This is a genomic window from Flavobacterium cheniae, from assembly GCF_004363695.1.
GTDB lineage: Bacteria > Bacteroidota > Bacteroidia > Flavobacteriales > Flavobacteriaceae > Flavobacterium > Flavobacterium cheniae.
Window position 1 is genome coordinate 1 of the sequence record NZ_SNZC01000001.1, and the last position, 57,671, is coordinate 57,671.

Sequence of the window (57,671 nt, forward strand, 5' to 3'; positions counted from 1 at the left end):
CAGATGGTACTGCAGTTATGTGGGAGAGTATGTCGCCGCCTTTCTTTTGAAAAGCCCTATCAGTAATGATAGGGCTTTTTTGTTACCAATATAGCATCCCGATGGGACTAAAAAACCACCTCAATTGAGGTGGTTTTGTGGTTTTTATACTTCATGAAAGGCTAACGCGAGCGTCTCGCTCGTGGATTTGTGGACACGAGCGTCCCGCTCGCGCCAGCGACGGGGAACTAGTTAACTAATCCTATTTTAATTTAGGGTTTTGAAAGGTTGTGGTTTTAAATCTGAAACATTATCCATTACTCAATAAGTTCTAAATTTTTGCATTTATTTTTTTCATACCAATTAATCCAGACCTTTCTATAATTTAAATATTTATTATATGGAATTTGATTTATGTAATTTCCTGCATGTTCGCTATTAGTTTTTGAATATTTTGAAAAAAATCTTATGGCTTTGTAATAATCAGATTTAATTTTATCCAATTTCTCTAATTTTTCTTCAAAATTAAGTTGTATGTCATTAGCAATATTAGTACTTTTTGATTTATTTTTATAATAATCATCCAATATTGATAAATTACTAAAAAACTCTTTCTTGAAAATAAGGTTCTCATTACAATTTTCTCTCTCTAAATCAAGTTTTTTATTTCCTGCACAACCTATGGATAATATTACAAGAAAATATATAATTCTAAGTTTTCTCATGTCATTTTTTTTTAATAATATCAGCGGGTGGTTTTCCCAGTTCACGAGCGAATCCTTTTGCGTTTTTTGTGAATTATAAGCAATTTATAAATTATTTTCCAATAAATATTTAACTGAAAACAAATTCCGCGTTAGGGATAGGAGCATTGTTTGAGCTCTTACTTAAAATACCTAAGAATTTTAAGTAAAGCGAGTGGGATAGCCCGACCCTTGTGGGAACGCTCTAAAATTCTAAAATGGCATCGTAATGCTTGTGGTGATTTTTAAATTCTTGAACACCTTCTTTAAAAGTTAGGTATTTTGCCCCGTTATTGTGGTTGTTTTTACTGATTAGGTACATGTAATGGAAATGGCGTGTGAGTTCTTTCCAACCGAATAAAAGCGAATGTTTTGGGTCGTACATGTGAGTAGGTTCGCTAATGGCACCGTTTATTTCTACGATTTGGAAGTTTTTACCTTTTGCTAAATCTTCATAAGAATAGTACATAATATCCATTCTTCCAAAATGAAAACCACTGATTTGACTACAAATGGTATTGAAACTTTCCATCATTTCTGAGGTGATTTCGTGACTAGCATCGACGAATTTTGTTCCGCGACAATGATTGCCGTAAGGAACCAAATTAATTGTTTCTCCTTCGTTTAAAATAGTGTTTAGTTTGTCTTTGTATTCTTCTTCAAGTACTTCTAATTGTAGTAGATAGCGTTTGTCTTGATATAGTAATTCGCGAAGGGTGTTTTTACCGTTTCCAGTTAAAATCATGAATTCTTTTGATACAATTCCAGTGATTTTTCCTGGTTGGTTTGGTAATTTCACATAGAAAAGACCAATTTCATTTTCATACGGAATCAAATCCTGAATTAAAATGTCAAATTTCGCTTTTTTGAGGTAATTTTCTAGCTCTTCGGTAGTGTGAATTTTTTTTACGGCAGTTCCTCTTAAACCAATATCGGGTTTAGCAATTAAAGGGAATTGAATGTTTTCGGAGTTAATTCTTTGTAAAATAACTTCTAAATTTTCATTAGGACTAATCAAAAGAGTTTTAGGATAATATTGGGGTGGAATCAAATCGTAAATTTCTTTTTTCGATTCCATGAAAAATCCTCCATTTTTTATAGTTGGATTTGAAGCATTAAAGAAAAAAAATGAGCGTGTTCTAATCACATAATACAAATATTGAAAATATACTGGCAAATACACCACTTGATAGGGCCAATATTCCCAATGGGTTAACTTATGTAGGAAAAGATTCAGTTTTGTCATTTTTTTATTCGAATAAATCAAGATACTTCATTTGTATTATATCGTTCTTTACTTTGCATTGCGTTATGCTGATGGTTTTCAATACATCGTTGCGATTAATCTGCAAGCCAAACTCTTTATTTTCTGATTCTGTAAATTGATGAAAATGTAAAATTTCTTCTGGTGTTGGAGCGTTTTTACTTTTTATAAAATCTTGAAACCATTCTTTTCTTTTTTCTCTAATTTCTTTTGAATAAAGAGTAGAAGAGGACCAAATATGAAATTGCTTTGCATCAAATTCTGTGGTGCTTTTTTCAGCTTCGTTCCATTGCAATTGTGTCAATTTATTGTTTTCAACTAACACTATTGTGAACGGTTCAATGTCAGTCAAATCAATTTTTTCCCAATAATCGAAAGTGTTTTCAGCGGTCATTAAGTCTAAGACAACTAAACCTCTACTTTTTCGGTATTTTGATTTTGGAATGTGTTTTTCTTGTGCTCCGTTTAGTAAAACAATAATTTTGGTTTCATTATTTGCTACCCAAGTTCCGCCAGCTTTTGGGTCTTTTGGAAAGATTATCTTTTTTCCTTCAATCAAATATTCTTGTGGAGAAAGTGCTCTTTCACGAGTAATTTTTTCATCTCGATTAGACGTGACAATACAACCTTCAGGAGTTGGAATATACGTTACTGTGCACATTGTTTGCGATATTCTAATGTTGATGGCGCTACTCCGAATGTACTAGGTATTTTAATATGTGGTAGACTATGTAATGCTACTTTTATTAAGGCTTGATGATGAATACTGTGTTCTAAATTGTAAATTAATTCTCTGAAATAGTTGGTTTGTAACAGTTCAATTGGACTAAAACAATTGTGTGTTAGCGAAAGAGGTTTATTTGGTTTGTCTAGTTCCAAAAGATATTTTTCAATGATAGCAATCGATTCATTTTTATCGGTTTGAAGCAATACATCTCGTTTTCTATCATCGTAATTGATTAATCCGTAGTCGTAGTTTTCAAATAAACAGCCAAATAACTCAATAATATGTCGCATGTGTTCTCCAATAGTAGCATTGCTTAACTCTGGATTTTTTTGCGTGAATTCATCGTTTGTAAGCTGACGAAGTAATTCGATATTTTCGGAAAGATTATTCTTTATACTTTTTATCAGCATAGTTTTACTTTGTTTCTGGAACAAATTTTATGGAAACAGAGTTCATGCAAAAGCGTTGACCAGTAGTTTCTTTTGGTCCATCGTCAAAAATATGACCTAAATGACCATCACATTTTGCACACAATACTTCAGTTCTAACCATTCCGTAGCTCAAATCTTGAACATAGACAACCGAACCTTTAATCGCTTTGTCAAACGAAGGCCAACCACAATGTGAATCAAATTTGGTATCTGAGGTGAATAAATCATTTCCGCAACCTGCACAAACGTATTTACCTTTTTCAAAATGATCCCAATATTCTCCCGTAAAGGCTCTTTCGGTTCCTTTGTTTCTTAAAACTTCATATTGCTCTGGAGTAAGCTCAGCTTTCCATTGCGCTTCTGTTTTTTTGGAATTTGAATTCATGTTTTTAGGTTCTTTGTTTTGTGATTGACACGACTGAAATGTGATTACTAAAAGTAATAAAAATAAGTTTTTCATAGCTAACATTTTTTCAAATTTAAGTGTTATAATTCAAATAAAATGTTAACAATCTTACAAAGTATTTGAATTAGGTATTGATTTCTAAATCTTTAATATAGTCTTCGTTTTCATAAAAGAAACGTTCAAAAGCATCCATTTTTTCAGCAAAGAAGTCAAAAACTTCAGGCCAAGTGTTTTTGTTATTAATGCTAATTCCTGTTTTTTCTACCCAAACACGACTGATTACTTTTCCTGTTTCTAAATAGAAATTACGTTCAAAAATAACATCGTCTAAATAGTCTTCTAAAAGAATGGTTTTTAACGATTCTACTTTCTCATAATATATCTTACGTTTTTCTTCGTCTTTTGGTTCTATATCTAGTAAAACTAATGCTTTTTTATTGTCAACATAAAATTTGAAGGTTACATCTTTTATTTTGGTATTGTATAACAACCACTTACGAGGATATTCGGCGGCAAATGCAATCCAAAAATCTTTTTTTATTTGAAGCGCTTCTTCTTTACTGAACATATTATTAAATTAGAAAGTTATTTTGTTTGAAAAAAATAGCTACCTTTAAGGTTGCTAAATTGAGATTGTATGCTTTTTAATGATTTTATAAAATATATTCCAAAGATAGAAAAAGAAACGCTCCTTTCTACGGATGCGCATGCAAAAATGGCGCCATTAGAACGTATTTCTTATTTAAATGAGGAAAATTATATGGATAAAAATCCGAGGAAAGCTGCCGTTTTAATGCTCTTCTATCCTAAAAATTCGGTTACACATTTAGCCTTAATTGTTCGAAATTCGTATCCTGGAGTTCATTCTTCTCAAATAGGTTTTCCAGGTGGTAAAGTAGAAGAGTACGATGCCGATTTAGAGGAAACAGCACTTAGAGAAACTCATGAAGAAGTGGGTATTCATCCAGATAAAATTCAAATCATCAAACCATTTAGTGAAATTTATATTCCACCAAGTAATTTTTTAGTCGCCCCTTTTATGGGAATTTCTAATGAAGAATTAACTTTTATTCCAGATTTAGATGAAGTCAAACGAGTTTTAGAGTTTTCAATTGCTGACTTTTTAGACGAGAAAAGTATTACAAAAGTAACCATGTCAACTTCTTATGCTACCGATATTGAAGTACCTGCTTTTATGGTGGACAAATATGTGGTTTGGGGTGCTACTGCAATGATGATGAGCGAGTTAAAAGAAACCATTAAGTGTGCGTTAAGTAAATGTAATTTATAGTGGTTTCAAATTGTTACGCACTATGATGAATTTAAGTCATTTTTTCTTTCTAAAATCACCTATTTTACTACTTTTGCGTTCTTGTTTTGTTAAAAAAAATGAAAATTATGGGATTATTTAAGAGAAATCCTTTCGGACATATATTGTTTTTAAAGACTTGGTTAATTCGTATAGCGGGTTTTTTAACACACCGTCGTTATCGTTATTTTAACCAATTACAAATCGAAGGTTCAGAAATTATTAGAAGTTTGCCTGATACGAATGTTTTATTTATTTCGAATCACCAAACCTATTTTGCTGATGTTGTAGCTATGTTTCACGTTTTTAATGCGAGTTTAAAAGGAAGAGAAAATAACATTAAAAATGTAATGTATTTATGGAATCCGAAGTTAAACATGTATTATGTAGCGGCTAAGGAAACCATGCAAGAAGGTTTACTACCAAGAATTTTAGCTTATGCGGGAGCCATTACAGTAGAAAGAACTTGGAGAGCGAAAGGAAAAGATGTTACGGAGAAGAAAGATGTTAATCCGAACGATACTGAAAATATTAAGATTGCTTTAGAAGATGGTTGGGTAATTACTTTTCCACAAGGAACTACACGTTCTTTTAAACCTGTGCGAAAAGGAACAGCGCATATTATTTTGCAACACAAGCCAGTTGTAGTACCAATTGTAATTGATGGTTTCCGTCGTTCTTTTGACCGAAAAGGATTGATGATTAAGAAAAAAGGAATCTTACAATCAATGGTGATTAAAGAACCATTGAAGATTGATTACGAAACAGCAACGGTTGATGAAGTGGTAGAAATGATTGAATTTGCAATAGAACAACATCCTTCTTTATTAAAAGTGATACCATCTGAAGTTTTAGATGAACAAGCTAAATTAGACAGAGAAAGAATGTGGAAATATTAAATAAAAAAAAGAGGCAACTGCCTCTTTTTTTATTTAACAGCTTCTACTTTATATCCTTGTTTTCGCAATAGTTTTATTACTCCTTCTTCTCCAGCTAAATGACCAGCACCAACACCAAAAAAGGTAGGTTTGTCTTTCATGGTTTTAATCATGATTGGAATCCAGTTTTTATTTCTATTGTTTAATAAAACATCTTGGTTTTCAGAAGTGATTTTATTGTCAGAATCGTCCATCATTTTTAACATTCCTTCAATGTCTTTGTTTTGATAGATTTTCATCATTTTATTCATTTCATCTTTATCTTTTTCTAAATCGCCTTTTGCCATTTTTAATAGTTCTTCTGCTTGTATTTCATATGAAATAGCATCAAAAACTTTCATTTGGTCTTCAATAGTTTCTAACCCGAAAACTTCTTCGTTTTGTTCTTCGGTTACTTTCATTAAAACACTTTCCACGGATTGAAATGGGCAATCAATCATCTTTGGATAAAGCATAGTAGTTATCATAAAAGGTTTAAAACTATCGAATAGCTTAGCCGACATGTTCAAGTTTTTCTTAAGAAATTCATCTACTGTTTTAAAATCTTCTGAGTTTAGTAAAGTCGATAATTTCGCACCATCTTTCATCATCATATGTTGCATCATTTGCATTTGCATCGATTTTTCATCCATATCTAGCTCTAAATACAATTGTTTTGTGTTTTCTAATGCACTTAAAGTATTATAATCTAAAGTCGCGTCACAAGTAATATGAATGGTTCCAAATAAATACGAATCGTATTTTAATCCGTTTCCAGATATTTTCCACAATAAACTTTTTTCTAATTCTTGAGAGAAAGAAAAACCAGTTAGTAAAGTTAAAAGCGTGATAAAGAATTTTTTCATTAGTAGTCTATTTTTTTTAGTTCATCATAATTTTTTTGAAGACGGCGCATTAAAATACCATACAGTAATCGGTAGAATAACCAAATTAGGCCAATAAATACAATAATTACCGCAGCATAAACTAAAAGCATGATACAGTAAAATGTTTTTGGATCAATATTAGAAGATGCGTTGTCAATTACTTTTTTAATAGAAGGATCGTATAAAAATTGGAAAATAAATACAATAATCATCGAAATTGCAGTCATTGCTAAGTTATACCAAACATAATATTTAACTGTTTTACGAGTTTTTAAAATGTTTTGCATCAATTGTTTAACATTGTCTGTAGTGTTTATCGCTTTGTAGTTTTTGAAAAACAAAAAGATAAAAAAGAGAATGACTCCATAACTTATTACAGACATAAAAGGCATAAATGTATCCAGATGATATAATTCAAGTGTTTTGGTGTATTTATCATCTGCCGTTAAAAAAGAAATACTCAACCATAAAAGTAGTTCTAAAACACTAATAATCACAATCCACTTCACGATAGAAGAGGAACGTTTATGTAGCATTCCATAAATTTCTTTTTCACCTATTTGTTGGAACGAACTTTCTTGTTTTTTCCAGTCTTTTTTTAATAAATCTAATTCATCCATGAGTTACGGATTTAATATTTTTTTTAATTTCCCTTTCACACGGTTCATTTTCACACGTGCATTCACTTCACTAATCCCCAACGTTTCTGAAATTTCGGTATAATCTTTATCTTCTAAGTATAAGAAAACTAAGGCTTTTTCAATATCGTTCAGTTCGCTAATGGCACTGTACAGTAGCTTTAATTTTTCTTCTTCTTCAAAATTGTAATCGTCTTGTGTTACTTTATGAAAAGTACTATCAAATTCAATTGTGTCAATACTTCGCTTCTTTTTTCGGTAAAGTGTAATGGCTGTGTTTAATCCTACGCGATACGCCCAAGTAGTAAATTTAGAATCGCCTCTAAAGTTGGGAAAAGCTTTCCATAATTGAATCGTAATTTCCTGAAACAAATCTTTATGCGCATCTTCATCAGTAGTATATAATCGACAAATTTTGTGGATTATATTCTGATTCTCTTTGAGTTGCTTTACGAAAAGTGCTTCCGATTCTGATTTCATATACAATAAGTAGTAGTTTTTACCAATTTGTTACAAGTTTACTATTTCAAATTTAATTAATCATTAACTATTTTGCGAAACATTCAATTCTTTTTCTTCTTATCTTTGACTTGATAAATTTACAATGATAAATGAATATTCCTCGTAGTAGTTTTCCTAGAATTGTCATCATAGGTGGTGGTTTTGCTGGAATATCTTTAGCGAAAAAACTTCGCAATAAGAAAGTACAAGTCGTTTTACTAGACAAACATAATTATCACAATTTTCAACCTTTGATGTACCAAGTAGCAACTGGCGGTTTAGAGCCCGATTCTATTGCGTACCCAATTCGAAAAATTGTTCAAGAATATAAAGATTTTTATTTCCGATTGGCAGAAGTTCGTGAAATTGATGCCGAAAACAATACGGTTTACGCCGATATTGGCGAATTAAAATATGATTATTTAGTAATTGCAACAGGTTCTAAAACCAATTATTTTGGAAATAAAGAAATTGAGCGCAATAGTATGGCGATGAAAACGATTCCGCAGTCGTTGAATATTCGTAGTTTGATTTTAGAGAATTTCGAACAAGCTTTGCTTACCAATGATATCGACGAACGTCATAGTTTGATGAATTTCGTTTTAGTTGGTGGTGGTCCAACAGGAGTTGAATTAGCCGGAGCTTTAGCTGAAATGAAAAAAGCGATTCTTCCAAAAGATTATCCCGATTTAGATGTTCGAAAAATGGAAATCAATCTGATTCAAAGTGGCGATAGAATTCTGAATACCATGAGCGAAAATGCTTCAGAAAAAGCAGAAAAGTTTCTTTTGGATTTAGGAGTTAGCGTTTGGAAAAACGTTCGTGTAACAGGTTATGATGGAAAAACCGTAACCACCAATTCCGATTTATCTTTCGATTCAGCAACTGTAATTTGGACAGCTGGTGTACAAGGCGCTTTACCTCACGGTTTAAAGGCAGATAGTTTCATCAAAAATGTAGACAGAATTAAAGTCAACCAATTCAATCAAGTAGAGGGGTATGATAATCTTTTTGCGATTGGTGATATTGCTGTAATGACTTCAGAAGAATTTCCGCAAGGACATCCGATGATGGCACAACCTGCGATGCAACAGGGAAGATTGTTAGCCGAAAATGTAATCCGATTATTAGATAAAAAGGAATTAAAACCGTTTGTTTACAAAGATAAAGGTTCAATGGCAACCATAGGAAGAAACAAAGCCGTTGTGGATTTGCCAAAATTTAAATTCAGCGGTGTTTTTGCTTGGTTTGTTTGGATGTTTGTACATTTATTTTCGTTAATTGGATTCAAAAATAAAGCGGTGGTTTTCTTAAATTGGGTTTACAATTACATCCGTTTTGACCGAGAAGCGCGTTTGATTATGCGTCCGTATAAAAAGAGAAAATTAGTAAGTTTTACGAGTGACGAGTTATAAATAGGGGAAAGTTGAAAGGGATTAGGAAAAAGTTAATACGTTACGTAAACTATTCCCTAATCCCTTTTCTCTTATAACTTATTCTCATACCCAATTGCTAATCCTACAAACTTACTATAGCCTTCCATTCCATCTTTTTGTTGGTTGGCTTTTAGAAAATTGTCGTAGAAATATTCAAAAAAGGTATTGATTGGCGTTTGGTATTCCTTCCAAAAGATTTTATTTTCTTCAAAGTTTTTTAAAACACCTTTATTGATTTTTTTCAAATAAGGCTCTGAACTTTCTTCTTTTATCATTTCCAAATTATGCAATGCATAGCGCAACGCAAAACTGTAAGCTGAATATTGGAAATACAAATCCTCGTTTTTAGCAGCCGTTACAAATCCAATGAAATTACATTCGCTTTCACTTCCAATTCCGGTTTGATGCGCCATTTCGTGGCAAGTGGTTAAAGGAGAAGTGTATTTTGGTTTCAAATAATTGACTTGCGCTTCATTGGTAAACGGATTCAAATACCCACCAAATCCCATATAACTCAACGGATAACTGAACAACGAAGATTTGATGCTTTTTACTTTGTAACGGAATTCTTGTAAATCACTTGGAATATTTTCGTATCCTTTCAAAGCCAAATTATAAATTTCGTCATGCGAATATGGTATCACAACCGCAATTGAATCATTTTTAGTGATTTGCATTTGTAATTCATTGGTTTTCACCAACATTTTTTCAATAAAAACTTTCAATTGGTCTACCGAATATTCTTTTTCAATCTTCAATTTTTCATGTAACGGAATTCGGTAGTAGTTCATTCCCCAAAGAATATGAAAGAAAAAGTAAAACACCGAAACCCAACTCAAAATAGCTAATCCGTTATTTTTCCATTCTTTAAAAAAACCGATTCGGTGTTTCCAAATCCATCTAAATAAGAGTAAAATCAGTATAAAATAGATTACATCACCAAAAGAAAATGGTAACCAACCTAATGCTTTTCTCGACAAGAAAGCCAATTTCGGATAAAAACCTTTGCTGTACCAATTTTCTACAAAATCAGGAAACAAACCAATCGTTTTCACAACGATGATTTGGATAAGTAAGAATAAAGGAAGGACAAATTTTATTTTCACAGCGTATTTTAAAACGTAAATATAATCACAAATCAATTTGTAAAGAAATTAAACTTTGTAACTTTGTTGCTTAGACACTTAAAAACTACAAAAATATAATGAGCCAAGAAATTAGAAATCTGGAACCAAAGCCACTTTGGAACAAATTTGCCGATTTGAATGCTGTACCACGTCCGTCTAAAAAAGAAGAACGTGTGATTGAATTCATGAAAAACTTCGGAACCAGTTTAGGATTAGAAACGTTTGAAGACGAAATCAGAAACGTAATCATTCGCAAACCAGCAACGCCAGGAATGGAAAACCGCAAACCAATTGTTTTACAAGGACATTTGGATATGGTTCACCAAAAAAATAACGACACGAATTTTGATTTCGATACGCAAGGAATTGATATGTATGTGGATGGTGATTGGGTTCGTGCTCGCGGAACTACGCTTGGTGCCGACAATGGGTTAGGAGTAGCAATGATTATGGCGATTTTAGAAGCTACAGATATCAAACATCCTGCAATTGAGGCTTTGTTTACGATTGATGAAGAAACGGGAATGACTGGCGCTTTAAACTTAAAAGGCGGTGTGTTACAAGGTGAAATTTTATTGAATATGGATACCGAAGAAGATGATGAAATCGATATCGGTTGTGCGGGTGGAATTGATGTAACTGCTTCAAGAGGTTACAACGAAGAAGAAACGCCAGAAGGTTCTGTGGGTTACACGATTACTGTAAAAGGTTTACAAGGTGGACACTCGGGAATGGATATTCATAAAGGATTAGGAAACGCAAACAAAATCATGAACCGTTTATTATTTGATGGTTTTGAGAATTTTGGATTGCAAATTGCTGAAATTTCAGGTGGAAGTTTGCGTAATGCGATTCCGAGAGAAAGTGTAGCGAAAGTAATTATTGCTGAAATGTATGACGAAGCGTTTGTTTTTGACATGCAAGAAGTAATTGGCGACATCAAAACCGAATTCAAAACGATGGAGCCAAATTTAACGATTGAGATTGTTAAAAACGATACGATTCCAGCGAAAGTAATGGATTTAGGCGTACAAGAAGGTTTGTTACGAGCGATTTATGCAGCACACAACGGTGTTTACAGAATGTCGGCTGATATGGAAGACTTGGTAGAAACTTCGAATAATATTGCACGCGTGATTGTAAAAGACGGACAAATTTCGATTCAGAATTTAACGCGTTCATCGGTGGAAAGTTCTAAAATGGATTTAGCAAATAGCTTACGTTCAGCTTATGAATTATTTGGTTGCGAAGTAGAATTTGGAGGAAGTTATCCAGGTTGGACACCAAACGTAAACTCTGAAATTTTAGACGTATTGACTTCTATTTATGAAAAGCAAAACGGTGAAAAACCAAAAGTAGTGGCGTGTCACGCCGGATTAGAATGTGGTATTTTAGGAACCAATTATCCAAACATGGATATGATTTCTTTTGGACCAACAATTCACGGAGCACACAGCCCAGATGAAAGAGCATCCATTAAATCGTCTCAGAAATTTTGGAAGTTTGTTTTGGAAATTTTAGAGAATATTCCAGAGAAGAAATAAGAGAATAGAAAATAGAATAAAGAGGAAATCCCGAGTTAGCTCGGGATTTTTTAATTATAATCAATATAAATTTTAGAAATTTTATTATCCAATATATCGAAACTTACGCTTCCACTTGAATCCTTAATTTTAATTTCAAAAAATGTCACATTCTTTATTTCTTTATTATAAAAATTAAAAGTTTTAAACCATTTTGCATAAGAATAATTGAATTTTTCTTTAATAGAATCGATTGAATCTCCAATTTTAATTTCAATAGAATCTATAGTAAGTTGCAAATTATTATCTTCTAAGATTAACAAAAAAAGTTTTTCATCATTAGGATCAAATACAATTTTATTCTCATTAATAAAGTAATCAATTATGGTTTCTGATTCATTTTCAAGAATTATGGAATCAGTTCTTATTATATTAATTTTAGCAACATCCTTTTCAAATTGTTTTCTATTGAAACCAAATATGTTTTTTTCGTTTATAAGAATTTGATTTTTACTAATTGAATTAATTTTGTCATTTTTTATTTTTTCTATTTCAGAAGCTAAATCTCTATTTACGAAATGAATTATTTCTTTAGATAAAGATTTTTTAAATTCGTCTCTTTCATCTTTTACAATGTAGTTTTTATAATAGATTTCATTTGTGTTAGTCGAATAAAAAAGAGTGTCTTGATAACTATTGTATTCTATTACAAACATTGTTTTGAATCTTTCATTGCCAAAATGTGTGTTGTAATCTTTTTGCGTCTTATTATAATTTCTTAATTGACTAATAGATTTGTAAATTTTCTTTACAACTTTTTCATCAGTAGTTTTTAACAAAAGGAAATTATCTTCTCTTAAATAACTTTCTTCAAAAAAATCAATATCAATTATTGGATCTGTTTCAATATCAAATGTATTTATTATGTTGTAAATATGAATTTCTGTTAAATCTTTTGGTTTTGATTGTCCAAAGGAAATACAAGTAATTAATATGATAAATAGATAACGCATTTTGAATATTTTATTTTCAAATTTAAACAAAAAAGGCTCACTTTCGTGAACCTCATTATACTTTATATGTTTAAAATTACTTTTTCTCTCTTTTTGTTTGCTCTTTTAAAATGGATGGCAAATAAGGTGAAATAATAGTTTCTAATGCTGCTTCAGAGATTGATAATGCTTTAGCATCTTGTGGTAACGTGTTCCAGATTTTCGGGTTTTTAAAATCATAGCTTCCAAAAACAATTACGGGAGTTCCTTTTAATTTTACTTTTTCGGCGCTTTCTAATTCCCATTGATCGGCAAATTCGTATAGCATTTTGGCATCTTTTTCTAACAATCGCAAACAAGAATGCGAAGCTGGATAACCAGGTAATTCATATTCGTGAAAACCAATGCCTTGTTTGTTTTCAATGTTGAAATTCCATTTTAGTTTCCATTCATCGTTAAACGTACTTATGGTTTCTTCGGCTTTCCAATTGGTAAAAAACAAACCGGTTGGTGTTTTGTCTTTTTCTCTTCCCAGACTTGTAGGTCCGGTATGTGTTAAAACACCATATTCATAAGTCGCGAAAGCTTGCGTAGCATATGAAAACAGAATAATTTTGCTTACTTCGTTCAAAGTCGCAACTTCTATCGGAAAAGGCATATAATATTCCAAATCACCCGAGAAATCGGTTGGCACTACTATCGAATCTAATTTTTTTAAATTCACGACATCCACACGATTTAGAGCCAAAACCAAATCGAGTGCTTTTGGATTTGAACCTTCGGTTTTTAACCACTCTTCACTTTTTTGAAATGTATAGGCGACTTCTTTAGGTTCGCTTCTTTTTATTTCAGGTTTGACAATGGTTATAACTTCTTTCTTCTCTTCTTTACAAGAAAGTGAAAAAAGACTAATTGCCAAAACCACTATTTTTAAGACGTTTTTCATGTTTTCTTTTTCGCAAAGTTATACCTATAAAACGCGTGTTGTCTTATATTATTCTTTGAAATAGTTACATGATTTTGATTTTTAGAAGTATTAAAAAAGGCTCACTTTCGTGAACCTTCTAAAATTATTTTTGTCTAATTATATTTCTAAACAAATGAAAGTTATTAGGAATAGCGTTTGTTATTTCTGCTTTGTTTGATGTTATTGTAGGTTTAACGCAAATTACTTTAGTGTCTTTATCTATTTCAATTATATGGGTAGATGTGAAATTTTTAATGTCTTTGTGAACTAATTTGAATTCATATTTACCAGGTAATAAATAAATTATAGCAAATTCATTTGACATAAGTTGCCCTAAAGGTTTATTGTTAATCCATACATTTATAAATGATGAGTTATCTATTTTATGATTAAATCCAGCTCCATTATAGATTAATATTTTTCCATTATCAAATTCTCCAATTATTACTGGATCAGAAAATGTTCTTTGTAAACTAAATTCAGATTGAATGGGTTTTAATAAACAAGAGGAAAACAATAATGATGATATAAAAAGCAATAAAAAAATCTTTAATCTCATGAGTTTTAATTTGTAGTTTTAATCTTATTATTTTTCAAAAATACCAAAAACTTCATTACAACTCCATTTAAGTTATCAACAAAAAAGGCTCACTTTCGTGAACCTTTTTCTTTTATTAACTCAAAATAATTAAAACTAAAATTGGAAAAATTATTCCAGCTACGGCTAGTTTCCAGCCTCGGCGTTTAAAGGTGTTTTTGCCGTGGGTTACCATTAAAGTTCCCGTGATGGCTATAAGTATTAAAGAAATTCCAAAAATATCAGAGTAGTAAATCCACCAGTTTGATGTAGTTTTATGCAACTTCATCGTTTGACTGATAATTGGTGTTTTATTGAAAGCAACAATTTCACCTTTACCCGTTTTTATGTCGATTTCTACATCGTGTTTTTCAAACGAAATCTTAAACGTGCCTTTCTTTACATTGTGGCGACGCATTTTATCATCGATGCCCAATTGTTTCCCTAAATTTTCAGCAAATTCTTCTGTAATTTGGCTTTCTTCTGGCAGTTGTACTTTGATGTTTTTGGTTTCGATGGTGTATTTTTCAGGATGCCAATGTTCTCTATGGTTCATTAAAATTCCCGAAAAGGCAAACGAAATTATCAATCCTACATAGAAGTAGCCAAAATCGCGGTGAATGTCTCTAACTAATTTTTGTTGTTTCATGGTTTAAAATTTATATCGTAAAGAAGTTAAAATTTGTCTTGGAGCAATAGGGTTTACACTGTAGTTTTCGTGCATCGTATAATTCAACTCGTTGGTAATATTTGATAATTTGCAAAGTAATGTAAATTGTTTCCAATTATAACCAAGCGATACATCAATAGTTGTGTAACCATTTACAGGAATTTCTCTATCCCAAATTCCGTTTGGATAGGTTGGGTTTATTTGATTGTTCCAACCTCCAACTCGGTCGCCAATGTAGTTTCCAATTGCTCCAACCGAAATGTTTTTGAAAATTCCTGTTGGTACAGTATAGAAGAAACTTAAGTTTGCAGTATGTTGAGGTGTTCTTACTAAACGGTCACCTTCAATAAAACTTCCTGTTGCTCCAGTGGTTTCTGTATAACGCATATCGTTGTAGCTGTAACCCGCCATAATGTTGAAATCATCTATCGGTTTGTACGTAATGTCTAATTCAATTCCTTTACTTGTTGTTTCACCGCTTAACGCTTTTACATTGGTGTTGGTATTGATGTTTCCGTTGGCATCAAATTCGGCTGTTTGCGCCAAGTTGCTGTTCACAATTTGGTACAAAGTAACGTTTGTAGTTAGTTTTCCTTTCCAGAATTCGTTTTTAACACCAACTTCAATTTGGTCAATGATGGAAGGTTCAATCGCTTCGTTATTAATATCTACTCCAGTATTTGGTGTAAAGGAATTGGAATAACTTGAGAATAAAGTAATACTTTTTGTAGGTTGGTAAATTAAACCCACTTTTGGAGAGAAAGCTCTATCGTTACGAATTTTTTCTTCAGTAACCGTGTTTGCTGTAATGTTGTATGTTTCAGGTTTTGCTTCTTGGTACGAATAACGAACGCCCAATAAAGCTTTGAATTTTTCTCCAAACGAAATCAAATCTTGAGCATAAATTCCTAAACGAGTAGTTTCTGTCTTTACGATTCTTGTTATTTCTGAAGGTAAAGCTGGTAATTCATTTGAAGCATCATAAGAAGCTGGATCAAAAATATTTACGGTATCATAATTTGTTACTGTTGTGCCAGTTGTTGGATTGAAAAATCTGAACGTGTACGCATCTGCATATGAAATTTCAGTATCTATTCCTGTAAACAATTGATGTTTGATTTTACCTGTTTTAAAATTGCCTTGTAAGCTAATTTGATTGGCTAGAATTTGTTCTACTGCTTTATTTCTTCCATATGGACGATTCCAATCGCCATTTGCTGCAGGTTGAATACGTTCTGTACCAATAGATTCTCTATCGTAATCTTGGAAAGAAGAATTAAAGTTTAGTTTCCAATTTTTATTGAATTCATGATTTGCTAATATCGAAGCGGTTGCTTGTTTGGTAGTTCCGTTAGACCATTTTGCTCCTAAATATGCGTTTCTTGGCACATTAGCAATTTCTTTCCCAATAGAACCGGTACCAAAATCGGGTGTCCAATCATCACTTAAATAATCGGCTTGAAGCGTGATTTCTGTTTTATCACTCACTTTAAAAAGTAGGGAAGGATTTACGTAGTAACGTTCTTTAGTGACAAAATCTCTAAAGCTTTCCGAATTTTCATACGAACCATTAAAACGATATGCAATCGAATTATTAAAAGCACCATACACATCTGCTGAAGGTTTGTAGAAATTGTAACTTCCTGCTTGCATGGTGAATTCGCCACCGGTTCTAAAATTTGGAGATTTGGTTACCATATTCATAATTCCTCCAGGCGCCACATTACCGTATAATAACGCTGCACTTCCTTTTAAAATTTCTACTTTTTCTAACGAAGAAACTTCTGGAATAGAACCGCTGTTGAAACGGAAACCGTTTTTAAACATGTTGTTGGCCGACATGTCGTAGCCTCTTGACCAAAACGATTCTTGAGCGCCACCTCGTGCTGAACCAACATAAACACCATTTGCATTTTTGATAACATCACTCAAACGAATGGATTGTTGTTGTTGGATGATTTCGGCTCCAATCACTTGAATGGCTTGAGGTAAATCTTTTTCTTTGATTCCAGCTCTGTTTACTGAAGATTTTGAAGGGTTGTTTTTGGCTTCGATAACCACTTCTTTTAATTTTTTTACAGTATCGTTTTCTGTAAAATAGTTTTCACTAACGTCGTTAAGGTTTTCTTGAGATACTGCCTGAAGTGAAGACAGTAATACTATAGATTTGAAAATGTTTTTATACATCTTATTTAGATTAAATTAAAATAACGATGCAAAAATATTGAGTCAAAATGAAACTACAAAATTTATTTAGACTTATTTTAAATAATATTTCTAAAGAATTGATTTTCAAACCGAAACTTTTAAACACTTAAATTTTTAAACTTTAAACTAAAATTGTAACTTTGCACTCCAAAATAAATAACAGCTATGTTAGATAGATTACAATATGTAAAACAACGTTTTGACGAAATTTCAGACTTAATTATTCAGCCTGATGTAATTGCCGATCAAAAGCGTTACGTACAATTAAATAAAGAATACAAAGACCTTAAAGGTTTGGTTGAAAAACGTGAAGAATACATTACGCTTGACGGAAATATAAAAGAAGCTAACGAAATTATCGCTGATGGTTCAGATGCCGAAATGGTAGAAATGGCCAAAATGCAATTAGATGAAGCTAAAGAGCGTTTGCCACAATTGGAAGATGAAATCAAATTTATGTTGATTCCTAAAGATCCAGAAGATGCGAAAAACGTTATGGTGGAAATTCGTGCAGGTACTGGTGGAGACGAAGCTTCTATTTTTGCAGGAGATTTATTCCGTATGTATACTAAATATTGCGAAGCACGTGGTTGGAGAACTTCTGTAGTAGATATTAGTGAAGGAACTTCTGGTGGATTCAAAGAGGTGATTTTTGAAGTAACAGGAGAAGACGTTTACGGAACTTTAAAATTTGAAGCAGGAGTACACCGTGTACAACGTGTACCACAAACCGAAACACAAGGTCGTGTGCACACTTCAGCGGCAACGGTAATGGTTTTACCAGAAGCAGAAGAATTTGATGTACAAATTGATATGAACGATGTTCGTGTTGACTTTTTCTGTTCGTCTGGTCCTGGAGGTCAGTCGGTAAATACGACGAAGTCTGCGGTTCGTTTAACGCACATTCCAACTGGATTAGTGGCGCAATGTCAGGATCAAAAATCGCAGCATAAGAATAAAGATAAAGCAATGGAAGTATTGCGTTCTCGTTTATACGAAAAAGAATTAGCCATCAAACAAGCGGAAGATGCAACAAAACGTTCTTCGCAAGTAAGTTCAGGTGACCGTTCGGCAAAAATTAGAACCTATAACTATTCTCAAGGTCGTGTAACCGATCACAGAATTGGTTTAGACGTTTTTGATATGGATGGTGTGATGAATGGTAAAATTCAAAAATTTGTTGACGAACTTCAGTTGGTAAACAACATGGAAAAATTAAAAGAAAACGAAGTTTTCTAATCGGAAACTTATTAAATATAAAAAATGCCAAACTAAATTATAGCTTGGCATTTTTTTTTGAATCAATAAATAACTGTAACTATTCTTTGGCTTCTGAATTTTCTTCTGCTTTTGAGCCCATTCTATTCGCTTTTAAAAGTGGAGCAAATTTAAATTTGATAGAGGCAATTTTCATATTGTCAGAACCAGATAAACCTTCATTTTCAACTGTGTTTTTTCTAGTATCTAATGCTTCATAGTACAATTTAATTTCATCCCAATCTTCTCTTGAGTAGCTTTCTTTATTTTTTTCAACTGTTGAGGTAAAGTTGTCATATACTCTTAAAATGTTGTTTTTGTTTACCCAAGTAAAAGCCATATCGTCTCCAATATCTTCACTTCCAAAAAGAGCTGTTCTAACAATTGATTTAGTAGCTGCTTTAGGTTGTTGAGCTAAATAATTCGCTTTGTACAATTCATATTTGTCGCTGGAAACTAGTATTTTCCCTTCTAATTCTTCGCGATTTTCTAAATCTTGTAAAGCAACTTCAGCTGCAATTTTTCTTCTTTCGTGATCATTTTCAATGCTATCCCAGTTTGTTTTTAAGTCACTTAAAGCAACATTGTTTAACGAGTCTACATACATTTCATATGCCACAACTTCTTTTTCTGCATTAGTTTGCTTTTCATCTTTACATGAAATTAAAGCAACTCCTGATGCAAGGGTAATAAGTAAAAATTTTAAATTTTTCATTTTGATTGTTTATTTGTTAGAAATTTTTGATAGTATTTTAGTTACTGCAAATTGAACTCCGTAACCTAAAATTTGTTTAAATGGATTTTTGGATTCGCCAACTACCATTCTTTTAGATAAATAACCACCTAAAACACTAGTAATGGTAGAAAATAGATTGTCTTTGTTGGTAGCGGTTTTGTAAAATTCGGAAATACCTTGGTTTACAATATTAGAAACAGTAAATGAATTATGAACAGTAAAATATTGTTCTTTTAATTCTACGAATTCATTAGCTCGTTTTATTTTTAATGCAGCAATTTTGTTGTCAAGAATATCGGTTTGTTTGAGCGCTTTCATCCTTATAAATGGTTTGGATTACTTTCATCTTCAGAGATAATCTTATCTTTTAAAAGTTTAGAAACAATTAAATTATCAATAGGTATTTTAATTAGTGTTTTTCTAAAAATGAATACAATAATGGCAACTATAAAATAAAATCCAGAAACTAGGAAAAATCCCATGGCGTAATCATTTAATAGTTTGCCTATAAAAAGGCTAATACCAATGTTAATAAACAAGGTAAACATAGCCACAATAATAGAGATGGAAATAACAACCGATAAAGATGAGATTACATCTGATGTTTTATCTATGGTATTTAATTGTAGTAATTCAAAACTGGTTTTGGAATACTTTTCTGCTTTTTTGTAAAGTAGCTCTATATCGGTGGCTATATTTTCCATTGCTATTTCTTATCTGGTAATGTCGTTACTCATTCGTTCTAATTTCGATTTTCCTTCTTCAATAACTTCTTCTGCATTAGAAGTAAAGTTTGAATATTGATCTTCAACCGAAGCAATAAAATCAGTAAAACTTCCTTTTAAATTATCTTTTAAATCGGTTCCTTTTTGTGCAATTTTTCTTCTGGTGTTGCTTCCTTTATCTGGAGCAAACAATACGCCTAATAAGGCACCAACAGCTAATCCACCTAACACTCCTACGATAACATCTGTATTTTTCATACTATTATTTTTTAATGATTTATATTTCTCTTCCTTTGATTAATCTGAATAAAATCGCAATTACAGCGATTACCAACAAAATGTGGATAATATTACCCGCACTGTAAACAAAAAATCCTAATGCCCAAAGAATAACAAGCACTATGGCAATGGTGTATAATAAATTTGACATATCTTTATGTTTTAAAGTTTATAATTGACTAAGACAAGCTTTTGACTTATCTTTTCGAACTATAACAAAGGTGTAACTTATTGAATCAATTTGTATTACACACCAAAGGCTAAATGTTACAGATTTCCCACATTTATTGAATTCTCGTTACTTTGAGTTTCCAAAACTTTGAACTAACTTTGCCCAACAACTAACACTAAACACCACAACGTTTTGACTACACAACAACTTCAAGACCAAATCCAAGCTAAAAAATCATTTCTATGTATTGGTTTGGATGTCGATTTGAATAAAATTCCCGAGCATTTACTACAAACCGAAGATCCTATTTTCGAATTCAATAAAGCGATTATCGATGTGACTCACGATTTGTGTGTTTCTTATAAACCAAACACCGCTTTTTATGAAGCTTACGGAATAAAAGGTTGGCAATCGTTAGAAAAAACCATCAATTACATCAACGAAAAGTATCCTGAAATTTTCACCATTGCCGATGCAAAACGCGGTGATATTGGCAACACGTCATCCATGTATGCTAGAGCCTTTTTCAACGACTTAGATTTCGATTCGGTAACTGTGGCTCCTTATATGGGAAAAGATTCAGTAGAACCTTTCTTAGCATTTGAAGATAAACACACGATTATGTTGGCGTTGACTTCAAACGAAGGCGCTTTTGATTTTCAAACGCAAAATGTCCACGGTAAAGAATTGTACAAAGTGGTTTTAGAAACGTCAAAATCATGGAAAAACGCGCATAATTTGATGTATGTAGTTGGTGCAACTAAAGCCGAATATTTCACTGAAATTAGAAAAATTGTTCCCGATAGTTTTTTATTAGTTCCAGGTGTTGGCGCTCAAGGCGGAAGTTTAGCCGAGGTTTGCAAATACGGAATGAGCAAAAATGTTGGTTTGTTAATTAATTCTTCAAGAGGAATTATTTATGCTTCAAACGGAACTGATTTCGCTGAAAAGGCTAGGGAAGAAGCGTTGAAATTGCAACAAGAAATGGAGGGAATTTTGGTTTCAAGTTTCAAGTTTCAAGTTTAAAACGATCATCTTAAACTTTTTAAATGAAATTAATTGATCAACTAGGAATTTTACATACTTTCGAAAAGCAACCCGTTCGAATCATTTCTTTAGTGCCTTCGCAAACCGAATTGCTTTATGATTTAGGTTTGGAAGATAACATCGTTGGAATAACTAAATTTTGCGTGCATCCTGTTCATTTTAAAGCGACTAAAACGATTGTTGGCGGAACAAAAAACATCAAATTCGATAAAATAAAAGCACTTCAGCCCGATATTATCATTTGTAACAAAGAAGAAAATACGAAAGAAATTGTGGATGAATTAAATACAATTTGTCCAGTTTGGGTAACCGATATTCTCACGATTGAAGACAATTTACAAATGATTCACGATTTTGGTCAACTTTTCAATAAACGAACTGATGCTCAAAAATGGATAGACAAAATTAATTTTGCATATCAAGATTTTCAGCAATTCATCAAAGATAAATCCATTAAAAAGGCAGCTTATTTTATTTGGGCAAAACCTCATATGGTCGCAGGAAATCATACGTTTATCAATGAATTATTGAAATTAAATCATTTCGAGAATATTTACGAAGTAAAAGAAGGACGTTATCCAGAAGTTGAATTGAAGAAAATTCGTTTAGAAGGCGATCCTGATTATGTTTTTTTGTCTTCCGAACCTTTTCCGTTTACCGATGAACATGCTTTTGAAATAGGACGTTTTACGCATCATGCCAAAACTGTTTTTGTCGATGGCGAAATGTTTTCTTGGTACGGAAGTCGATTGTTAAAAGCATTTGATTACTTCAAAAAACTACATGCTAAAATTTAAAATTTGTTCAATCGTTAATTTTGTTGAAAAGCAGTACATTTGGGCAAAATTAAAATTTTGATTTCCTACACAATTTATAAAAACGAAACGAGTACAGAATGGGTTACTTTTGTTCATGGAGCAGGAGGAAGTTCGTCTGTGTGGTTCAAGCAAATTCGCGATTTTCAGAAGCATTTTAATGTATTGTTATTGGATTTGCGTGGTCATGGAGATTCAAAAGAACAATTGAAATCTGCATTCAAGCAAAAATATACGTTTAAAGCCATTGCCGAAGACATTGTTGAGGTTATTGATTTTTTAAAGATTGAAAGTTCTCATTTCGTTGGAATTTCGTTAGGATCAATTGTCATTCGTCAATTAGCAGAAATGCATCCTGAACGAGTGAAAAGCATGATTTTAGGAGGTGCTATTTTAAAAATGAATTTCCGTTCGCAAGTATTAATGCGATTAGGAAATACGTTTAAATATGTGTTGCCGTATTTGGTTTTGTATAAGTTTTTTGCTTTTGTGATTATGCCTAAAAAGAACCACAAACAATCGCGCTTACTTTTTATCAACGAAGCCAAGAAATTGTATCAAAAAGAATTCATCAAATGGTTCAAACTTACTGCCGAAATTAATCCAGTTTTACGCTGGTTCCGTCAAAAAGAATTGAATATCCCAACACTTTACGTTATGGGCGAAGAAGATTATATGTTTTTACCTTCGGTAAAGCAAGTCGTAGCCAACCATGTTAAAACCGCCGAACTTTTCATTATCCAAAACTGCGGACACGTGGTAAATGTTGAACAACCGGTTATTTTTAATGAAGCGGTGATTGGATATTTGAAGAAAAGGTAGGTTGATTATATTAAAAATGGCGGATTTTATATAGGTAAATTAGGAAGTAGTAATTGAAGTAAACTGCTGTTTTGCGTTCGTTTTTTATTTTTCGTTCTCGTTATAAAATTCTAATTCATATTCAGATGCAAGACATTCAAAAGTCTCGTCCTTAAAGAAGAAAATAAAATGTTTCTTATCAGAATTGGAATCGTTAATTTTTACAATCGGACTTGGCATATTTCTGTCTAATCCGCTTTTGATTTCATAAAATTGTCCCCAAGGTAATTCTTTTGGATTTGTTCGATATTGACCATAATAATAACCTTCGTCATTACAAGTATTTAGAGAATATTCCTGACAGTTTTTGAATGAAATTTTTACTTTGTCTCCTTCTTTAAAATTTTCGAACGCATAATGGTTTAAATAGATATCCATTATTAAATTTTCTTCGTCCATACTTAATTCAATTTCCGGCGAAACTGGATCAGCATTCCAATTATTTGTTATTTGGATATAGTCAATCATTTCAGTTTGATTTTTTTTAACGCTGTCATTATTTTTCTTAGTTCCAAATGTTTTCTTTAACCAATTCAATTTCTTTATTTTTAAAGTTTTTCAAAATGACTCACAACGTTCCGGCGCTTGGCTAGTTTGCTAACTTCAGAACCGATTATTTTCTGTTAAGGATAAAATTTCTTGGGAAATGTAAAGGTGTATTTACTACAAAATTCGCAATATTTCCAAAAGCCTGTTAGCAGTTGTGCTAATTTCTGACGTTACTTTTTTGAAACCAATCTTCTAAATCTTTGTCTTGACCACAAACAGAATTTCTAAATTTTCCAATTTCATACTCAACTTGTATAACTTTTTGTTTTCCATTGTATACCTCTTTATTAAAAATATCGCTCGTCGTGCTATAACTTATTTTAGTTTTGTTTTTCTCATACCAATCTTTCCACATTTGGATTTCACTTTCATCAGGATAAGATATAATACCTATATAACTTCCTTCGCCTTTTTTTGTTCCAATATTCGTCAAGCAAATAATTTCTGATAATTCTGATTGATTAAATTTTCTTTTTTCTTTGATTGCTATTTCAGCGTTCATTATTTTTATTAAAATTTGTCTTGGAGCATCAGATTCTTGAGCTTGAACTTTTGTAATGCTAAAAGCAATTAAAATTAAATAAATGGTTGTTCTCATAAATTTATTTTTCAAGCGTTACTGCTAACTTATTTATTATGCTCAACTATTGATGAGTATTTTTTATAATATCAAATATAAATAAATATTTACAAATCCCACAAACTAAAAAATCCCCAATTGCTTGAGGATTTCGTTTATTTTTTAGTTTTGCCTGAGTTGAACTTAAAGCGTTCTACTGGGCTTTCGGGTTTTTGTTTTTTGTCGGAAGGTTTGCCTTGTCCAAATGGTTTTTTAGCAGGACCACTTTTTGGTTTAAATGGTTTTTTGTCGCCTTCTTTTTTAAAATCAGGCTTTTTGTCTTCTTTATAAAGTGGCGCTTTGTTTTTTGCTATTTCGCCTAATACTTCTTTAGGATTTTTAGGTTCTTCCTTAGTACCACGCAAATGAATGACTAATCCGTTTAAGAAATTACGCAATAATTGGTCGCCACATTCCATAAAATTTGGATGGTCTTCGCTTCTAAATACGTTCGCTAATTCACCTTTTGAAACTCTAAAATTAACCAAGTTTAAAATTTCAATAATTTGGTCATCACGTAATTGCAACGCTACGCGTAACTTTTTAAAAATATCGTTGTTATTCATTTGTATAAAATATTAGGTCAAAGATATCCATTTAAATTAAGATTTCTTATTTTTACCGCAAAGAAATAATGTATGGATAGTTACCAAGAAAAATTAAGTCTGTTACAAGAGATGATTGCTTTTGCTTTAATCGATGGCGAATTGCACGATAGAGAGTATGATTTTTTGGAAATGGTAGCCATGGAATTAGAAATTGAAAAACCCGTTTTTCATAAATTATTTGAGAATAGAGCTTCTGTTTCGGTCATTAAAGATGAGTTTCATAGAATTTGTCAGTTTTACCGTTTGGCGTTATTAATGCATTGCGATGGCGTTTTACATGATGCTGAACAAATCAAAATCAACGAAATTGGAATCAACATGGGATTGAATCCGTATGCCATGAAACGCGTATTGAATTTAATGAAAAACTCCCCAAACCGAATGGTCGAGGGAGATGTTTTGTTATCAGTTTTTACTGAACAGCATAATTAATTTTTTAGATATTTCATTAATTTTTTATATTCAATTACTACCAAATTTATAGGCTGAAAAGTTAATATTAGCTCAAAAAAATCACTAATAATAATACATAAAAAAAGCTCCGAAATTTCGGAGCTTTTTTTATGTATTAATTGATTTTAATAAATGAGTTTTGTTGTTTTGGAATTACCATTAATATCTATAACTTTTATGATTAAAGCTTGTTTAGATGCTAAAATATTTTTGATTTGTAATTCTTTGGAGGCAATGTTTTTATTTTCATATAAAACGCTTCCTAAAACATTGTAAACAATAACTTCTCTAATATTTTCAGAAGCTAAAACAGTAATTCCTTCTTGGTTAGTGTAGATTTTTATTTCTGTTTCGTTCGTATTGTTATCACCAATACCAAGCGTTTCATTTTGGTATACTATCTCAAAACGATTATCAAATGTACCAATCTCTGAAGTAAAATTATAAGCTCCATTTGAAAGATTGTGAGTAATATCAGATAGTTTATCTTTAAGGTAAATATGCTGATTACTAAACACTCCATCAGTTGAATCGATTTCAATTTTAAAATTACCAGAATTTAAAGCTTTAAAGCCTAATGGTACAATGTCTTCAACCATAAATGGATTTGATTTTCCTTGAATTACAAATGGTTCATCATCAATGATACTGTAAAGCATCGATTTTGAAGTATCTAAAGGTCTACCATCTATTTGATTGTCATAGTTTTGAGTAGCTCCATCCATGTAACCAATTAAAATTTGGTTATATGAAGTGTTGTCATCATTAAAATTGATCCAAAATCTACTTCTATTCAATTCAGCAGTATTCGTTCTGTAAAATTGTGTGCTTGTTGCGGCATCAACACGTTGTTTGTTTTCAAAATACGCAGTGCCCGCAGAAGTTGCATTAATATAGAATCCTTGCCCTGTTTGTATAGTTCCATTAGGGATTTTGCTACTAGCAAAAGCTGCTGTACCACCTAGAGTAGTGTAAGCTGCAAAATTATTTTGTGGATAAGACCCCAAACTAGCAGGTGTTGTATTTGTCCAAAAATACAATGTACCTATATTTGGATTCTTACCTAAGAAAACATTAGCACTTATAGGAGATGCATAAGGATTTCCTAAAAGGTTATACCCTAGACCAACACTTTGGCTGATATCTCCATTAGAAGGAAGTCCAGTAAATTGACCATTATGAACTGTTGCAGCTGTAAGAGTATTAGCAGCTCTAATCATGTATCCTTTTCCTGGAGTAAAATTAGTAGTTGCATTTACCGAATTATAAGCCGTTGGGGTTGTAGTTCCTGTAAATAGGTATTCGTAAAAACGATTAGATAATGTATTTGGTGAGAAAGATTGCAGTTGTTGACCAACAACAGGTGATGACCAAGCCGTGTAATCTAATCGAACCATTGAAGTGGAGTTTCTTTTCACAGTTATTGAACCAATGTTTGAATCTTTATTGATTTGTCTCAAAGCACCATTGTTCTCAATAATTAAGTTTGAACCGGCATCCACTGTTAATCCACCACCAATAATAAGTGTATGACCACTATTAAATGTTACTTGTGCATTATTTGAAATATTTACAGTACAAGCTGATAAATTACCAGTAGAATTATAGTTTCCTGTAAAATTTGCTTCAACACCTGCAGTAGGTACACCGCTTGACCAAGAACTTCCATTCCAAGTAGTTGAATTTCCATTACATAATGTTAAGGTTAGCTCATACATACCATTACCATGAGTTCCAATAAGTAGTTTGTAATCAGCTGGTCTATAGACTAATGAACTAACTAATGCAAATCCAATTTCATTTGGAGCTTCTCTGGTCCAATCAGTTGTCAGAGGATCTGTTGTACTGAATAAACCTCTACTTGTACCTACGTAATAGATGGTTTGACCTCCAACTTCTGCAATTGCAGCAGATCGAACAGATAAACTTGAAATATTTCTTTCTACTAATGTCCATGTAGGAGTAGCTGCAGTTGCATTAGTCGTTAAGAAAATACTTTGGGTTCCATAGTTTGAATAAGTAGCCAATACAATATTTCTATTTGAAGGATGAATTGCCAATCCTGTTACGATAGATGGAAAACCTAACGTAGCTCCAGGAGGTGTTATGTCAACAGCAGCAGCAAAACTAGCAGCATTTTGTGGGTCATTTAATCTATAAATATGTCCTTCGTCTCCACCTAATAAAAGATAACTTGTAGCAGCGTTATATGTTCCCCAAGTAGTTGAAAATCTTTGGAAAAAATCTGCATCTCCTTGTAATGCGGTTGTTCCCAAATTAGTCCAAGTTCCTGCAGTAACACCTGAAGAATTTGTAGTTCTCCATAATGTATTTTGACCTGCATAATACAATGCATTATTATTACTTTGATCTAAATGAAAATAAGTAACGAATTCACTAACAGAACCTGTAGGTGTAATTGTAGCCGCAGTAGGACAATCACGATATAAGTTACCTCCTTGTGACCCCATAAAGAAAGGAATACATGCATTATTTCTTGAGATAGCTGCTGCTACACCATCACCGCTAAAAACAGAACTCATGTTTGTTAAATTAGCTTCGCCTAAGCTCGTACCACCAGCGGTAGTTCCATTATCTTGTGCTCCCCCAATTACTCCATCAGAACCACTTAACGGGTCAATATTAACATGATAATATTGATAGGTTTGATAATTATTATTTAGATTCGTCCATCCCACAGTTGCTGCATTCAAATCAATAGTTTTATGAATACCACCATCTGTTCCAGAGAAAAGCACGTTAGGACTGAATGGATTAAATTCTAAAGAATGTACATCTGGGTGATGGTTTGTTCCACCTCCATTATTCCATAAAGCATATGTTGAAGGGCCATCATATCCGCCAATCCTTACAAAAGCATCTGTATTTATATTATTTATTTTGTAAGCGTTAGTTCCACCAATTACGACAAAATTTTCATTATCAGGTTTAACAGAAACTACTAAATCGTATGCACCTTGTGAATTAAAAGGGTCATTTCCAGCACTTCCTCCTGCTTCATCTGGTATTTTAGAAGAAAAGTTTGTCCATGTAGCAGTTCCTTGATTCCAACGCCATAAATCCGAATCTCCAGGAGATGGAGTAGAAGCATCTGACAGATAAAGCACGTATAAAATATCTTGATTTGAAGGAGCTAAATCTAAAACAGCTCTTCCTGTTTGATTCCAACCAACTGGATTAGCATCATTAGCAATTCTAGTCCAAGTTCCTGTTGCAGCTCCAGTAGCGTTGTTACTTGTCCAAATTCCTTCACTTGCTACAGGTCCAGAACCTGAAAAAGCAGCATATACTCTTCCTGTATTTGAAATGACAACATCTGTAAGATGTGAAGTGTTGAATCCTCCTGCAGCAATTACTTCTGTTACCCATGTACCAGCAGAGATATCAAATCTATAAATCGCGCCTAATGCGGCAACAAATAAATCTCCTGTTGCAGGATGTACTGCTATTTTAGTTATAATATCAAATCTTTGGTCAAAAGTAAATTCTTGGTTAGCCGCAGGGAATGACATCTGTGTCCAAGTGTTACCACTATCTGTTGATCTCCAAATTCCATGCCCAGCATATAAAGCACCGCTTAAACTGGCACTATTACCTAAACCTTCTCCGGTACTGTAATACCAAATGTTGCGAAATCCAGCTCTTGGATCTTGAGCTATTGAAGATACGTTGTGTTGAGCACTTTGAGAAGAAATTTTGGCCCATGAAGCACCACCATTAATAGTTTTAAAAACTCCACCACTAATAGCACCTGCAAGAATAGTATTTCCAGTCGCATCATTAAGATCAAAAACAACACTTCTAGTTCTTCCTCCTAAATTACCCGGTCCTCTATTTACAAAACTTGGTCCAGATGCTCTTGAAGTTTCACTATTAAAGGAAAGTTCAGCTCTTTCAGATTGAATAGTTTCTTGCAATTTATCATTTGCTGAAATTCTTCCAGTTAACGGATTTACTTGTCTGTAATACTCATACAAAAGTCTACCTTCATTAAATAAAGCTCTTTCTTCTAGAGTTTTTTTCTTTCCAGCTTGTTTTACATAAATTACTTTTCTCTTGATCTTTGAATTTGATTCAGTTGAATTTTCTTTATCCGATTCATTCAATTCATCTGATTTCTCAGTAATTAAGATGTTTTTTTTATTATTGGAAGTTAAATTCTGTTTTGAATCTGTTTTTCCATTAACTTTTATTTCTTGAACTGATCTGTTTGTCTTTTTTTCTTTTATATTTTCACTATGTGACGGAATTAAAAAAAAGGAAGACAATATGATAGCAATCACAAAAACGGTTAGAGTTATTTTTTTTATCATAATTTTAATTGAATTTTGGACTTATAAGCAACAAACATAAAAAAATAAACGAACATAAAAAAAACATTAGTTTTTTAATTAAAATTATGACTGTTATTTCTTATGTAGTCAAGAATTAAAAAGGCAACATCTTCTTTAGTTTCGACTTCAAAGAATAATTCGTCTAAGTCTTCCTAACCCGAATCTTTGATTGAGATGTTTTGCTATAGGTTTTTACTGAACGGCATAATTAAGCGCCAAACTGATTTTCGTTAGCCTTAATGTAATCTACGATTAACGTTACAATGTCTTCTTCAGTTTCGTCTTCAAAGAATAATTCGTCTAAGTCTTCCCAACCAGAAATGATGTTTTCGTCTGCCTTTTCGATGAATTCTATTCTTTTTTCAACGTCAGATGAATAGGCTTTAACTGGAAATAAACTCAATGCTTTTGAAATTAATTCAGCCGTTTTAAATGCTTTAATTTCTTTATAAGATGTGATAACTTCTTCAGCAAAATCACCTGCTTCTGAACTGAAAAAGAATTGAAAACCGCCTTCTCCCATAGCACCTTCAAATAAATCTACAAAAACGAATACTTTTTCTTCATCGGTTAACGAAGAGAAATCTTCTGTTTCTTCTTTTTTCTGCCAAATGATTTCTCCAATAGCTTCAATGATTTTGATTTCGTCTTCTAATTTTAGAATGTTTTCAATTTTGCTCATACTATTTTTATTAATGATTTTAAACTAATAACTAAATTACAATTTTTCTTGTAATGCTTTTATATCGTCACGTAATTTGGCTGCTTGCATAAAGTCTAATTCTTTAGCGGCTTTTTCCATCATTTTACGCATGTCTCTGATTTTCTTTTCTATTTCGGGTTTCGATAAATACAAACTTTCTGGCTCAGCGGCTTTTAACGCTTGATTTTCATAATATTGTGTCGATACAGAATTGTTTCCTAAAGCGCTTCCTAAACTCTTATTCAAAGCTTTCGGCGCTAATCCGTGTTTGGTATTGTAATCAATTTGTTTTTGTCTTCTGTAATTGGTTTCGTCAATCGTTTTTTGCATCGAATTCGTAATTTTATCCGCATACATAATGGCTTTTCCATTTACGTTACGCGCAGCACGCCCCACAGTTTGCGTTAACGAACGATGACTTCTCAAAAAACCTTCTTTATCAGCATCTAAAATCGCAACTAGCGAAACTTCGGGTAAATCTAAACCTTCACGTAATAAGTTAACTCCAATTAAAACATCAAAAATCCCTTTACGTAAATCTTGCATGATTTCCACACGTTCCAAAGTATCTACATCCGAGTGAATGTAGCGACAACGAATCGAAACCTTGGTTAAATATTTGGCTAATTCTTCCGCCATACGTTTAGTTAAAGTAGTCACCAAAACACGTTCGTCGGCTTCGCATCGCAATTGAATTTCTTCAATTAAATCGTCAATTTGATTTGCACTTGGACGAATTTCAATAATTGGATCCAATAATCCAGTTGGACGAATGACTTGTTCTATATAAACGCCTTCTGTTTTCTGTAATTCATAATCAGCAGGTGTAGCAGAAACATAAATTACTTGATTTTGTAAGGCTTCAAATTCTTCAAATTTTAGTGGGCGATTGTCCATTGCAGCCGGCAATCTAAAACCATATTCCACTAAGTTTTCTTTACGACTTCTATCGCCACCGTACATAGCGTGTACTTGCGAAATCGTAACGTGACTTTCATCCACCACCATTAAGAAATCATCAGGAAAATAATCTAATAAACAGAAGGGTCTTGTTCCGGGTTCTCTTCCGTCTAAATAACGAGAATAGTTTTCGATTCCAGAACAGTAGCCTAATTCGCGAATCATTTCTAAATCGAAATTGGTACGTTCTTCTAATCGTTTTGCTTCTAAATGTTTACCTATTTCTTTGAAATAATCGACTTGTTTTACCAAATCTTGTTGGATAGCCCAAATCGCATTTTGCAACACATCTGACGAAGTCACAAACATATTCGCTGGATAAATCGTCAGTTTTTCATACTTTTCAATGACTTGCGATGTTTTTGGATCATAGGCTTCAATTTCTTCGATTTCGTCTCCAAAAAAGTGAATTCGGAACGGTTCATCGCCATAACTTGGAAAGATTTCCACAATATCGCCTTTGATTCTGAAATTTCCAGCTGCAAAATCAGCTTCAGTTCTTGAATATAAACTTTGGACTAAATGATGCAATAATTTAGTACGAGAAATTTGTTGACCTGCTTCTAAATTGATTACGTTTTTTTGAAACTCAACTGGATTTCCAATTCCGTACAAACAAGAAACAGAAGAAATCACAATAATATCTCTACGTCCCGAAAGTAGGGCGGAAGTAGTACTTAAACGCAGTTTTTCTAATTCTTCGTTAATGGATAAATCTTTTTCAATATACGTTCCAGTAACGGGAATAAAAGCTTCGGGTTGGTAATAGTCATAATACGAAACAAAATACTGCACCGAATTATTGGGAAAGAACTGCTTGAATTCGGAATACAACTGAGCCGCCAAAGTTTTGTTATGCGCTAATACTAAAGTTGGACGCTGAACTTCTTGCACCACATTTGCTACCGTAAATGTTTTTCCAGAACCGGTTACACCTAATAATGTTTGGTACTTTTCACCATTTAAAATACCTTTTGAAAGTTTTTCAATGGCTTGTGGTTGGTCACCAGTAGGTTTATATTCGGATACGACTTGGAATTTCATTAACTAAAGCTAAAGAGTTTAATAGGTGTAAAGTTACAAAGTTAAGCTAAGATTTTTTCATTACAGAATAAATTATATATTTGTTCGAAGAGTTTCCCCAAAGCTCTAAATAAAACTTAACTACATGAAAACAAAAAACGCACTACTTTTATTAGTACTTGTTGCTAATTTATCATTTTCTCAAACATTTATTCAGCAATATCAAAATATTGTGAATCAAGCTTCCCAAACGAATATTACGAATTATTTAACTGAATTTGAAGCTTTTGGCGTTAAAAGAAGAGGGACTCCAGCCTTAGAAAACACGTATAATTGGTTGCGAAATAAATACTTAAGTTATGGTTATGCGGCGGGTCAATTACAAGAAGATACGTTTACAAATTCAGGCTTTACTTGTAAGAATTTAATTTTGACAAAAGTAGGGACTGTTTATCCAAATACCTATGTTATTGTTTGTGGTCATTATGATTCAGTTTCAGGAACAGGAACAAATGATAACGGAAGTGGAATTGCAACGATTCTTGAAGTTGCACGTTTATTACAAAATGTGCCAACAGAATATTCTATAAAATTCATCAATTTTAGTGGTGAAGAAGATGGTTTGCTAGGAAGTCAGCATTATGTAAATACGATTGTAAATGGCACAACTCCAAAAATGAATATAAAATTGGTTTTCAATATTGATGAAGTAGGTGGAATTGCAGGAATGACAAATAATTCGATTACTTGCGAACGTGACACCGGTAATCCAAGTTCAAATAATGCTGAATCGAATACGATGACAAATGAATTGATTAATTGTGTTGAATTATATTCGCCGCTAAATGGTGTTTTATCGTATGCTTATGCATCAGATTATATGCCTTTTGAAGAAAATAATGAGATAATAACTGGTTTTTTTGAGACCAACGAATCAACTCATCCACATTCTCCAACGGATTTATTGGTTAATATGGATCCAGTTTATAATTTTAATGTGGCAAAAGCAGCAACTGGCGCTGTACTTCATTTTGCAATTGCATCTACCACTTTAGGAACAAATACATTTGACAATGATTTGCAGATGAGTTTTTTCCCAAATCCTACAAAAGAGATTTTAAATATCAATTTTGGAAAATTAACGAATCAAAAAAGCACGATTAAGATTGTTGATATTAATGGGAAAGTAGTTTTTACTTCAACATTTGAAAATCCTAACATTATTGAAAGAGTCAATCTTCCTAATTTATCAAAAGGAATGTATTTGGTGAACGTTACTTCAGAAAATGCGGAAATAAATAAGAAGATAATTATCGATTAATCCCAATATTTAATAAGATTAACTGTTTTTTTACTAAAATTTGGCATATTAATTGCTTTCGAAAGTGTAAACTTTTACACTATGAAAATATTTTATTTTTTTACATTTTTCTTCTTTACAATTGTTGGTTTTTCCCAAGAATATGTTGGTCAATACTCTAAAAAGAAGATTGCTAAGAACGGAGAATTATTCGAATTTAGTTTGACTTTGAATAATGACAATTCTTACACTATTGAAATTCATCGTAATTTGAATCAATGTAATAGTGTTGATGAATTTTTTAGAGGTAAAGGGAAATGGCAAAAAGAAAATAAAAAGATTCGTTTTTTTCCAGATTTAAGTAACGAAAAGAATGAAATTGATTTATCTGGAGCAACAGCAAGATTTGATAGTAAAAATAAAAAGGTGCTAGTTTTTTTTAATCTGATATCCTCTTGGGATTTAAGTGTCGGAATGCAAAAAATCGATTAATCCCAACATTCCATTAACAATAAATCGCCTTTTTCGTGAGAAATGGAAACAATTCCGTCCTCGGTAACGTGATTGCTGCTTCCGGTTTTATATCCAATTGTTAGCGAATGATTTTCTAAAGGATAAAAAAGATTAGTAGAATGAATTCCCGTTACTTCTCCAATTGGAATTAATGATATTGGCGTGTTTTTAGTATACCATTTTTCAAAAGTGTTTGGCAGTAAAAAAATCTTAGAATGATCATCTAACAACACAATTTTTAGTTGGTTTCTAAATTTAACGATGCTTGTTATGTTTGTTATCGTATGATCGGCGCGTTTTCCGGTTGCCCAAATAACATTTACTGCTTTATGTCCTTTTTCAATAAGATAATCAAAGGCCTTTTCTAAATCGGTTTTATCTTGATTTGGTGTATGAACAATTTCTAACGGATATTGTTTTTCTAAATAATATTCTGGATTAAAACCTCTGTCAAAATCGCCTAATAACACATCAACTTTGATTCCTAGTTCTAAAACACGTTCAATTGCCGAGTCTAAAACAATCACCAGTGGCGACCATTCTAATAACTGACCTAATAATTCTTCACTACAGGAAGCTCCGTTAGCAATAATTAAAGCAGGTTCTTGGTCGTCGCGAACAATGTGATGTGAAGACATTTTTTAGATTTAAAGTCGTAAAGATATTGTTAAAAAAAATCAATTACAAAATCAAGTTCAAGTGCAAAATTCAAAATTGATTTTGTGTTTTAAATTTATTGCACTAAGTAATTAACAGTATCAATTTCAGATAAATGAAAATAACCTAACGGATAATTATTGTTGTTTGTTGTATTCGTAATATTTCCTCTGATAGTAGCAGGAGGTGTTGCAAACGGATTTCCAGAACCACTTCCGGCAATAGTAATCAATTTATTCATGTAATTATGATAGCTTTTAGAAACGCCTTGAACGCTTAAATCTAATGTTATTCCAGGTTCAGTTTCGCTACTGCCGTAAAAACCAAACATTACGTTTCCTTGGAAAAATTCGTCGCTAACCACACCAAATTCAGGAATTTGTTTGTTTGGATTTTTAACACCTAGTAAATAATAATTTTCTTCGGCTCCGTTGTCTTGGTAAAAATATTTGATTTGAATTTCGTCTTCACCACTAATACCAACAACTGTTTCTTGTTCCACAGTTATAATATCTGGAGTTGCAAATAAAGCACTAGAAGCAGTATAAACAGCTCCTTCATAAAGAATTTCTAATCGATATATTTCTCCAATTACTGGCTGAAAATTGGTGCAAACATAATCTCCTGTAGTTGGTACTTCAACAAAGTTGAATACTACGTTTGAACTATTTGTAACAGTAACAGTAGCACCATTTGCAGGAAGAATATTATTAGTGTAAAAATCATTCGTCAAACTTAATTTTATAGTTTGATTTTCGCCTGAGGTTCCTTTTTGCCATTTAATTATGGCATCAATAACCAATTTAGGTTCTGAATTGTTCAAATCAATATCTACAACTTCTTCACAACTTATTGATAAAATTGTTGTGAAAAATAAAACGCTATATAAAAGAATCTTTTTCATGGTTTTAAAATTTAAAATTATAAGAAACTGAAGGCACAATTCCGAAAATAGAAAGCTTAACCGCTTCATTTGCTCCAGTTTCAGCATTTTGTCTAAAAGTTATTGAAGCAGCGTTATAGCGGCTGTATATGTTGTAAATTCCAAAAACCCATTCGCCTTTGAATTTTTTATTTTCATATTTTTTAGGAGTTAAAGTGGCTGAAACATCCATTCGGTGATAAGCCGGTAATCGGTCTTCGTTTCTTGAATTATAACTAGGAACCGTCACACCTTGAAAAACATATTTTCCTGTAGGATAAGTTACAGGTTGTCCTGATTGAAGTGTGAAATTAGCTCCAAAACTCCATTTTTTATTTAATTTATAACTTCCGGTAACTGCTAAATTATGTGTTTTGTCGTAAGCAGAACGATACCAATCTCCATTGTTAATTCCTATTTCTGTTGGTGTTCTTCCAGGAGTTTGTTGTTCTGAACGTGATAATGTATAAGAAATCCATCCGTTTAAGCGACCTTCATTTTTTCTAAGCATCATTTCTAAACCATACGAACGCATTCTTCCGTTTAATAAGACTTGTTCAATAGCTTCATTGGCAATTAAATCGGCACCATCAATATAGTCGATTCTATTTTGAACTTTTTTGTAATACGTTTCTAATTCTAAAGTGTAATCGCCATCTTTAAAGTTTTTAAAATAACCCACAGCAATTTGATCGGCAATTTGAGGTTTAATGTAATTATCGCTCGGTGTCCAAACATCTAATGGAGTAGGTGAAGCAGTGTTAGAAACCAATTGCATGTATTGCACCATTCTATTATATCCCGCTTTTACCGATTGATCTTTATCAATTTCATAGGAAACCGTAAATCGAGGCTCAAAATTAGAATAATCAGCTATTTTTTCATTCGAACCAAAATATTTGGTGCTAGTTGGAGTTGCTTTTTCATAAATTTTCAATTCTTCATCATACAAAACCGGCTGATTGTTGTCGTAATAGTTGATAGTAGAAGCTCCAACTCGATAAAATGAACTAAAACGAATTCCATACATAACGGAAAGTTTATCGGTTAAATTTTGCTCAACTTCGGCATATAATGCGTTTTCAAAAGCGTATTTTTTATCCAATTGTCTAAAGTTGATTGATGAATTTTCATCTAAAGGTTCAATGGTTCCGGGATTAATATCGAATTTTGTCACATTAACACCAAAATTAAATTTCATCTTGTCTGAAGCATAGTATTTAAAATCGTATTTCAAATTATAGTTTTGTATGGTTGATTCCCAATTGAATCCAATGAAATCCAACTCTAATCCATAAAAATAGTTACTATAAATTACCGATAAATTGGAAAACAATTTATCCGAAAACAAGTGATTCCAACGCATGTTAAGTGTTGAGTTTCCATAAATATTTCGGAACGATTCATTTAAGTTGAAAATATCACGTCCAAAATAACCAGATAAATATAAGTTGTTGTTTTCGTTGAGTTTGTAATTCAGCTTGGTGTTTAAATCATAAAAGTAAGCCGAGTTTTTATTATCAGTTAATTTTAAGAATAAGTGAGCATATGAACCTCTTCCTGCAATAAGAAAAGAACCTTTGTCTTTTACAATTGGACCTTCAGCCAATAAACGACTCGAAATTAAGCCGATTCCACCATTCATACTGAATTTATTACTATTTCCGTCTTTTTGATAAACATCCAAAACCGAAGCGGCTCTTCCTCCAAAACGAGACGGAATTCCACCTTTATACAATTTCAAGTCTTTAATCGCATCTGCATTAAAAACTGAAAATAATCCAAAAACGTGAGAAGTATTATATAGCGTAGCTTCATCTAAAAGAACTAAATTTTGATCCGCACCACCACCACGTACATTAAAGCCTGATTGACCTTCCCCAGCATTAGTAACACCTGGCAAGAACAAAAGTGATTTAATAATATCAACTTCACCCATTAAAACTGGCATCTGCTTAATGGTGCTAATCGCTAGTTTATTAACACTCATTTCTGGTTTTTTGATATTGGTCTTATAAGCGTTTTCTGAAATGACAACTTCTTTAAGTTCTTGTTTGCTTTCTTTTAAGCTAAAGTTTTTCTTTACGTTTTGATCGATTTCTAATTTTTCAGAAAAGGTTTCAAAGCCAATATAGCTAATTTGAAGCGTATAATTTCCTTTTGGTAAAGTAATAGAATAGAAGCCGTATTCATTTGTATATGTTCCGATATTTAAATCAGAAACATATACCGAAACACCAATTAAAGTTTCATTGTTGTTAGCATCAGAAACGATTCCACTTAGGGTTACCTTTTCTTGTCCGAATCCCAAAAGTGAAAAAAAGAATAAAAACAAATAAAGTTTTTGTTGTAGCATGATTTCGGTATAGATTTTGTACTACAAATTTCACGAAAAAAATATGCAATAGTTTAAAACAAATGTTAATTTGTAATCAAAAATCAATTATTGTTTTAATTTTACAAAATTCAATGTTATCTCAATGAAGACTAAAATCTTTACGTTACTTTTTATCCTTCAATTTGTGCTGGTTTCAGCGCAAAAAGATTCTCCATTTAAAGCCTCTAAATTAAAGTTAAATTGGGACGAACCTGCAAAAGTTGAAACTCCTTCTAATACCAAATCGTTACCTTATAAAAGTATTTTTGATAAAAATGATGATTATTTGAAAAAGTATTCGATTTTGAATCAGAAAAAAGGAGAAGAAAGTGTAATGGTTCAGAAAAGTGAATTTAAGAATCCAGGTGATGAAATTAAAAGAAAATTAAATAATCAAGATAAAGAAATCAAACCTGAATATCGCTCTAATCAATTTTTAGGAGAATTTCGTGTAATGACTAAGTATGTTAAGGTAGTTTGTCGTGATCATGAATACCCAGATGGTGACAGAGTTCGGCTATTAGTAAACGATAAAACTTTAGTTTATGAAATATTGCTTGAAGCAGCTCCAAAAGAATATTATATTGATATTTCGGAAGGTTTTAATAAATTAGACTTTGTTGCTTTAAATCAAGGTTCTTCAGGTCCAAATACTGCTGCATTTAGTGTTTTTGATGATGCAGGAAATCTGATTACTTCAAATGAATGGAATTTAACAACTGGAATTAAAGCTTCGATTGTAGTTATTAAAGAAGGAGCTAAGAAAACCAAATAAAAAAAAGCGACCCAGTCAGGTCGCTTTTTTGTTGTATAATGTTTGAGTCTTAACTCAATTTTGCTAAAATCGTATTCAAAGTTTCACTTGGACGCATTGCTTTTTCAGTTAACTCAAAACTTGGATGATAATAACCACCAATTTTTTGTTCTTTACCTTGAGCAGCAATCAATTCAGAATTAATTTTAACTTCGTCAGCCGTCATTGCTTCAGCAATTGGAGTAAAAGTTGCTTTCAATTCAGCATCTTTAGTTTGGTTTGCTAAAGCTTGTGCCCAGTAAAATGCTAAGTAGAAATGTGAACCTCTGTTATCAATTCCACCTACTTTTCTTGCTGGAGATTTGTCTTCTGCTAAGAATTTTGCATTAGCTTCATCTAAAGTATCTGCCAAAACTTGAGCTTTTGCATTGTTTTGAGTTTGTGCTAAATGCTCTAAAGAAGCTTGTAATGCCAAGAATTCACCTAATGAATCCCAACGTAAATACCCTTCTTCGATAAATTGCTCAACGTGTTTTGGAGCTGATCCACCTGCACCTGTTTCAAACAATCCACCACCATTCATTAATGGAACGATTGATAACATTTTTGCCGAAGTTCCTAATTCTAAAATTGGGAATAAGTCAGTTAAGTAATCACGTAATACGTTTCCAGAAACTGAAATCACATCTTTTCCTTGACGGATGATTCGTAATGTTTCTTTCATAGCGTCTTTCACATCCATAATGCGAATGTCTAAGCCCGTTGTATCGTAATCTTTTAAGTATTTCTCAACTTTTTTAATGATTTCACTATCGTGTGCTCTGTCTTTATCTAACCAAAAAATAGCTGGAGTATCAGATAAGCGTGCTCTGTTAACTGCTAATTTTACCCAATCTTGAATAGGAGCATCTTTTACTTGACACATTCTGAAAATGTCACCTGCTTCTACTTTTTGAGATAGTAAAACGTTTCCATTTTCGTCTTCTACGTTTACAATTCCGTTTTCTTTTAATTGGAATGTTTTATCGTGAGAACCATATTCTTCTGCTTTTTGAGCCATTAATCCAACGTTTGGCACAGAACCAATTGTTTTAGGGTCTAAAGCACCATTTTGTTTCATTTCATCAATACAAGCCGAATAGAAACCAGCATAAGAACGGTCTGGAATAATAGCGATGGTATCTTCTTCTTTTCCGTCTGTATTCCACATTTTTCCACCACTACGAGCTAAAGCAGCCATAGAAGCATCTACAATTACGTCTGAAGAAACGTGGAAGTTAGTAATTCCTTTTTCTGAATTTACCATAGCCACACGTGGACCATTAGCTAAAGCATCAGCAATAGCTTGTTTGATTTCAGCTTCTTGAGGAATTCCAGCAATTTTATTATATAAATCTTGTAATCCGTTATTTGGATTGATGTCTAATGAATTGAATACGTCAGCATATTTGGTATAAACATCAGCAAAGAAAGTTTCTACTATAGCTCCAAAGATAATTGGATCAGAAACCTTCATCATCGTTGCTTTTAAATGCGCAGAAAGCATTACGTTTTTCGCTTTAGCATCAGCAATAGTTGCTTTAGCGAATTGTTTTAAAGCATTTAAGTTCATCACTGAACTATCTATAACTTCACCTGCTTTTAAATTAGAGAAATCTTTTAAAACAGAAGTTGTTCCATTTTCTGCATTGAAGACGATTCTAAATTTCCCGTCTTTTTCAATAGTTGTAGAGTTTTCTGTTCCGTAGAAATCACCTGAATTCATGTGAGCTACTTCAGTTTTGCTATCTGAAGCCCAAGTTCCCATTTTGTGAGGATTTGCTTTAGCATAGTTTTTAACCGCTTTTGGCGCTCTTCTGTCAGAGTTTCCTTCACGTAATACTGGATTTACAGCCGAACCTAATACTTTACTATATTTTGCTTTAATTTCTTTTTCAGCATCATTTTGAGGCTCTTCAGGGAAATTAGGAATATTAAATCCTTGCGATTGTAATTCGGCAATCGCTTCTTTTAATTGAAGAACTGAAGCAGAAATATTTGGTAATTTGATAATGTTAGCTTCTGGAGTATTTGCTAGTTGTCCTAATTCGGTAAGTGCATCACCAATTTTTTGATCTTCTTTTAAAAACTCCGGAAAGTTTGATAAAATTCTGCCTGCTAAAGAGATATCTCTGGTTTCTATAGCAATGTTTGCAGTTTTTGTAAAGGCTTTTACAATAGGTAAAAACGAATGTGTAGCCAACATTGGCGCCTCATCCGTAATGGTATACATTATTTTAGATTGATTGGACATGAATGTTATGTGTTTGTTTGAATATAATTTGTAAAATCTGCCAAATATAGGAAATTTGAAAGAAATAATTTAAGATAAAGGCTTAAATCTTGCATAAAATTCAATAAAAAATATCTAAGATATTTGTTTGTAAAATATTACAAATAAAATAATTATAATTATTTTTGCTAACTTATAAAATGTATATTTCAATTATTATGAAAAGAATTTTACTCCTTTTCCTGCTTTTTAGCTTTACATCCTATTCGCAAGAAACACTACCTTATGTGAATAATTTCAATAATGTCAATGCATTGACGGGTTGGAATCATTATGCAATTTCAGGAACTGATGATTGGGAACATGGTTTGGCGTCTTTAGAAACCAACCTTAATAATCTAGCTTGGGAAACTAAGCTTCGGGGCACACCAACAACTAGTTCCGTTAGGGTTTTGGAATCGCCTTCGTTTGATTTAACAAATGCAGCGCTGCCTTATGTACTTTCGTTTAAGCATACCAGTAATATAAATTCATCTAATTTTTATTTGGATTACTCTATTAATAATGGAATAACTTGGCAATTGTTTAACCCAACGACAACTTTAAAAAAGAACTGGCAATTTGGTAGCGGTTTTTCCTATTCATCGTCTGGTTATAGTACTGTTTCGGCAATTGACCTTTCTTCTTTACAAGGTAATCCAAATGTGAAATTTAGATTTCGTTTTGTAACCAATTCGTATTGCAATGGTTTTGGTTGGGTTATTGATGACTTTTCTATTGCACCAGAATATTATAATATTTGGGCTTCTCAGGGTAATACTATTGAGATTTCTCCGCTTTGTCCAGAAATTAAAGTTGTTAGTTCACTTAATTTTAGTAACCAATATACTTCCTTTTTTAATGTAACTACTAAATATTATCTGTCTACAGATACTGTCTTGGATGCAGGTGATACATATTTGGATGAAAAAGCTTCAAATATAGCAGGAACTATTTCGGGCTGGGAAAAAATTATACCAACTCCGTCTTCTTTAACTCCAGGACAATATTATATTTTATATGTTCACGATTTTAATAATACAGTTAATGAGAATAATGAATCTGATAATGTATCATATGCATCATTAATAGTAAAACCAATTTATAACCTTCCATTTTTTGATGATTTTGAATCTAATCAACAAAACTGGATAGCTAAACAACATTCAGCAAGTACAATTCCTATGATTTGGGGACTTGGAAAAGGAACTAGACATCATTTAGAAGGAACACATTCGGGTAATTATGCATGGCACACAAGTGGAACTATTAATGAAAATATACCTGAGTATACAAATCAATGGGTAGAGTCTTCTTATTTTAATTTAAGTTCCTTAACAGATCAGTTGTATTTGAGTTTTTGGTTTAAGGATCATTATGATAGTGGAGTTGGGTACTATGATAATTTCTATAAAGTGCAATATATTTCAGGATGTGGAGATTATTGGCAAGATTTGTTCACTATTCCAGAAAACTCTTCGGACGAGTGGGAATTTGTAAATATTCCAATACCTGCCGCAATGGCTTCCTCACAAAACATTCGATTCCGAATAACATTCCAATCAAATTATTTAAAGCCAGAAGGTATTATTTTTGATGATTTATATATTGGTCCTGCAAAAGCTGATTTAACGATTGAAAGAATTGAATTTAATAATAGATTTACTTCTTCTCAACAAGCTTCAGGAGAAATCAAATATTATCTTACTAATAGTGGAAAAGTAAATACTGGGGTTTCTTCTACATCTTTTTATTGGTCTAACGATCAGAATCTTGATGCTTCTGATGTTTTATTAGGACAGCAGGCATACACAGATGTAACGGCAGAAACAGGTCAGTGGGAACAATTTACATTTACTAAGCCGACACAACAAACAGGCGAGTATTATATCATTTACAGCTTAGATGCGGGTAATCAAGTTGATGAGATTTTTGAGACTAATAATATTGGTTTTATTAAAATTGAACAAACTCCAACTCAAGATTTTCCATATTTCAATGATTTTGAAACCCATGCTCAGCATTGGAACCATGATAAAAGTTTAGGGAATGATGATTGGGCTTTAGCTATTCCTAATGGTCAAAATTTAAGTACTGCATTTTCTGGAACTAAGGCATGGATTACTAATGCAAATGGAATTCTTTCTAGTTTAAGTAGAATGCATCTTTATACACCAGTTTTTGATTTATCACAAAGTGTTAATCCCGTATTAGAGTTCGATATGGATACTCATGCAAGACATTACAGAACTGGAGCGATTAATTTAAGTTACTCTATAGATAATGGTGCTACTTGGCAAGTACTTATGCCAATAAATGAATCATATACTAAATGGTCAAAATCTATGAAGTATGACGAAAATTCTGGTTTAGATGTCAATTATATGCAATTTGGCACAGAGCTTATGTTTAGTAGTGGCGAAAGTGTTTTAAGTACACAATTAGATTATAATTCTAGAGATGTTGACAGGAATACACATTATGCTATTAATATTCCTCAACTTAAAGACTATGAAAATATAAGGTTTAGATTTAATGTTACTAAGTTTGATAATGCTAATGATAATTATCCAGATTATGCAAGTGAAGGTTTTTTGTTGGACAATTTTTCAATATCCGAAGCAAGAATTGATTTAGCAGTGCCTTACAGTAAAGATTTGTATGTGAGTTCATTGTCTGATTATATTAATTTTTCTATTGATATTAAAAATAATGGTAATTATATAAGTAATGCTACAGATATTAAGTTTTATTTGTCTTCTGATGCTAACTTGGATGCTAGTGATTACTTATTGGGAACTTCTCAAGTTCCTCAAATTCGTCCTGAGTTTAAACACTACAAGAGTTTGGAATATTCAGTTCCTGCAAATTTTAGTACTTATTCTTATTTATTTTATGTAATAGATGGAGACAATCTTAATCCAGAATCAATAGAAACAAATAATATAGGTTTTTGGGATTTAAAACTAAGCGGAGTAAATGTTTTTCCTTATCAAGAAAATTTTGAAGGAGCTGTTATAAATGGGTGGCATGGATATTCTTATGAGGATAGATATTCACAGTTTTTAGATAATTACCGAACTACTACAAGAATCCCACAAGCAATAGAAGAGGATTTATACAGACGTATATATAATGGAGTTTTAAGAACAGAATACGTTCCTTACGGTTCGTGGCAGAGTTCTCAGACACCTATGTATTATATTCAGAGTCCTGTTTTTGATTTTACAGGACAGACTCAACCGTTGTTCATGGCTTTTGATTATATGTGTATAGGAAGATCATATTACAATGGAGGGAATATGGAATATTCAACAGATGGTGGTACAACGTGGAATCTGATTACAACGGCTAGTGGCCCATCTATAAACTGGTATCCTAATTTTCAGACGATGTCTGAGTTAAATAATGAGCCGGGTTGGTTTGATTTGTCAGGTAAAATTGTGACAGCGAAGATGGATATTTCTTTTCTTCAAAATCTTTCAAATGTTGTTTTCCGATTCAAGTATTATAGTAATATGGCTAGTTCAGCGAATGCCAACAGGGGTTTTAGATTGGATAATTTTGTTATTGGCGATGAAACAGCAGTTGATGGATTTAGTTGTTTAGAAGAAGCTCCTTATGTGTTTAACTTTGAAATGTTTGATCAGACTTGTTGGGAAATTACGGATAATGATCTTACAATTTTAACCGAAAGATCTGGAAGCATGAATTGGGAGATTGTTGATAATTTTGCAAATGTACTAAACAATAAATCTGCTAAAATTGATATTATTGGTTCAGGTGATACCGAAGGCGTTTGGATGATATCACCTAAATTTCAAATGATTGCCGATAATAAGTTAAAATTTAGAATTGCACTCACACAAGTAGGAAATACTAATGCAGCAACTATGGATGCTGATGATAGAGTTGTTCTTTATTATTCTACTAATAATGGGTTAACTTGGTCTTTTTTCCAAGAATGGAATAGTTATACACCGATTTCGAACTTAGGTCAAATGATAAATTTCGATTACTTGCCAAGTTCAGGACATGTTCGTTTTGCTTTTTGGGCAACAAATGGTACTATGAATGATAATATGTCAACAACTTTTTATGTTGATGACTTTGAACTTTATAATGACACTTTAGGAGTAAATGATTTTAATCAAACAGGTCTAAACTATTATCCAAATCCGGTTACTGATGTTTTAAATATTAATTCTGTGACAGGAAGTCTTTTGACTAAAATTGAAGTTTATAATGTTTCTGGGCAATTATTGATGACCGAACTTCCAAATGCTGCTGATTTTGGTATGAATATGTCAGGTTTAAGTGCTGGTGTATACTTTGTAACTGTTAAATCGGAAGAAGGTATTAAGCGATTTAAAGTAGTGAAGAAATAATTAGAATGATTTATTACAAAAAAAGCCTTGAATTATCAAGGCTTTTTTTGTAACAACTATTGTTGTTTGAATTCTATTTTCATATAAAAAAATTAGCTTAGCTATTAATACAATTCGTTTAAAGTAATTAAAAAAAGTATAAAAGACATAAAAAAAGCCACAACAATGTTGCGGCTTTTTATACTTGAGAAAGTACAAATTAGTTTTTGTATCTTCTTTCTTTGATTTTTGCTTTTTTACCAGTAAGATCTCTAAAGTAGTAGATACGAGCTCTACGAACTTTACCTCTTTGGTTCACTTCAACTTTTTGTAAAGCTGGCATGTTAACTGGGAAGATACGCTCTACACCAACAGCTCCAGACATTTTACGGATTGTAAAAGTTTCAGTTGCTCCAGCACCTCTTCTTTGGATTACAACTCCTTTGAAGAACTGAGTTCTAGTTTTTTCACCCTCTTTAATTTCGTAGTACACAGTGATAGTATCACCAGCTCCGAATACAGGGAAATCTTTTTTTGTTACAAATTCGCTATTAACGAAATCAACTAAATTTGACATAATCGTAATTATAAATGTTTGATTCAAAGCAACATACACGGTTATCGTCAGAGGTTGGTTCAAAGTGGGTGCAAAATTAAGTTATTTTATTGAAAATACAAATTTTTGTAGTTTATTTTTAATTATAAAGCACCTTGTTTCGAAAAGAATTCAAAAAAGTATCAATAAAAGTATTGATAATACTATCAATATTAGATGTTTTTTTGACTTGAAATGGATTGATTTCGGGGTGTTTTATGAGAAATTCAGGATTAACAATACTGTAACCCATTTTCCAATCTGAAAAACTGCGTTTTTTTATGGGTTCATTCGTAATTAGAATAATATTTTTATGTCTAGAATCGTTTAAAATTTTTTGGTAAGTCATTTCAATCGCTTCTTTTTCACCTTCAATAATTTGCAAGAAATTACCATCGGCATAAAGCAACAAGCCGGTAATGTTATTATTTGCATTGTTTTTTCTAGATATATCCAATAGACTATTTATCTCTTCATCTGAAAAAACTTTAACTCCAGAACTTAGATAGATAATACGTTGCATTTTTTATCTTTTTAGAGATATAAATTTACGAAAATAGCAACAAATAAAAAACTTTTTAATGATTAATCTTCCAATAAATCAGGTCGTCTGTTCTTAGTATGTTCATACGCCATGTCTTCACGCCATTTTTCAATTTTGGCGAAATTCCCACTTAATAAAACTTCAGGAACTTTCAATCCTTTGTATTCGGCTGGACGTGTATAAATTGGGGGTGATAACAGATTATCTTGAAAACTATCCGTTAAAGCCGAAGTTTCATCACTCAAAACTCCAGGAATTAATCGAATAATCGCATCGCAAAATACGATTGCTCCAATTTCGCCTCCGCTTAATACATAATCACCAATCGAAATTTCGCGTGTAATATGCATATCACGAACACGTTGGTCAACACCTTTGTAATGTCCGCACAAAATCATGATGTTTTCGTACATCGAAATGGAATTTGCCATTTTTTGGTTCAAGGTTTCCCCATCAGGTGTCATGTATATGATTTCGTCGTATGTTCTTTCGCTTTTTAGTTTCGAAATACAATCGTCGATAGGTTGCACCATCATTACCATACCAGCTCCACCACCAAATTGATAATCGTCCACACTTCTTTGTTTATTGGTAGTGTAGTCTCTTAAGTTGTGAAAATGGACTTCGACCAATCCTTTCTGAATGGCGCGTTTCATTATCGAAGCCTCAAAAGGACTTCGCATTAATTCGGGTAAAACGGTAATAATATCAATTCGCATGCTGCAAAGATAGTAGATTATTTTTTAGTTGCCGAAAGTGAATACACCATTGGAATTTTGTTTTCCAAGTGCTTGATTCGGAATTTATTCGGCTGAAATTCTTCGGTTTGATTGAAGCAATTGTAAGGCGAATAATCAAATTCGTTGAAAGAATTAATTTCTAATCCGTTTGAAATCAATGCGTTTAAAACTTCTGAAATAGGATGGTTCCAAGTGATAGTAGTTGTATTGAGAGAAGCTTCTTTATCCGCATATGTTCCAGATTCTTCCTCTAAAATAGGTTCTACATTGAAATAATTATAAAAAACTTCCTTGAAATCGTTATCAAACATCCAAACCACTGGATGAAATTCGGCAAAAACAAATTTCCCATCTGGTTTTAAGAAATGTGAAACTATTTTTGCCCATTTGTCCAAATCTGGAAACCAACCAATAGTACCATAACTGGTAAAAACAATATCAAATTTTTCGTCTAAATGGTTTGGAGCATCATAAATATCACAGCAAACGAAAGTGGTATCTAAATTTAATTTTTCATTGATTTCTCTAGCTCTTTCAATGGCTTTGTCTGATAAATCAACACCTGTAGCTTTAGCGCCCATTCTCGAAAAAGTCATGGTATCTTGACCAAAGTGACATTGCAAGTGCAATACTTTTTTTCCTTTTACATCGCCAAGTAAATCTAATTCGATACTGTTTAAGGTTGATTTTCCATTAAGAAAACCTTCCATATCATAAAAATCAGAGTCAATGTGCACATCAACTTTGTTGTTCCAAGTTTCTTTATTGATATTGATGTAATCTTTTGCTTCCATAGTATTCAAATAAGTATATCAAATCTACTATTTATTTTGTAATTTTGCACTTTCAAATTAAAAATCAAAACAATGGAAAACGGAATATACGCTAAATTTAACACGGCAAAAGGTGCTATTTTAGTAAAATTAACGCACGATTTAACACCAGGAACGGTAGGTAACTTCGTAGGATTAGCAGAAGGTCAATTAGAAAATTCGGCTAGACCAATGGGAAAACCTTATTATGATGGATTAAAATTTCACCGTGTAATTCCTGATTTTATGATACAAGGTGGTTGTCCTCAAGGGCAAGGAACTGGTGGTCCTGGTTACAACTTCGATGATGAGTTTCACCCAAGCTTAAAACATGACAAGCCAGGTGTTTTGTCTATGGCAAACGCTGGACCTGGAACTAATGGTTCTCAATTTTTTATTACACACGTTCCTACGAATTGGTTAGATGGAAAACACACTGTTTTTGGTCACGTAATTGAAGGACAGGATGTTGTTGATGCTGTTGCAGGTGACGATGCTTTAGAAAGTATTGAAATCATTAGAGTAGGAGAAGAGGCTCAAAAATGGAATGCAGTGGAAGCTTTCAGAACATTTGAAGGTTCAAGAGAGAAAAGAATTGCTGAGCAAAAAAAAATGGCAGAGGAAGCTTTGGAAAAATTAGCCGCTGGTTTTCAAAAGACTGAAAGTGGCTTGCGTTACCAAATTATCCAAAAAGGGAATGGTACACAAGCTGAAAAAGGTAAAAAAGTATCAGTTCATTATCAAGGAGCATTAGAAAACGGACAAGTATTTGATTCTTCATACAAAAGAAAACAACCAATTGATTTCCAATTGGGAGTTGGACAAGTTATTGAAGGATGGGACGAAGGTATTGCTTTATTAAAAGTGGGAGACAAAGCACGTTTTGTGATTCCTTCTTACTTAGGATACGGTTCTAGAGGTGCTGGAGGAGTAATTCCACCAGATGCAACTTTAGTATTTGATGTAGAATTAATGGATGTGAAGTAATTAGTATTCATAATAATATAAAATCCCAAAAAAATTGTTTTTGGGATTTTTTTTTATATTTACCCTTCAAACAAATCTTGAAGTATGAAAATTAAAATTATTGCAATAGTTCTTTTAGGAACATTTATTTATTCTTGTTCCCCAAAACTTATTCAACCTGAAGCGCCAAAAGTTGAAGATGCTCCTGTGGTAATTGAAGCACCACTAACGGCAGAACTAGCAGAAGGTAGAACTCTTTTTGTAAATAATTGTGCTAAATGTCACGATTTATATAGCCCTAAAGATTTTAATGCAGAACAATGGAAGCCTATCATGTTAAGAATGCAAAAAGAAGCTAAAATTTCAGATGAAGAAAGAGAAAAGATTTACGCTTATCTAACAAAATAAAAAAGTATCCGTCATATGGCGGATATTTTTTTGGTATTGTTTTTGTATTTTTACCACCAATTCAAGTTTATGAAAACCAAATTATCTTTTTTCTTTTTACTATTCTCTTTGTTCTCCTTTGGACAAGTGCCGCATTGTGGGTTTGATTTTACCTCTTATTTAGTTGTAAAAGCCCATGAAGAAGGAAAAACAGATAATATTCCCGATTTAAAAATTACGTTGGTCAACGAAAAAGGAATAGAAATCATCAACGAGAATAACAAATACAGTTGGAAATACGGTAATCAAGCTTTAGTTTTTACTCGAAATCATTTAATTAGCAAACCAAACGAAGCTCAGAAATGGTTTTTTCCGTATTCGGGAGACACCTATTTACTTTCAGTAACCAATACATTTCCTGCTGAAGATTTTTTTATCAAAATTCAAGATACAAAAGGAAAATACAAAGAACAATTAGTGCAATTACAAGCTTTTAATATGTACATTTTGTGTTCGAGTGAAAACGAACGCCAAGCCAGAAGTTTCGGACCAAGAAGCAATAATCCGATTGAGGTGATTTTGGAGAGAAAGTGATTGATTTTAAATAGTTATTTTTTATAAAGATTTATCAATTTCAATTTTTTGAACATAATTATAACCTAAAACACCTTTTGTTAAAGTAAGTACAACCTTTTGATTATTGCTTATTGAATCATAAAATTCTTTGCTAATGTCTAATCTTTCATTTTTGTCAAATTCAGTATGAATATAAATATTATAAGTATTTCCTCCTCTTGATGTTTTTGTTATTTTTTTGTAATTAATTTGTATAGGTTGTTTTGAAACTTCAGTATTAAAATTTTTGTTTATAAAAATACAAATGTTAGGCACTAACAAAAAGAAACAAATACTAATACCTAGAATATTGTAAAATCTTTTTTCATTATTAAAGCTATAATAATGGTTTAATATGATTGCACAGCAAATACTGAATAATAAACTGAAAAAAGCTAATTTCCAAAACAGAATGTAGCCACCAAGTGTTTGTTCAAAATCTCTAATAACAAAAAATATAGAGATTACACCTATTAAGGAGATTAATTCGAAATTTTTACTTTTCTTATGATTTGTTTTCTTCTTACTAATGAGCTTTAATGATAAATCAGATAGATTATAAGATAGCATCAGAAAGCTTGGAATTGATAAGAACATATTTCCAAATTCTTTTATTGAAGAAATAAGAAAAAAGAATGAAATAAAAATTAAAGCAATGTTTTTATACATGTTTTAAATCTTAATAGTTTGCTAAATACTTTATTACTTCCACTTAATATTACACCCAATACTCGGTTTTTGGTCAGGATTTATTAATCTATTGGTAACCACGCCATCAATAGCGCTACGTAAATCTGAACCACTTAATGGAATGCCATTAGCCGGTCTACTGTCGTCTAATTGTCCGCGGTAAACCAATTTATTTTGATTATCGAAAAGATAAAAATCAGGTGTACAAGCCGCATCGTAGGCTTTGGCCACTTCTTGTGTTTCGTCGAATAGATATGGAAATTCAAATCCGTTTTCAAATGCAAATTCGGTCATTAATTCTGGTGCATCTTGAGGATATTTTACCACATCATTACTAGAAATCGCAACAAAACCAATTCCCTGCACACGGTAATCATTCACCACTTTTAGTACTTCTTCCATCACATGATGCACAAACGGACAGTGATTGCAAATGAACATTACGACCGTTCCTTTTTCGCCTTTGCAATCAGCAAAAGTTTTATATTCATTCGAATTAGTATCTCTCAAATGAAAATCTGGAGCAATTGTGCCTAATGGTAACATGTTAGAAGGAGTTTGAGCCATTTTAAAATTAGAATTTAGAAATTAGAATTTTGAACTTGTTCTTGCAATTGAATTTGTTCTTGCTAATTATACGCACCAAATCTTTTATTGTTACAAAATGCGTCAATACTTTTTTTTAGGATTCCATTTTCTTACTTTTGCATCACAACACAACACACTATGTACAAAATCTTCATTCGTCCATTACTTTTCTGTTTCGATCCAGAAAAAGTGCATTATTTTACCTTTTCATTCATTCGTTTTCTGAATAAAATCCCAGGTTTTTCTTCTTTATTTCAATCGCTTTACGAAGTAAAAGATGTTCGTTTAGAACGAGAAGTTTTCGGAATTAAATTCAAAAATCCAGTAGGATTAGCAGCAGGTTTTGATAAAGATGCGAAGTTATATCAAGAGTTATCGAATTTTGGTTTCGGATTTATTGAAATTGGAACATTGACTCCTGTTGGACAAGAAGGAAATCCTAAAAAACGTTTGTTTCGCTTAAAAGAAGACAATGCGATTATCAACCGAATGGGTTTCAATAACGGAGGCGTTAAAGATGCGGTAGAACGTTTGAAACAAAATAAAGGCGTTTTAATTGGTGGAAACATTGGAAAAAATAAAGTCACGCCAAACGAAGATGCGGTAAAAGATTACGAAATCTGTTTCGAAGCTTTGTTTCCGTATGTAGATTATTTTGTGGTGAATGTGAGTTCACCAAACACGCCAAATCTTCGCGAATTACAAGATAAAAAGCCTTTGACCGAGTTATTACAAACGCTTCAAGATAAAAACAACGCAAAACCAAAACAAAAACCAATTTTACTAAAAATCGCTCCCGATTTAACGGACGAGCAACTTTTGGACATCATTGATATTGTAAACGAAACTAAAATTGCAGGTGTAATTGCTACGAATACTACGATTTCTCGCGAAGGTTTACAATCAGAAAACAAATCAGAAATGGGCGGTTTATCTGGAAAACCATTAACCAAACGTTCAACAGAAGTGATTCGTTTTCTTTCGGAAAAAAGTAATAAGTCGTTCCCAATCATAGGAGTAGGAGGAATTCATACTGCTGAAGATGCGATTGAAAAGTTGAATGCTGGCGCAAGTTTAGTTCAATTGTACACTGGATTTATTTATGAAGGTCCAGCTTTAGTGAAAGCAATCAACAAAAAGATTTTGGAAAACAGCTAAAATTTCTATCTTTGAAGCTATGAACGAAATCAAAATTATCGAATGTCCGCGCGATGCCATGCAAGGCATTAAACCTTTTATTCCAACCGAAAAAAAGGTAAAATACATCCAATCGTTATTGCGTGTAGGCTTTGATACTATTGATTTTGGAAGTTTTGTGTCGCCAAAAGCGATTCCGCAAATGCAAGATACGGTTGAGGTTTTAGCGCAATTAGATTTATCGGCAACGAATAGCAAATTATTAGCCATTATTGCTAATACACAAGGCGCTCAGAATGCATCCCTTCACAAAGAAATTCAATATTTAGGTTTCCCTTTTTCAATTTCGGAGAACTTTCAAATGCGTAATACGCATAAAACCATTGCTGAAAGTTTAGTGACATTGCAAGAGATTTTAGAAATCGCAGATAAATCGAATAAAGAAGTGGTTACCTACATTTCAATGGGCTTCGGAAATCCGTATGGAGATGCTTGGAACGTGGAAATAGTAGGCGAATGGACTGAAAAATTGGCGAATATGGGTGTAAAAATTCTATCGCTTTCGGATACAGTTGGAAGTTCAACTCCAGAAGTTATTGATTACTTGTTTTCTAATTTGATTCCGAAATATCCAAACATTGAATTTGGAGCACATTTACACACTACGCCAGACAAATGGTTTGAAAAAATTGATGCGGCATACAACGCAGGTTGTCGTCGTTATGATGGTGCCATTCAAGGCTTTGGTGGTTGTCCAATGGCAAAAGATGATTTAACTGGAAACATGCCAACGGAAAAATTATTATCGTATTTCACTACCAAAAGAGAAAACACGAATACCAGTCCAATGAGTTTTGAAAGTGCTTATAACGAAGCGACAAAATTATTTGGCGAGTTTCATTAAGCTGATTTTCTTCGCTTAAAAACTTTATAAATTTCTACCCAAAGCACCGAAATACTTCCCACTAAAACACAGATTCCTATTTGGGTTACACTTACCATTTCAAACAAGAAGAAGTTGGAAAACGCAGGAATAAATAGCAATAATCCAGTCATTAGAATGGTGATTCCAATGATTAATCCCACCAAGTTATTTTTGTACTGAATTGTTTTAAAAATCGAATAATAAAACGAACGATTCGCTAATGTTAATACGATATTAGAAGTGATTAATGTTAAGAAAATCAAAGTTCTAGTGCCATTTTCGGACATGCTTTCTCCAATAGCATATTGATACATAAATAACAATCCTAATGTAATTACCAATCCTTGAATGATGCTTATCAATACTTCTTTTAAGTTGAAAAAAGTAGTGGTTAGTGGTCTAGGTTTTTGTAGCATCAGATTGTCTTCCATAGGCTCGTTTTCGTAAATGATAGAACAAGTTGGACCCATTATAATTTCCAAGAAAATAATATGAACTGGCGTAAAAATATTCGGATATATCCAACCCAAAGCCAATGGAATAAACACAATTAAAATAATCGGAATATGAATGGAAATAATGTATTGAATTGCTTTTTTAAGGTTGATATAAATTTTTCTTCCCATAGCAATGGCATCCGTCATTTTTTCGAAATTATCATCTATAAGAATTAAATTGGCGGCTTGTTTGGCAATTTCAGTTCCTTTTTTGCCCATTGCAATGCCAATATGTGCCGATTTTAAAGCGGGTCCGTCATTTACGCCATCACCAGTCATGGCAACGATTTGGTTATTCGCTTTTAACGCTTGAATGATTTTAAGTTTGGCTTCTGGAAACATTCTGGTGAAAATAGCGGTTTCCATAACTTTTTCTTTCAAAGTCGCTTCATCCATTGCCATTAATTCGTCGCCATTCAATACTTTATCAGCATTTTTAAACCCGACTTGTCTTGCAATTGTAGAAGTGGTTTCGGCATTATCACCTGTTACTATTTTTACTTGAATTCCGGCTTTGTAAAACGTTTCAAAGACCGCTTGAATATTGTGTTTTGGTGGATCATAAAAAGCAACTAAACCTTTAAAGTTGAATTTTAATGCTTGTTGAGTTTCCGGATAATCCGTTCCAGAAAAGTCAGAAACACCAACTCCTAAAACTCGGAACCCTTTTTGCGTCATGGCTTTCATCGCAGTTAAAATCTGATTTTTTTCAGCTTCACTCAAATGACTGACTTCGATTAAAGCTTCTGGTGCTCCTTTTGCAGCGATGATTTTTTTACCTGATTCGTTTTCGAAAACGTGTGTCATCATTGGAGGTTTTCCACTTAACGGATATTCGTGAACCAATTTAAAATTTGGTCTTTCGTCGTCGCTTTCAAAATTGGAATACGCTTCATGAATCGCAATTTCCATAGCATCAAACGGAATAGGTTCGCTTGACCACATGGCGTAATTCAAAACTTCTTCGGCTTCTGTTGTTAATTTATCTTTTGTATCAATAATCGTATCAGAATCAAAAAGATACAATTCGGCCAAACTCATTTTATTTTCGGTAATGGTTCCGGTTTTATCGGTACAAATTACAGTGGCACTTCCCAAGGTTTCAACAGTTTTGGTTTGTTTGGTGATGATTCCCATTTTCATCAAACGCCAAGCGCCTAAAGCCATAAATGTAGTAAACGCAACTGGAATTTCCTCAGGAATAACGCTCATTGCTAAGGTTAGCGCTTTTAATAAACTATCTAAAACAATTCTTGAATTGTAATAATTAATGCCCCAAACGATTCCGAAAATCACCAAACCAATGATGGACATTTTGGTAACGAAATTGTTGATTTGGATTTGCAAAGGCGTTTTTTCGTCTTCAATAGCATTTAAACTCGAACCAATTTTTCCTAGTTGCGTGTTTTTTCCAATAGCTGAAATTTCGCAAATTGCAAGTCCTGAAGCCACAATCGTGCCTTGAAAAACTTGCTTGTTTTCGGATTCATTAGATTTAAAAACCGATAAAGATTCACCTGTTAAAATAGATTCGTTAACTGAAAAATCGTTGGAGGAAAGAATAATTCCGTCTGCAGGAATAAATGCACCTTCTTCTAGCTGAACGCAATCACCAATGACAATTTCTTCCGTTGGAATTTCTATGATTGTACTGTTTCGAATGACTTTACATTTGGGTTGTGATAATTTTTTCAAAGCTTCAATCGCATTCCGACTTCTGGATTCTTGAAAAACTGAAATTGCAATTACAAATACAATTGCAATAGCCATAAAAATACCATCACCATAATCTCCTGTAATAAAATAAACGCTTGTAGCGGTAAACAATAAAAGAAACATAGGTTCCTTTACAATGTCTAATAACGAATTTAAGAAGTGGTTTTTTTTAGTATGTTCTACGGAGTTAGTACCGTGAATTTTTGCGGATTCTAAAACTTCTAAATCGGTTAAACCTGTACTTGTTTTTTTAGAATCGCTCATTGTAATTGAAATATTATTTATGCAAGTTACATAATTTATTCTTAAAAGAAATAGATTATTCGTCTAAGTTTTACTATATTTGCACGCAATTTAACAACAACTACAAATTGCACCATGAAAGCACACACAACTAAAATCGTTGGCGAAGGCCTTACTTACGACGATGTTTTGCTTATTCCAAATTATTCAGAAATTTTACCACGCGAAGTTAGTATTCAATCGAAGTTTTCGAGAAATATTACTTTGAATGTTCCTATCGTTTCCGCAGCAATGGATACGGTTACAGAAAGTTCTATGGCAATTGCTATGGCACAAGAAGGTGGAATCGGCGTGTTGCACAAAAACATGACTATTGAGCAACAAGCAGCGAAAGTAAAGAAAGTAAAACGTGCAGAAAGCGGTATGATTATCGATCCAGTAACGTTGCCTTTAACAGCAACTGTGGGTGATGCGAAAATGGCGATGAAAGAATTTAGTATTGGTGGAATTCCAGTAGTAGATGAAAACGGAATTTTAAAAGGAATTGTTACCAATAGAGATTTACGTTTCGAAAAAGTAAATACCCGTTCAATTTTAGAGGTAATGACTTCTGAAAAATTAGTAACGGCTGCTCAAGGAACAACTTTGCAAGAGGCAGAGGGAATTCTTCAAGAAAATAAAATTGAAAAATTACCAGTAGTTGACAACAATAATAAATTAGTTGGTTTAATTACCTTTAGAGATATTACTAAATTAACGCAAAAACCAATTGCTAATAAAGATAGATTTGGTCGTTTACGCGTGGCTGCCGCTTTAGGTGTAACAGCTGATGCAGTAGATAGAGCAACGGCTTTAGTAAATGCTGGTGTTGATGCTGTTATTATTGATACCGCTCACGGACATACAAAAGGTGTGGTAGATGTATTAAAAGCGGTGAAAGCGAAATTCCCAGATTTAGATGTAGTAGTTGGAAACATTGCTACTCCAGAAGCAGCATTATATTTAGCACAAAATGGAGCTGATGCAGTGAAAGTTGGAATTGGTCCAGGTTCTATTTGTACGACGAGAGTTGTAGCTGGAGTTGGATTTCCACAATTTTCAGCAGTTTTAGAAGTAGCTGCGGCGTTAAGAGGAACAGGAGTTCCAGTTATTGCTGATGGTGGAATTCGTTATACAGGAGATATTCCAAAGGCAATTGCTGCGGGAGCTGATTGTGTGATGTTAGGTTCACTATTAGCAGGAACAAAAGAATCGCCAGGTGAAACGATTATTTTTGAAGGAAGAAAATTCAAGTCGTACCGTGGAATGGGTTCTGTGGAAGCGATGCAAGAAGGTTCTAAAGACCGTTATTTCCAAGATGTAGAAGATGATGTTAAGAAATTAGTTCCAGAAGGAATTGTAGGTCGTGTGCCTTACAAAGGAGAATTAAACGAAAGCATGCAACAATTCATTGGTGGTTTAAGAGCCGGAATGGGATATTGTGGTGCAAAAGATATACCAACCTTACAAGAAACTGGGCGTTTCATTAGAATTACAGCAAGTGGTATTGGC

General features: G+C 32.6%; 56 protein-coding genes (1 of these 56 running past the window's edge). 19 read left to right on the top strand and 37 right to left on the bottom strand.

Annotated features, from left to right (window positions below; genetic code table 11):
- Positions 1-296: 296 nt before the first annotated feature.
- The 6 genes from C8D80_RS00005 to C8D80_RS00030 all read right to left on the bottom strand — a co-directional run bounded on the left by C8D80_RS00005 (position 297) and on the right by C8D80_RS00030 (position 4,118).
- Positions 297-704 (bottom strand): hypothetical protein, encoded by a 408-nt coding sequence (locus C8D80_RS00005; RefSeq protein ID WP_133606062.1) that lies wholly within the window; start codon positions 702-704, stop codon positions 297-299.
- Positions 705-927: 223 nt separating this feature from the next.
- Entirely contained in the window at positions 928-1,968 is a 1,041-nt protein-coding gene (locus tag C8D80_RS00010; RefSeq protein ID WP_133606064.1) for an ATP-grasp domain-containing protein, read from the bottom strand.
- 4 nt (positions 1,969-1,972) lie between these two features.
- Positions 1,973-2,647 carry an NRDE family protein gene (locus C8D80_RS00015; protein ID WP_133606066.1) on the bottom strand — a complete coding sequence of 225 codons (675 nt, stop codon included), beginning with the start codon at positions 2,645-2,647 and terminating at the stop codon, positions 1,973-1,975.
- Positions 2,635-3,123: a DinB family protein gene (locus C8D80_RS00020; RefSeq protein WP_133606067.1), complete on the bottom strand. Its 489-nt coding sequence runs from the start codon at positions 3,121-3,123 to the stop codon at positions 2,635-2,637. The genes C8D80_RS00015 and C8D80_RS00020 overlap by 13 nt, the downstream gene beginning before the upstream one ends.
- 4 nt (positions 3,124-3,127) lie before the next feature.
- Positions 3,128-3,604 (bottom strand): peptide-methionine (R)-S-oxide reductase MsrB, encoded by a 477-nt coding sequence (gene msrB / locus C8D80_RS00025; RefSeq protein WP_199757206.1) that lies wholly within the window; start codon positions 3,602-3,604, stop codon positions 3,128-3,130.
- A 70-nt stretch (positions 3,605-3,674) separates the two neighbouring features.
- Entirely contained in the window at positions 3,675-4,118 is a 444-nt protein-coding gene (locus C8D80_RS00030) for a DUF4268 domain-containing protein (RefSeq protein WP_133606070.1), read from the bottom strand.
- A 69-nt stretch (positions 4,119-4,187) separates the two neighbouring features.
- On the opposite strand from C8D80_RS00030, the gene C8D80_RS00035 reads away from it, so the two are divergent.
- Positions 4,188-4,841, top strand: a complete 654-nt coding sequence (locus C8D80_RS00035) for an NUDIX hydrolase (RefSeq protein ID WP_133606072.1) — start codon at positions 4,188-4,190, stop codon at positions 4,839-4,841.
- A gap of 107 nt (positions 4,842-4,948) precedes the next feature.
- Positions 4,949-5,758: a lysophospholipid acyltransferase family protein gene (locus C8D80_RS00040; RefSeq protein ID WP_133606074.1), complete on the top strand. Its 810-nt coding sequence runs from the start codon at positions 4,949-4,951 to the stop codon at positions 5,756-5,758.
- Between the two features lie 29 nt (positions 5,759-5,787).
- On the opposite strand, the gene C8D80_RS00045 is transcribed toward C8D80_RS00040, so the two are convergent.
- From C8D80_RS00045 to C8D80_RS00055, 3 genes are read right to left on the bottom strand one after another with little or no spacing between them, the layout of a single operon-like run.
- Positions 5,788-6,642: a TraB/GumN family protein gene (locus C8D80_RS00045; protein WP_133606076.1), complete on the bottom strand. Its 855-nt coding sequence runs from the start codon at positions 6,640-6,642 to the stop codon at positions 5,788-5,790.
- Positions 6,642-7,283, bottom strand: a complete 642-nt coding sequence (locus C8D80_RS00050; RefSeq protein ID WP_133606079.1) for an ABC transporter ATP-binding protein — start codon at positions 7,281-7,283, stop codon at positions 6,642-6,644. Before C8D80_RS00050 ends, C8D80_RS00045 begins: the two co-directional genes overlap by 1 nt.
- Positions 7,284-7,286: 3 nt before the next feature.
- Positions 7,287-7,781: an RNA polymerase sigma factor gene (locus C8D80_RS00055; protein WP_133606081.1), complete on the bottom strand. Its 495-nt coding sequence runs from the start codon at positions 7,779-7,781 to the stop codon at positions 7,287-7,289.
- Positions 7,782-7,912: 131 nt separating this feature from the next.
- Between C8D80_RS00055 and C8D80_RS00060 the strand changes: the two genes are divergently transcribed.
- Positions 7,913-9,217, top strand: a complete 1,305-nt coding sequence (locus C8D80_RS00060) for an NAD(P)/FAD-dependent oxidoreductase (RefSeq protein WP_133606083.1) — start codon at positions 7,913-7,915, stop codon at positions 9,215-9,217.
- 71 nt (positions 9,218-9,288) lie between these two features.
- Here the strand turns inward: C8D80_RS00060 and C8D80_RS00065 are convergent, their stop codons facing one another.
- Complete coding sequence (locus C8D80_RS00065; RefSeq protein ID WP_133606085.1) at positions 9,289-10,293, bottom strand: DUF3810 domain-containing protein; 1,005 nt, start codon at positions 10,291-10,293, stop codon at positions 9,289-9,291.
- Positions 10,294-10,442: 149 nt separating this feature from the next.
- Between C8D80_RS00065 and C8D80_RS00070 the strand changes: the two genes are divergently transcribed.
- Positions 10,443-11,909: an aminoacyl-histidine dipeptidase gene (locus C8D80_RS00070; RefSeq protein ID WP_133606087.1), complete on the top strand. Its 1,467-nt coding sequence runs from the start codon at positions 10,443-10,445 to the stop codon at positions 11,907-11,909.
- Positions 11,910-11,959: 50 nt separating this feature from the next.
- On the opposite strand, the gene C8D80_RS00075 is transcribed toward C8D80_RS00070, so the two are convergent.
- From C8D80_RS00075 to C8D80_RS00095, 5 genes are all read right to left on the bottom strand, one after another.
- Positions 11,960-12,931, bottom strand: coding sequence for a hypothetical protein (locus C8D80_RS00075; protein ID WP_133606089.1), 972 nt, complete (start codon positions 12,929-12,931; stop codon positions 11,960-11,962).
- A 46-nt stretch (positions 12,932-12,977) separates the two neighbouring features.
- Positions 12,978-13,826 carry a L,D-transpeptidase gene (locus C8D80_RS00080; RefSeq protein WP_133606091.1) on the bottom strand — a complete coding sequence of 283 codons (849 nt, stop codon included), beginning with the start codon at positions 13,824-13,826 and terminating at the stop codon, positions 12,978-12,980.
- Positions 13,827-13,950: 124 nt separating this feature from the next.
- Positions 13,951-14,406, bottom strand: a complete 456-nt coding sequence (locus C8D80_RS00085; RefSeq protein ID WP_133606093.1) for a hypothetical protein — start codon at positions 14,404-14,406, stop codon at positions 13,951-13,953.
- 115 nt (positions 14,407-14,521) lie between these two features.
- Positions 14,522-15,073, bottom strand: coding sequence for a PepSY-associated TM helix domain-containing protein (locus tag C8D80_RS00090; protein WP_133606095.1), 552 nt, complete (start codon positions 15,071-15,073; stop codon positions 14,522-14,524).
- A 3-nt stretch (positions 15,074-15,076) separates the two neighbouring features.
- Positions 15,077-17,281 carry a TonB-dependent siderophore receptor gene (locus tag C8D80_RS00095; RefSeq protein WP_133606097.1) on the bottom strand — a complete coding sequence of 735 codons (2,205 nt, stop codon included), beginning with the start codon at positions 17,279-17,281 and terminating at the stop codon, positions 15,077-15,079.
- Positions 17,282-17,467: 186 nt separating this feature from the next.
- Between C8D80_RS00095 and prfA the strand changes: the two genes are divergently transcribed.
- Positions 17,468-18,541 carry a peptide chain release factor 1 gene (prfA, locus tag C8D80_RS00100; RefSeq protein WP_133606099.1) on the top strand — a complete coding sequence of 358 codons (1,074 nt, stop codon included), beginning with the start codon at positions 17,468-17,470 and terminating at the stop codon, positions 18,539-18,541.
- Positions 18,542-18,620: 79 nt separating this feature from the next.
- On the opposite strand, the gene C8D80_RS00105 is transcribed toward prfA, so the two are convergent.
- The 5 genes from C8D80_RS00105 to C8D80_RS00125 are packed head-to-tail and all read right to left on the bottom strand — an operon-like array spanning position 18,621 to position 20,450.
- Positions 18,621-19,274, bottom strand: a complete 654-nt coding sequence (locus C8D80_RS00105; RefSeq protein ID WP_133606101.1) for a hypothetical protein — start codon at positions 19,272-19,274, stop codon at positions 18,621-18,623.
- A gap of 9 nt (positions 19,275-19,283) precedes the next feature.
- Positions 19,284-19,613, bottom strand: coding sequence for a hypothetical protein (locus tag C8D80_RS00110; protein ID WP_133606103.1), 330 nt, complete (start codon positions 19,611-19,613; stop codon positions 19,284-19,286).
- Positions 19,614-19,615: 2 nt separating this feature from the next.
- A complete protein-coding gene (locus C8D80_RS00115; protein ID WP_133606105.1) occupies positions 19,616-19,999 on the bottom strand; it encodes a hypothetical protein in 384 nt (127 codons plus the stop codon).
- Between the two features lie 9 nt (positions 20,000-20,008).
- On the bottom strand, positions 20,009-20,278 hold the full coding sequence (locus C8D80_RS00120; protein WP_133606107.1) for a YtxH domain-containing protein: 270 nt from the start codon (positions 20,276-20,278) through the stop codon (positions 20,009-20,011).
- Positions 20,279-20,297: 19 nt separating this feature from the next.
- Positions 20,298-20,450 (bottom strand): lmo0937 family membrane protein, encoded by a 153-nt coding sequence (locus tag C8D80_RS00125; protein WP_133606109.1) that lies wholly within the window; start codon positions 20,448-20,450, stop codon positions 20,298-20,300.
- Between the two features lie 213 nt (positions 20,451-20,663).
- Here C8D80_RS00125 and pyrF point away from each other — a divergent pair, with 213 nt between their 5' ends.
- The 3 genes from pyrF to C8D80_RS00140 are packed head-to-tail and all read left to right on the top strand — an operon-like array spanning position 20,664 to position 23,155.
- Positions 20,664-21,497, top strand: coding sequence for an orotidine-5'-phosphate decarboxylase (gene pyrF, locus C8D80_RS00130; protein ID WP_133606111.1), 834 nt, complete (start codon positions 20,664-20,666; stop codon positions 21,495-21,497).
- A gap of 23 nt (positions 21,498-21,520) precedes the next feature.
- On the top strand, positions 21,521-22,315 hold the full coding sequence (locus C8D80_RS00135) for an ABC transporter substrate-binding protein (protein ID WP_133606113.1): 795 nt from the start codon (positions 21,521-21,523) through the stop codon (positions 22,313-22,315).
- A 57-nt stretch (positions 22,316-22,372) separates the two neighbouring features.
- Positions 22,373-23,155 (top strand): alpha/beta fold hydrolase, encoded by a 783-nt coding sequence (locus C8D80_RS00140; protein WP_133607957.1) that lies wholly within the window; start codon positions 22,373-22,375, stop codon positions 23,153-23,155.
- Positions 23,156-23,239: 84 nt separating this feature from the next.
- Here C8D80_RS00140 and C8D80_RS00145 read toward each other — a convergent pair whose 3' ends face one another.
- The 3 genes from C8D80_RS00145 to C8D80_RS00155 all read right to left on the bottom strand — a co-directional run bounded on the left by C8D80_RS00145 (position 23,240) and on the right by C8D80_RS00155 (position 24,928).
- Positions 23,240-23,731, bottom strand: a complete 492-nt coding sequence (locus C8D80_RS00145) for a hypothetical protein (protein WP_133606115.1) — start codon at positions 23,729-23,731, stop codon at positions 23,240-23,242.
- A 169-nt stretch (positions 23,732-23,900) separates the two neighbouring features.
- Positions 23,901-24,341 carry a hypothetical protein gene (locus C8D80_RS00150; protein ID WP_133606117.1) on the bottom strand — a complete coding sequence of 147 codons (441 nt, stop codon included), beginning with the start codon at positions 24,339-24,341 and terminating at the stop codon, positions 23,901-23,903.
- A gap of 137 nt (positions 24,342-24,478) precedes the next feature.
- Positions 24,479-24,928 (bottom strand): DUF1456 family protein, encoded by a 450-nt coding sequence (locus tag C8D80_RS00155; protein WP_133606119.1) that lies wholly within the window; start codon positions 24,926-24,928, stop codon positions 24,479-24,481.
- Between the two features lie 72 nt (positions 24,929-25,000).
- Here C8D80_RS00155 and C8D80_RS00160 point away from each other — a divergent pair, with 72 nt between their 5' ends.
- Positions 25,001-25,402 carry an excinuclease ABC subunit B gene (locus C8D80_RS00160; RefSeq protein WP_133606121.1) on the top strand — a complete coding sequence of 134 codons (402 nt, stop codon included), beginning with the start codon at positions 25,001-25,003 and terminating at the stop codon, positions 25,400-25,402.
- A 146-nt stretch (positions 25,403-25,548) separates the two neighbouring features.
- On the opposite strand, the gene C8D80_RS00165 is transcribed toward C8D80_RS00160, so the two are convergent.
- The 3 genes from C8D80_RS00165 to uvrB form a co-directional block, all read right to left on the bottom strand.
- A complete protein-coding gene (locus tag C8D80_RS00165) occupies positions 25,549-29,757 on the bottom strand; it encodes a T9SS sorting signal type C domain-containing protein (RefSeq protein ID WP_133606124.1) in 4,209 nt (1,402 codons plus the stop codon).
- A 229-nt stretch (positions 29,758-29,986) separates the two neighbouring features.
- Complete coding sequence (locus C8D80_RS00170) at positions 29,987-30,460, bottom strand: DMP19 family protein (RefSeq protein WP_133606126.1); 474 nt, start codon at positions 30,458-30,460, stop codon at positions 29,987-29,989.
- A 36-nt stretch (positions 30,461-30,496) separates the two neighbouring features.
- Positions 30,497-32,485, bottom strand: a complete 1,989-nt coding sequence (uvrB, locus tag C8D80_RS00175) for an excinuclease ABC subunit UvrB (protein ID WP_133606128.1) — start codon at positions 32,483-32,485, stop codon at positions 30,497-30,499.
- A gap of 124 nt (positions 32,486-32,609) precedes the next feature.
- Between uvrB and C8D80_RS00180 the strand changes: the two genes are divergently transcribed.
- Positions 32,610-33,785 (top strand): M28 family peptidase, encoded by a 1,176-nt coding sequence (locus C8D80_RS00180; protein ID WP_133606130.1) that lies wholly within the window; start codon positions 32,610-32,612, stop codon positions 33,783-33,785.
- Positions 33,786-33,866: 81 nt separating this feature from the next.
- Positions 33,867-34,256, top strand: coding sequence for a hypothetical protein (locus C8D80_RS00185; RefSeq protein WP_133606132.1), 390 nt, complete (start codon positions 33,867-33,869; stop codon positions 34,254-34,256).
- On the opposite strand, the gene C8D80_RS00190 is transcribed toward C8D80_RS00185, so the two are convergent.
- From C8D80_RS00190 to C8D80_RS00200, 3 genes are all read right to left on the bottom strand, one after another.
- Entirely contained in the window at positions 34,253-34,915 is a 663-nt protein-coding gene (locus tag C8D80_RS00190) for a thiamine diphosphokinase (protein WP_133606134.1), read from the bottom strand. The genes C8D80_RS00185 and C8D80_RS00190 overlap by 4 nt on opposite strands.
- A gap of 95 nt (positions 34,916-35,010) precedes the next feature.
- The gene (locus tag C8D80_RS00195) at positions 35,011-35,838 is read right to left on the bottom strand and encodes a DUF4249 domain-containing protein (RefSeq protein WP_133606136.1); all 828 of its coding nucleotides are present in this window, start codon (positions 35,836-35,838) and stop codon (positions 35,011-35,013) included.
- Between the two features lie 4 nt (positions 35,839-35,842).
- Positions 35,843-38,212 carry a TonB-dependent receptor gene (locus C8D80_RS00200; protein WP_133606138.1) on the bottom strand — a complete coding sequence of 790 codons (2,370 nt, stop codon included), beginning with the start codon at positions 38,210-38,212 and terminating at the stop codon, positions 35,843-35,845.
- Between the two features lie 124 nt (positions 38,213-38,336).
- Here C8D80_RS00200 and C8D80_RS00205 point away from each other — a divergent pair, with 124 nt between their 5' ends.
- Positions 38,337-39,008 (top strand): hypothetical protein, encoded by a 672-nt coding sequence (locus C8D80_RS00205; protein ID WP_133606140.1) that lies wholly within the window; start codon positions 38,337-38,339, stop codon positions 39,006-39,008.
- A gap of 49 nt (positions 39,009-39,057) precedes the next feature.
- Here C8D80_RS00205 and C8D80_RS00210 read toward each other — a convergent pair whose 3' ends face one another.
- Positions 39,058-41,280: an NADP-dependent isocitrate dehydrogenase gene (locus C8D80_RS00210; RefSeq protein WP_133606142.1), complete on the bottom strand. Its 2,223-nt coding sequence runs from the start codon at positions 41,278-41,280 to the stop codon at positions 39,058-39,060.
- A 197-nt stretch (positions 41,281-41,477) separates the two neighbouring features.
- Here C8D80_RS00210 and C8D80_RS00215 point away from each other — a divergent pair, with 197 nt between their 5' ends.
- Positions 41,478-45,686 carry a CARDB domain-containing protein gene (locus C8D80_RS00215; protein ID WP_158633804.1) on the top strand — a complete coding sequence of 1,403 codons (4,209 nt, stop codon included), beginning with the start codon at positions 41,478-41,480 and terminating at the stop codon, positions 45,684-45,686.
- A 199-nt stretch (positions 45,687-45,885) separates the two neighbouring features.
- Here the strand turns inward: C8D80_RS00215 and rplS are convergent, their stop codons facing one another.
- The 4 genes from rplS to C8D80_RS00235 form a co-directional block, all read right to left on the bottom strand.
- A complete protein-coding gene (gene rplS, locus C8D80_RS00220) occupies positions 45,886-46,242 on the bottom strand; it encodes a 50S ribosomal protein L19 (protein WP_133606146.1) in 357 nt (118 codons plus the stop codon).
- Between the two features lie 118 nt (positions 46,243-46,360).
- The gene (locus C8D80_RS00225; protein ID WP_133606148.1) at positions 46,361-46,783 is read right to left on the bottom strand and encodes a BLUF domain-containing protein; all 423 of its coding nucleotides are present in this window, start codon (positions 46,781-46,783) and stop codon (positions 46,361-46,363) included.
- 62 nt (positions 46,784-46,845) lie between these two features.
- Entirely contained in the window at positions 46,846-47,523 is a 678-nt protein-coding gene (trmD, locus tag C8D80_RS00230; RefSeq protein WP_133606150.1) for a tRNA (guanosine(37)-N1)-methyltransferase TrmD, read from the bottom strand.
- 17 nt (positions 47,524-47,540) lie between these two features.
- The gene (locus C8D80_RS00235) at positions 47,541-48,338 is read right to left on the bottom strand and encodes a class I SAM-dependent methyltransferase (RefSeq protein WP_133606152.1); all 798 of its coding nucleotides are present in this window, start codon (positions 48,336-48,338) and stop codon (positions 47,541-47,543) included.
- A 72-nt stretch (positions 48,339-48,410) separates the two neighbouring features.
- On the opposite strand from C8D80_RS00235, the gene C8D80_RS00240 reads away from it, so the two are divergent.
- The 3 genes from C8D80_RS00240 to C8D80_RS00250 all read left to right on the top strand — a co-directional run bounded on the left by C8D80_RS00240 (position 48,411) and on the right by C8D80_RS00250 (position 50,303).
- Positions 48,411-49,343 (top strand): peptidylprolyl isomerase, encoded by a 933-nt coding sequence (locus C8D80_RS00240; protein ID WP_133606154.1) that lies wholly within the window; start codon positions 48,411-48,413, stop codon positions 49,341-49,343.
- Between the two features lie 84 nt (positions 49,344-49,427).
- A complete protein-coding gene (locus tag C8D80_RS00245) occupies positions 49,428-49,730 on the top strand; it encodes a c-type cytochrome (RefSeq protein WP_133606156.1) in 303 nt (100 codons plus the stop codon).
- Positions 49,731-49,799: 69 nt separating this feature from the next.
- Entirely contained in the window at positions 49,800-50,303 is a 504-nt protein-coding gene (locus tag C8D80_RS00250; RefSeq protein ID WP_133606158.1) for a hypothetical protein, read from the top strand.
- 21 nt (positions 50,304-50,324) lie between these two features.
- On the opposite strand, the gene C8D80_RS00255 is transcribed toward C8D80_RS00250, so the two are convergent.
- Positions 50,325-50,993, bottom strand: a complete 669-nt coding sequence (locus C8D80_RS00255) for a hypothetical protein (protein WP_133606160.1) — start codon at positions 50,991-50,993, stop codon at positions 50,325-50,327.
- Between the two features lie 33 nt (positions 50,994-51,026).
- On the bottom strand, positions 51,027-51,581 hold the full coding sequence (locus C8D80_RS00260) for a thioredoxin family protein (protein WP_133606162.1): 555 nt from the start codon (positions 51,579-51,581) through the stop codon (positions 51,027-51,029).
- 159 nt (positions 51,582-51,740) lie between these two features.
- Here C8D80_RS00260 and C8D80_RS00265 point away from each other — a divergent pair, with 159 nt between their 5' ends.
- Together C8D80_RS00265 and C8D80_RS00270 are read left to right on the top strand one after the other, a co-directional pair.
- Positions 51,741-52,760: a quinone-dependent dihydroorotate dehydrogenase gene (locus C8D80_RS00265; RefSeq protein ID WP_133606164.1), complete on the top strand. Its 1,020-nt coding sequence runs from the start codon at positions 51,741-51,743 to the stop codon at positions 52,758-52,760.
- A 19-nt stretch (positions 52,761-52,779) separates the two neighbouring features.
- Complete coding sequence (locus C8D80_RS00270) at positions 52,780-53,643, top strand: hydroxymethylglutaryl-CoA lyase (protein ID WP_133606166.1); 864 nt, start codon at positions 52,780-52,782, stop codon at positions 53,641-53,643.
- Here C8D80_RS00270 and C8D80_RS00275 read toward each other — a convergent pair.
- Complete coding sequence (locus C8D80_RS00275) at positions 53,640-56,141, bottom strand: cation-translocating P-type ATPase (protein ID WP_133606168.1); 2,502 nt, start codon at positions 56,139-56,141, stop codon at positions 53,640-53,642. The genes C8D80_RS00270 and C8D80_RS00275 overlap by 4 nt on opposite strands.
- A 114-nt stretch (positions 56,142-56,255) precedes the next feature.
- Here C8D80_RS00275 and guaB point away from each other — a divergent pair, with 114 nt between their 5' ends.
- Positions 56,256-57,671 carry the 5' portion of an IMP dehydrogenase gene (gene guaB, locus C8D80_RS00280; RefSeq protein ID WP_133606170.1) on the top strand. 57 nt of this gene lie beyond the right edge of the window, so only the first 1,416 of its 1,473 coding nucleotides appear in the window; its start codon is at positions 56,256-56,258; its stop codon lies off the right edge, out of view.

Coding starts and splice junctions, on each gene's coding strand:
- C8D80_RS00005 (WP_133606062.1), bottom strand. CDS start 704: ATGAGAAAACTTAGAATTATATATTTTCTTGTAATATTATCCATAGGT.
- C8D80_RS00010 (WP_133606064.1), bottom strand. CDS start 1,968: ATGACAAAACTGAATCTTTTCCTACATAAGTTAACCCATTGGGAATAT.
- C8D80_RS00015 (WP_133606066.1), bottom strand. CDS start 2,647: ATGTGCACAGTAACGTATATTCCAACTCCTGAAGGTTGTATTGTCACG.
- C8D80_RS00020 (WP_133606067.1), bottom strand. CDS start 3,123: ATGCTGATAAAAAGTATAAAGAATAATCTTTCCGAAAATATCGAATTA.
- msrB (WP_199757206.1), bottom strand. CDS start 3,604: ATGAAAAACTTATTTTTATTACTTTTAGTAATCACATTTCAGTCGTGT.
- C8D80_RS00030 (WP_133606070.1), bottom strand. CDS start 4,118: ATGTTCAGTAAAGAAGAAGCGCTTCAAATAAAAAAAGATTTTTGGATT.
- C8D80_RS00035 (WP_133606072.1), top strand. CDS start 4,188: ATGCTTTTTAATGATTTTATAAAATATATTCCAAAGATAGAAAAAGAA.
- C8D80_RS00040 (WP_133606074.1), top strand. CDS start 4,949: ATGGGATTATTTAAGAGAAATCCTTTCGGACATATATTGTTTTTAAAG.
- C8D80_RS00045 (WP_133606076.1), bottom strand. CDS start 6,642: ATGAAAAAATTCTTTATCACGCTTTTAACTTTACTAACTGGTTTTTCT.
- C8D80_RS00050 (WP_133606079.1), bottom strand. CDS start 7,283: ATGGATGAATTAGATTTATTAAAAAAAGACTGGAAAAAACAAGAAAGT.
- C8D80_RS00055 (WP_133606081.1), bottom strand. CDS start 7,781: ATGAAATCAGAATCGGAAGCACTTTTCGTAAAGCAACTCAAAGAGAAT.
- C8D80_RS00060 (WP_133606083.1), top strand. CDS start 7,913: ATGAATATTCCTCGTAGTAGTTTTCCTAGAATTGTCATCATAGGTGGT.
- C8D80_RS00070 (WP_133606087.1), top strand. CDS start 10,443: ATGAGCCAAGAAATTAGAAATCTGGAACCAAAGCCACTTTGGAACAAA.
- C8D80_RS00080 (WP_133606091.1), bottom strand. CDS start 13,826: ATGAAAAACGTCTTAAAAATAGTGGTTTTGGCAATTAGTCTTTTTTCA.
- C8D80_RS00085 (WP_133606093.1), bottom strand. CDS start 14,406: ATGAGATTAAAGATTTTTTTATTGCTTTTTATATCATCATTATTGTTT.
- C8D80_RS00090 (WP_133606095.1), bottom strand. CDS start 15,073: ATGAAACAACAAAAATTAGTTAGAGACATTCACCGCGATTTTGGCTAC.
- C8D80_RS00095 (WP_133606097.1), bottom strand. CDS start 17,281: ATGTATAAAAACATTTTCAAATCTATAGTATTACTGTCTTCACTTCAG.
- prfA (WP_133606099.1), top strand. CDS start 17,468: ATGTTAGATAGATTACAATATGTAAAACAACGTTTTGACGAAATTTCA.
- C8D80_RS00105 (WP_133606101.1), bottom strand. CDS start 19,274: ATGAAAAATTTAAAATTTTTACTTATTACCCTTGCATCAGGAGTTGCT.
- C8D80_RS00110 (WP_133606103.1), bottom strand. CDS start 19,613: ATGAAAGCGCTCAAACAAACCGATATTCTTGACAACAAAATTGCTGCA.
- C8D80_RS00115 (WP_133606105.1), bottom strand. CDS start 19,999: ATGGAAAATATAGCCACCGATATAGAGCTACTTTACAAAAAAGCAGAA.
- C8D80_RS00120 (WP_133606107.1), bottom strand. CDS start 20,278: ATGAAAAATACAGATGTTATCGTAGGAGTGTTAGGTGGATTAGCTGTT.
- C8D80_RS00125 (WP_133606109.1), bottom strand. CDS start 20,450: ATGTCAAATTTATTATACACCATTGCCATAGTGCTTGTTATTCTTTGG.
- C8D80_RS00135 (WP_133606113.1), top strand. CDS start 21,521: ATGAAATTAATTGATCAACTAGGAATTTTACATACTTTCGAAAAGCAA.
- C8D80_RS00150 (WP_133606117.1), bottom strand. CDS start 24,341: ATGAGAACAACCATTTATTTAATTTTAATTGCTTTTAGCATTACAAAA.
- C8D80_RS00155 (WP_133606119.1), bottom strand. CDS start 24,928: ATGAATAACAACGATATTTTTAAAAAGTTACGCGTAGCGTTGCAATTA.
- C8D80_RS00160 (WP_133606121.1), top strand. CDS start 25,001: ATGGATAGTTACCAAGAAAAATTAAGTCTGTTACAAGAGATGATTGCT.
- C8D80_RS00165 (WP_133606124.1), bottom strand. CDS start 29,757: ATGATAAAAAAAATAACTCTAACCGTTTTTGTGATTGCTATCATATTG.
- C8D80_RS00170 (WP_133606126.1), bottom strand. CDS start 30,460: ATGAGCAAAATTGAAAACATTCTAAAATTAGAAGACGAAATCAAAATC.
- uvrB (WP_133606128.1), bottom strand. CDS start 32,485: ATGAAATTCCAAGTCGTATCCGAATATAAACCTACTGGTGACCAACCA.
- C8D80_RS00180 (WP_133606130.1), top strand. CDS start 32,610: ATGAAAACAAAAAACGCACTACTTTTATTAGTACTTGTTGCTAATTTA.
- C8D80_RS00185 (WP_133606132.1), top strand. CDS start 33,867: ATGAAAATATTTTATTTTTTTACATTTTTCTTCTTTACAATTGTTGGT.
- C8D80_RS00190 (WP_133606134.1), bottom strand. CDS start 34,915: ATGTCTTCACATCACATTGTTCGCGACGACCAAGAACCTGCTTTAATT.
- C8D80_RS00195 (WP_133606136.1), bottom strand. CDS start 35,838: ATGAAAAAGATTCTTTTATATAGCGTTTTATTTTTCACAACAATTTTA.
- C8D80_RS00200 (WP_133606138.1), bottom strand. CDS start 38,212: ATGCTACAACAAAAACTTTATTTGTTTTTATTCTTTTTTTCACTTTTG.
- C8D80_RS00205 (WP_133606140.1), top strand. CDS start 38,337: ATGAAGACTAAAATCTTTACGTTACTTTTTATCCTTCAATTTGTGCTG.
- C8D80_RS00210 (WP_133606142.1), bottom strand. CDS start 41,280: ATGTCCAATCAATCTAAAATAATGTATACCATTACGGATGAGGCGCCA.
- C8D80_RS00215 (WP_158633804.1), top strand. CDS start 41,478: ATGAAAAGAATTTTACTCCTTTTCCTGCTTTTTAGCTTTACATCCTAT.
- rplS (WP_133606146.1), bottom strand. CDS start 46,242: ATGTCAAATTTAGTTGATTTCGTTAATAGCGAATTTGTAACAAAAAAA.
- C8D80_RS00225 (WP_133606148.1), bottom strand. CDS start 46,783: ATGCAACGTATTATCTATCTAAGTTCTGGAGTTAAAGTTTTTTCAGAT.
- trmD (WP_133606150.1), bottom strand. CDS start 47,523: ATGCGAATTGATATTATTACCGTTTTACCCGAATTAATGCGAAGTCCT.
- C8D80_RS00235 (WP_133606152.1), bottom strand. CDS start 48,338: ATGGAAGCAAAAGATTACATCAATATCAATAAAGAAACTTGGAACAAC.
- C8D80_RS00240 (WP_133606154.1), top strand. CDS start 48,411: ATGGAAAACGGAATATACGCTAAATTTAACACGGCAAAAGGTGCTATT.
- C8D80_RS00245 (WP_133606156.1), top strand. CDS start 49,428: ATGAAAATTAAAATTATTGCAATAGTTCTTTTAGGAACATTTATTTAT.
- C8D80_RS00250 (WP_133606158.1), top strand. CDS start 49,800: ATGAAAACCAAATTATCTTTTTTCTTTTTACTATTCTCTTTGTTCTCC.
- C8D80_RS00255 (WP_133606160.1), bottom strand. CDS start 50,993: ATGTATAAAAACATTGCTTTAATTTTTATTTCATTCTTTTTTCTTATT.
- C8D80_RS00260 (WP_133606162.1), bottom strand. CDS start 51,581: ATGGCTCAAACTCCTTCTAACATGTTACCATTAGGCACAATTGCTCCA.
- C8D80_RS00265 (WP_133606164.1), top strand. CDS start 51,741: ATGTACAAAATCTTCATTCGTCCATTACTTTTCTGTTTCGATCCAGAA.
- C8D80_RS00270 (WP_133606166.1), top strand. CDS start 52,780: ATGAACGAAATCAAAATTATCGAATGTCCGCGCGATGCCATGCAAGGC.
- C8D80_RS00275 (WP_133606168.1), bottom strand. CDS start 56,141: ATGAGCGATTCTAAAAAAACAAGTACAGGTTTAACCGATTTAGAAGTT.